The sequence below is a fragment of the Streptococcus halitosis genome (genome assembly GCF_003143695.2).
In the GTDB taxonomy this organism is placed as follows: domain Bacteria; phylum Bacillota; class Bacilli; order Lactobacillales; family Streptococcaceae; genus Streptococcus; species Streptococcus halitosis.
The window spans coordinates 963,186-1,020,856 of the sequence record NZ_QEMY02000001.1 but is presented as its reverse complement, the minus strand read 5'-3'; the positions used below and the strand labels follow the sequence as shown (position 1 = coordinate 1,020,856).

Below are 57,671 nucleotides of genomic sequence, written 5' to 3'. Positions count from 1 at the left end.
TTTCATCACATTCACGGAAGATAAAGTCCCCCTTAGACCCACGTGCAGAGACCTTGTTATCCTTCTCAAAGTAGGCATTTGGAAAGGCAAAACTACGAACCTTGTTAAACTCACTCTCTGCATACTGTTCCAGACTTTCACCGATTGCCTTGGTAGATTGTTGAGCTTTGAAATTCTTGTAAAATTCGACTTGTTCACTAGCAGCCTTGAGCTGGGCTTCGTAATTTTGCTTAACAGAAGCCAAAGACAACTCATTTTCCTTTTCTTGCAAGAGGAGCTGATTTTTGACCTGATCCCGTTCTTTTTCTAAGTCAGAAAGGGTCTTTTGCAGTTGATTTTCATGCTCCAAACGCAAGGTAGCCAGTTGGTTTTCCAAGGCCTGCACTTCCTTGTCCTTTGCCAATAGGGCCTCATGGCTTGTCTGCTCAACTTCTTTCTTAGCTAATTCTTTTTCTGTATCAAAGTTTTGGATTTGACTCTGCAATTGCGCAATTTCTTGGTCTTTTTGAGCCAGTTTAGACTGCTGATCATTCATAGCCTTTTGCTCAACTAAGGCAAGTTCCTGCTTCATGCGGTCGTGTAATTCCTTATCAAACTCAGCCGTTCTCACTTGAGACAAGAGTTCGGCATACTGACTTTCATTTACTGTAAAGACTTCCCCACAGTTGGGACATTTGATTTCGTTCATAACTTTCCTCTTTCTAGACTTCTGTAACCATTATATCATGCCTGATGGAAAATCAAAAACAGTGAGTCGAAACCCACTGTTTATATCTGTTACTTTAAATTTTTTCCAAGGCCAAGCGCAAATCTTCAATCAAATCCTCTACATTTTCAAGACCGATAGACAAGCGGATTTGGTTTGGTGTGACACCTGCTGCTTCTAGATCTTTTTCTGACAACTGACCGTGAGTGGTCGTCGCAGGATGGACAACAAGAGATTTAGCATCTGCTACGTTTGCAAGATCAGAGAAGATTTCCAGATTATCAATTACTTTACGAGCTTCTGCCTCTCCGCCTTTAACATGGAAGGTAAAGATTGAACCAACACCTTTTGGCAAATATTTCTCAGCCAAGGCATGATAAGGACTGTCAGCTAGTTTTGGATAATTTACCTTCTCTACCTTAGGATGGTTGACAAGGAAATCAACAATTTTCTCTGCATTTTGCACATGACGTTCAACACGAAGAGAGAGAGTTTCAAGCCCTTGGAGCAAGAGAAAGGCATTAAATGGCGACAAGGCAGCACCCGTATCACGGAGCAATTGAACACGAACAGCGATAATAAAGGCTGCTGCACCCACATCACGAGTATAGCTCAAGTTATGGTAACTAGGATCTTCCTCAACAAATTGAGGGAACTTCCCTGAAGCTGCCCAGTCAAAACGACCACTATCGACAATCACTCCTCCAATAGTCGTACCATGCCCACCGATAAACTTAGTTGCTGAGTGAATGGAAATATCTACACCGTGAGAGAAGACGTTAATCAAATATGGTGTGGCAAAAGTGTTGTCTGAAACGAGAGGAATCTGGTGTTTATGCGCAATCTCAGCCAATTTTCCCAAGTCAGGAATGTTAATCAAGGGATTCCCCAAGGTTTCAATCAAGACAAGCTTTGTATTGTCATTGATAGCTGCTTCCACTTCTTCCAAATTATCCACATCCACAAAGGTTGTTGTGATCCCATAACGAGGAAGGGTTTCCTTCAAGAGGTTGAAGGTCCCACCGTAAATAGTTGACGCAGCCACCACATGGTCACCTGCGTGAGCAAGCGCCAAAATAGTGTAGGTTACAGCAGCCATACCTGATGCTGTCGCTAGTGCTCCAACACCACCTTCAAGAGCAGCGATTCTTTCTTCAAAGGCTGCTGTTGTAGGATTTGTGATACGGGTATAGATATTCCCCGGTTTTCTCAAAGCAAACAAATCGGCACCTTCTTGCGTGTCATCAAAAACGAAGGATGTTGTTTGATAAATTGGTACTGCACGAGATTTAGTCGCTGGATCAACTACTTGCCCAGCATGTAATTGTAGGGTTTCAAATTTAAAATCACGAGTCATAAGACGACCTCCAAATAGCTTCATTAGGGATATTGTATCATCTTAGGCTAGTCTTTTCCAATACTGTTTTTCTATATTTTGATATAAAGAACAACTATGACTAGTCTTACACATCAAACAAAAAAGCACGATTCACTCGTGCTCGTTTCTTTAATCGACATAAGTATCTTCGTTTTTATTGAGGAAAGCGTATGGTAATCCCATCAAGAGACCTCCTCCGATAAAGTTCCCAATAAAGGTCACACCCCAGTGACGAAGAATATTAGGTATGTCAAAATTAGCAATAGAATCAGCTGCAACACTGAACTTAACAATCGCAAAAGAAGCAAAGTTCGCAGCAATGTGTTCGTTTGTTAGGAATACAAACATGTAAATTGCTGATAAGACAAGCCAAAGTTTGGCGCCACCGTCTTTCACCAAAACGAAGGAAAGAATGGCAATGTTTACAAAGATATTGGCTAAAATACCTTCAAGCAAGACTAACTCATTTGAACGACCTAACTTCATCTCTACAACCCCTGAAATGAAGCTATCATGTGTTAGATTTGCATAGGCTGCTGAGTGGGCAAAGCCCCAACCTGCTATCAAAGCTCCGATAAGGTTGAACAAGGTACAGTATAGTAAAATCTCAGCTGTTTTTCTCCATGAAATTTTTTTCAAGAAACTACCTGCTGTCAAAAACATCATATTTGAAGTTACCAGCTCAGCATTTAAGAAAACAATGTAGGCCAATCCCCAAGCAAAAACAAATGGGAAGAGAAAACGTCCACTACCTGGAGCGATCTTATTAATCAAGTCAGCCCCAACTGCACCTGCAGCCGTACTAAATGTTAGAAAGGCACCTGCAAACATGGAACGAATCGCATACTTAAACTTACTTTGGCTATAAAGACTTTCTTTCTTCTTGCAAGTAAATTCAATCTTTGAAATAAATTCTGAAGAGACCATAAAAAACTCCTAAACTTTTATTTGTGAATATTATAACATAAAGCACGCATTTTGAAAAGCCTTTCTTGTATACGTTTTCTACAAAGAAAATCAAGGCATTGGGGGAATTCCATAAATCTCTCCTTTACCCATTAACAGAAAAACATTTCAATGTTTCAAATTGATCATCCCAAAATTCAAACTCAAATAGGTGCCAGTCATCGAAGGTTTGCTCACAATAACTAACTGTTCCTTGATTGTAGTCAATGATAGGTTTCCCCAGCTTGTTCTTCACATCTTCCTCGCTGACTTCTCCATACATTTCCTTAAGATCAGCTAGCATAAAGTTGATAATTCTATTGAGATTTTCCTGATAATTTTTTGATAACAGTTCAACTTTATATATAAAGTCACAATCAGGCTCTTCGTCCCAAACAAAGATCACTCCCTCATGCTCATAAGTGTATTGCTGTAAACTCTCATCAAAATTCATTGTTCACTCTCCAAATCACTATCATTTACTAAAAATTTAGTAACATTAATCATAATGTTCACTCGCTTGTTTCACAAACTCGAAAATATTCAAAGATATGGGTTTCATTTCTAGTGAACCTAATGCCCCCAAATCATTCATATAAATAGTGTCGTCAGAATCTTTCTTTATAAAAAAAGCGACATCCCCATCTTGCCCAATCAGGAAAAAATCAGGTTCCCACTCTTCTATTTGGTAGGTGGAGTTTCTTTCTAGCAAATCTAGTCTTGAGTATAAGGTGATGCCTGTATTCTCTATTATCAACTCTCCTGCTTTGTCGATTTTACTCAAGAATTCTGCGTATAGGTTCGGAAGTGCCAAGTCAATCTGATTATTCATTCTCAACTCCTCATCTATTTTTCCTACTGCGAAAGTCCTATATCTCATCTTCACTTAGTTCTCTAAAATGTGAAATATGATATCCAAAATAACACTTCCCCCGATTTTCCTATGAAGATTCAGTGTCCAGCCATATTGGCAATTCCTCCCAAGAATATCATAGGAAGATCCTTGTCAAATGGAGAACTACTTGTTATGTCTTCTTTGAGCCTAACTAAAGACTTTTCTCTTAACTGACTCATTATCTATCCTCTCTTATGCCAAGCATTCTTCGGTTTCTTACGATAAATCTTTCAACCTACTGACCAGTTTCCTTTCACATTGAAAAGATACCATTAAAGTTGAATGATCATCTTGCAAGCATCATACATCATAAAATTTTATAGTTTTCAATTTCTTCTCTACTCATGCCTACAAGTTCTGTCGTCCACAAGCCCACAATGTCCTACAAGACTGAATCACAGGTATATTCTTCTTCACCGTCTATATACTTACAGGAAAAGACAGGCTTCCTTGTCGCTGCTTGATAAAATGCCATGGCTACTTTTTCTAGTTTTTGGGGATTGAAATCAAGTGATAGTTTTTGAGCCATACTTCCTCGTACCAGATCCCAATTTTCCTGCATAGCCTGATAGCTTTCTCGTATTTTAGACACATAGCCCCTACAAAATGCTTTCAATAAGTCTGTGTTCTGATAAAGATACCGACAGCTAAAATCCGAAATACAACCTGCGTGAAGTAGGAATGTCAGTAAGTCATCCAGACTTTCTGCTACTCTCCCCACTTGGCCCTCACTTCCGATAAAGCCTATGCTGTTATCTTCGAGAAAAACATATTCTCCCCCACTACCGTCTTGAGCAAATGCCTTACAGGCAAGAGAGTATTCCTCATTGTTCCCTGAAAACTGAACTTCACTTATCTTGTCATAAAAATAAATATCACATTCAGTCATCAGTAAGGTCCTTAACTGTTCATTTTCTCTGACTTCTTGTAGCTTATCCATGATCATTCCTTTCTTAAGCTAAACACTTATCCATCTATTACAATTCTAATATGGTAGTTTTTAGTTTCATTCTTTAGATTCTTCACAAGGAGATCATTCTGTTTTGATTGTCCGAAGAAAAAACTGACAGCTTTTCCATCTTTTCTTTCGATAAACAAATGATAACTTGCCCCATTCAATTTGACACTTCGAATATATTTGACTTCAATCCTTCTGATGTTATTCAGCGGAATGATTCTCTTCACAAATACAAAAGCATTGTGAATATAAAATCTCCCATTGGCAATGTGAAACGGGGCAAAAAAATCACCACCACTACGACGGACAATTATAAAACGTCGCCAAAAGATTAGTAAAAGAATAGAGGCTAATAAGTAAAAGGCAAAACTAAAGACAGGACTTTCCCACATCGTTTTCATTCCAAACAAAAAATATTCGAACATGCATCATTCTCCTTTGACTGATGTCTCAATTTGACAAAAAACCAGTGAAATTGCTTCTTCACTGGTTTTTGAGGTTAATAACGTTGTCTATATGGCTTATTAAAGGCGCTTAGGATATCATCAGATGTTTCAGAATAAGCTTTAACTTCTTTAAAATCACCTTTAACAATAATCCGCTCTGTCGCATTATAGTCCACACAAGTTACCAGCGTAATCTCCTTAACTCCTTCACGATCTTCGATTTCATCTACTCGGTCCGGAGTAACGTGTTTAACTTCCGTAATCTCATAAGTATAAACTTTATCCTTATCAGTCAGATAAATTTTCATACCTGCTTTGGCATTGACCAAAGGTGAGAAGAGCATTTGACTGGCATTTTCAGCAGTAAAGATATGGTGACTGGCTAGAGAATAGTTGCCCTCTCCCATTTTTTGGTCTGGTTTCATGGTTCCTGCTCCATAAAACAAGTTTACATTATCCAACCCTTTGAAAATCGGCAAATTAATCTCCACTTCGGGAATAGCAATTCCTCCAATAACGGGAAGCTTCTGAGCGTCCCACTGAGCGGCTAGAACTGCTTCAGATGAAATAGATTTAACCGAATCAAAATCAAAATTTCCTTCTGTTTTGAGATTTTCATCTATATTTTCTTTAGTAACCTGACTGACTTGGTATTTATTGGTATTCCATACCATAAAGAGATCTCGAATCTTTGAATTAAAAATCAAAGCTAAGGATAAAAGAATTAAGAAAACCGCTAAAATATTGAGAAATAGATTCCTACGCTTATTCTTCTTACTTTTCGTTTTTTTATGAGACATTATGCTTTACCTTCTGTTTCGTTTTCAGTCCCAACTTCTTCTTTTTCTACCGCATCAACCGTTGTAAAGGTCACAATCTTGGCATCCTGGTCTAGACGCATCACCTTAACTCCCATAGTTGAGCGTCCTGTTTGTGAAATATTGGCAACATTTGTTCGAATCATGACACCTGTATCCGTGATAATCATCAGGTCTTCATCTCCTTTAACAGTGAGGAGACCTGCAAGAGGGCCATTTTTCTCAACAACATTGGCTGTCTTCATCCCTTTACCACCACGACCTTTTGTTGGATATTCAGTTGCAAGAGTACGTTTACCATAACCTTTTTCAGTGATGATAAGAACCTCGTCCTGATCAGTGATGACACTAGCACCAACTACAGTATCTCCTTCACGAAGGTTAACTCCTCGAACACCTGTCGCGATACGGCTCATGCCACGAACGTCTGATTGATTAAAGCGAACAGCATAACCAAACTTAGTACCAATGATGATATCTGTGTCTTCTTCTGTCAGCAAGACGTTAATCAGTTCATCTTCATCCTTGAGATTCAAAGCCTTAAGTCCATTTTGACGGATATTAGCAAATTCTTTAACACTGGTTCGCTTCACGATACCGTGACGGGTTGTGAAGAAGAGATAGGCGTCATCACTACGTTCAGATTTAACATTAATGATGGTCTGTATGCTCTCCCCTTCATCCAGCTTCAAAAGATTGACAACCGGCAATCCCTTGGCTGTGCGACCGTATTCAGGAATTTCATAACCTTTTAGTCGGTATACACGACCTTTATTGGTAAAGAAGAGCAAATGATCATGGGTGCTGGTTGAAACCAACTCACGCACAAAGTCATCATCCTTAACCCCCGTACCTTGGACTCCACGACCACCACGTTTTTGAGCAGTAAATTCACCTTGGTCCAAACGTTTGATATAGCCCTTGTTAGAAAGAGTGATTAAGACATCTGACTCCTCAATCAAATCTTCGTCTTCAAAAGTTAAGACTTCTCCAACCATTAACTCGGTACGACGTTTGTCACCAAATTTACGTTTTACTTCATCCAATTCATCTTTTATGATTTGCGCCACGCGTTCTGGTTTAGCAAGAATATCGGTCAAATCTGCAATCAAGGCAATCAATTCATCATATTCAGACTGAATCTTATCGCGTTCCAATCCTGTCAAGCGGCGAAGACGCATATCAAGGATAGCCTGACTTTGACGCTCAGAAAGCTTAAACTTGCTCATCAACTCAGCCTGCGCTTCCGCATCCGTTTCACTAGCACGAATGATACGAATCACTTCGTCGATATGGTCTAGCGCGATTAAAAGGCCTTCTAAGATGTGCGCACGCGCTTCTGCTTTTTCCTTGTCAAAACGAGTACGACGAACAACTACCTCTTTTTGGTGTTCAATATAAGCATCTAAAATTTGGCGAAGAGACAAAATCTTTGGTACACCATTTTGAATAGCAAGCATATTGAAACCAAAGTTAGTTTGCATCTGCGTCATCTTGAAGAGGTTATTGAGGATGACATTCGCAGAAGCATCACGCTTCACTTCGATAATGAAACGAACCCCTTCACGGTTGGATTCATCACGTACAGCTGTAATGCCTTCAATTCGTTTTTCTTGCGCCAAACGAACGATATGCTCATGGACCTTGGTTTTATTGACCATATAAGGAAATTCTGTTACCACGATGCGCTCACGCCCTGTCTTAGTCGTCTCAATCTCTGTTCGAGAACGGAGGACAATCGAACCCTTACCAGTCTCATAAGCCTTATGAATCCCTGATTTCCCCATGACAAGAGCACCAGTCGGAAAATCTGGACCAGGTAAAACTTCCATCAAATCCCTAGTGGTTACTTCAGGATTGTCCATAACCAACTTCACTGCATCAATGGTTTCACCCAGGTTGTGAGGTGGGATATTGGTTGCCATCCCAACAGCGATACCAGTTGCCCCATTGACCAAAAGGTTTGGAAAACGAGCTGGCAAGACCAAGGGCTCACGCTCATTGGCATCGTAGTTGTCTACGAAATCAACTGTGTTTTTATTGATGTCACGAAGCATTTCAAGAGCAATCTTGCTCATACGTGCTTCTGTGTAACGCTGTGCAGCGGCACCATCCCCGTCCATGGAACCAAAGTTTCCATGTCCATCGACAAGCATGTAACGGTAGCTCCACCACTGAGCCATACGAACCATGGCTTCATAAATAGATGAATCCCCGTGTGGGTGGTATTTACCCATAACATCCCCTGTAATACGGGCTGATTTTTTATGAGGTTTGTCTGGTGTAACACCTAGTTCATTCATTCCGTAAAGAATACGGCGGTGAACAGGTTTTAAACCGTCTCGAACATCAGGAAGGGCCCGCGCAACGATAACGCTCATGGCGTAGTCGATAAAGCTGGTCTTCATCTCCTTTGTCAGATTGACATTCACTAAATTTCTATCCTGCATTCATAAATGCCTCATTTCACTATTAGTAATTAGATATATTATACCATAATTTGTCCTTCATTTCAGTCTTTGAAAACCACTAAAACGTTTATATCAATAACCGAATAGAATATTCGTGACAAAGCTTTTTAAAAGTGATAGAATGAAAGTGTCTGGGGATTCCCCTAAAAAAAATGAAGGAGATGTTTAGATAATGACTTCAACTAAACAACACAAAAAAGTGATCCTTGTTGGTGACGGTGCCGTAGGTTCATCTTACGCTTTCGCACTTGTTAACCAAGGAATTGCACAAGAGCTTGGAATTATCGAAATTCCACAATTGCACGAAAAAGCTGTTGGTGATGCGCTTGACCTTAGCCACGCCCTTGCCTTCACTTCACCTAAAAAAATCTACGCTGCTCAATACTCTGACTGTGCAGACGCTGACCTTGTTGTTATCACTGCAGGTGCTCCTCAAAAACCAGGTGAAACTCGCCTTGACCTTGTAGGTAAAAACTTGGCTATCAACAAATCAATTGTAACACAAGTTGTTGAATCAGGTTTTGATGGTATCTTCCTTGTTGCGGCTAACCCAGTTGACGTTTTGACTTACTCAACTTGGAAATTCTCTGGATTCCCTAAAGAACGTGTTATCGGTTCAGGTACTTCACTTGACTCAGCACGTTTCCGTCAAGCACTTGCTGAAAAATTGGACGTTGATGCTCGTTCCGTTCACGCCTACATCATGGGCGAACACGGAGATTCTGAATTTGCGGTTTGGTCACACGCTAACATCGCTGGTGTAAACCTTGAAGAATTCCTTAAAGATACTCAAAACGTTCAAGAAGCTGAATTGATTGAATTGTTCGAAGGTGTTCGTGACGCCGCCTACACAATCATCAATAAAAAAGGAGCTACATACTACGGTATCGCAGTAGCACTTGCTCGTATCACAAAAGCAATCCTTGATGACGAAAATGCAGTACTTCCACTTTCAGTCTTCCAAGAAGGTCAATACGGTGTTAAAAACGTCTTTATCGGTCAACCAGCTGTTGTTGGTGCACACGGTATCGTTCGTCCAGTAAACATCCCATTGAACGACGCTGAAACTCAAAAAATGCAAGCATCTGCCAAAGAATTGCAAGCTATCATTGATGAAGCATGGAAAAACCCTGAATTCCAAGCAGCTTCTAAAAACTAATGAAAAGAAGGTTCCCAAACATGGGAACCTTTTTTCTTTTACTGTAAAGGCTTAAACCCTATTTTTCAAAAGACTACTTATCTCAGAAGTTATATATCATATCAAATACTCGGTTGGAAAAACACCTAAATTTATACATATATAACTAAAGAAATGAAATCAACCGTTGCAGATGTCATGGAAAAGTATTCGTCTTTGCCCCCTATACACAAAAAAGCCTGTCACACAAGCTCAAATGCTTGATATGACAGGCTTTTTCTAAATTCATTATTTAACAGCGTCTTTAAGAGCTTTACCAGCTTTGAATGCTGGAACTTTAGAAGCTGCGATTTCGATTTCTTTACCAGTTTGTGGGTTGCGACCTTTACGTGCAGCACGTTCACGAACTTCAAAGTTACCAAAACCAATCAATTGAACTTTTTCACCAGCTGCAAGGTATTCAGTTACTGCTGCAAATACAGCATCAACTGCTGCTGCTGAATCTTTCTTAGTTAAGTCTGTAGCTTCTGCCACTTTAGCGATCAAATCTTGTTTGTTTGCCATGTTAACAAATCCTCCAAATAATTTCTGATTAACAAATATAATCATATCCTAAAATTGCCCATAGGTCAAGTCAAAAACACCATTTCAAACATTTTTCTCTATTTTTTTAGGAATTATAGCGGATTAGAATTGCCCAAGCATTCTCTCCAGTATGAGTTTGAATAATAGAGCCAGTTTCCAGTACAGAGATTGGTTTCTCAACATAGGCTTGCAATAAACTCTTCATCTCATTTGCCCATTCATTCGTTCCAGCATAGGAAATTCCAATTTCTGCAACTGATTTATGAGTAAGGGCCACCGTTAACTCTTCAAGCCATTTTTTGAAAGTTTTTGCACCACGTCCTTTGACGATTGGTTGGAGTTCGTGGTTTTTCATCTGCATCACTACACGAATATTTAATAGTGAGCTTAATAGTCCCGTCACACGTCCAATACGCCCACCTTTCACTAGGTTTTCTAGAGTCGAAACACCGATATAAAGCTCTGTGTGATTCTTCACTTCTTCTATACGTGCTAGAATAGTTTCTAAATCTTTACCCTCTTTAGCAAGTTTTGCAGCTTCAACAACTTGAAACTTCATAGCCTGATCTGTAAAGGAACTATCAATAACCGTCACATCAGAACTTGAGAGACTTGCGCCTTGGCGAGCAGCTTCAACAGTCCCGGACAAGGCACGAGACATATGAATAGCAACAACCTGACTGCCATCTTTTCCTAGCTCTTCAAAGACTTCAGCAAACACTCCTACTGGAGGTTGACTCGTTTTAGGGAGATTCTTGCTTTGTTGCATAAGATGAAGGAATTCCCCCTCTTTTAGATCAGCATCTGAGTAGAGTACGCCATCAATCATAACTGATAAGGGGACAATAGTGATATTTAATTCTTTAACTACTTCTGGTTCGATAGTAACAGAAGAGTCCGTTACAATTTTTACTTGTGTCATAAGTTCAATCTTTCTATTCTTCTCAATAGGATTGGGATTTTTCACTCTTATTATATCAAAAAAATGATAAAAAATCATAAGTAATCCAATTAAAAAAACTGAATTTTTGGTATAATCTATCTATAGAAAAGCGAGGAACAGCTATGATTCGAAAAGTTCAACCGATTATTACGATTATATTTGGAGCAGCTATCTATGCCTTTGGTCTCACCTACTTTGTTGTTCCTTATCATCTATTTGAGGGAGGGGCGACAGGTATCACCTTGATTACCTACTATCTTTTTAAAATCCCTGTCTCATTGATGAATCTCTTAATCAATATTCCTTTATTTATTTTGGCTTGGAAGATATTTGGTTCCAAGACCCTCTACTCCAGCCTTCTGGGTTCTATTTCTCTCTCTATTTGGCTCGCAATCTTTGAGCGTATCCCCTTGCAGTTTGATTTACAAGGTGACCTCATCATCGTTGCTTTAGTCTCAGGGGTTTTACTGGGAGTTGGTTTAGGAATTATCTTTAATGCTGGTGGAACAACTGGTGGTTCTGATATCGTTGCCCGTATCCTCAACAAGTACACCAATCTTTCGATTGGGAAATTGCTTTTTGGAATTGACTTTTTCATTTTAATGTTAATTCTGCTTATTTTCCAAGATCTCCGTCTTGTGACCTATACTCTCTTGTTTGACTTCATCATCGCTCGCGTTATTGACCTGATTGGCGAAGGGGGATACGCTGGTAAAGGATTTATGATTATTACTCAATATCCTGACCAACTGGCTGATAAGATTAATGAGGAGCTTGGACGTGGTGTGACCTTTATATCTGGTCAAGGTTATTACAGTAAGAAAGATTTAAAAATTATTTACTGTATCGTCGGTCGGAACGAAATCGTCAAAATGAAGGATATGATTCACCAAGTCGATCCTCAAGCCTTTATCACCATCACAGAGGCCCATGAAATTCTGGGTGAAGGCTTTACTTATGTGAAAGATTAAAAAGCTGGGATTTCCCAGCTTTTATTTTTCTTCTGCGAGAGTTGAATGGCGGAACCCATAAGTAAAGTAAATGACTAGACCAACTACAAGAGCAATGCCAAAGGCAATCCAGGTATCTAGACTATATTGAAGCATAAAGGAAACACAGATAAGGATGGAAAGGATTGGCAAAAGTGGTACCAAAGGAGTTTTAAACTCTCCTTTTTTGGGCATACCCTTATCTTTTCTGAGTTTTATTATTCCGTAGGCTAGTAAAATGAGATAAGCTAAGGTACAGATATTTAAGAAGGCTGCAATACTGGCTAGAGGAAACACTCCGGCAGCAAGGGCTGAAGCAACTCCTGTTAAGAGAGTCGCATTTTTAGGAACGCGACTAGTCTTGCTTAATCGTTTAAAACTTTGAGGTAAAAGTCCATCACGTGCTAAGCTATAAATCATTCGAGACAAAGCATAAGTCATGGAAATACATACCGTTATCAGGGTGAGAATGGCTACAAGCGAAACATAGTTGGCTGCCCAACCGATACCAATACTCCGTAATGAAAATGCTACTGCATCGTCCACATTGAGCTTACTATAGTGAACAATCCCTGTCAATACTAAGGTCACCAAAGCATAGAGAATAGTGACGATTGTCAGAGAAAGGACAATTCCGCGAGGAATATTTTTTTGCGGGCTTTGGATTTCATCAACTGCCATGGAAATAGACTCAAATCCGAGAAATCCAAAGAACATCAAAGATGCACCTGCCATAATCCCAGTGCTTCCTCCATAAATCTGGCCAAAGCCAAAAGGAGCAAAATTCGACCAATTTTCAGGCTTGATGTACCAAATACCAACTAGGATAAATAAGGCTAGAGCAGAAAATTTCAAGATTACTAGAAGCGAATTAAAGCGTAAGGCTGCCTTGGAATTTAATAAAACCAATCCCGTTACCAAGGTAAGTACTAGAATAGGTAGAAGATCGATATAGGTTCCCTGTTCAGGATTAAAGGTTCCATTCAAGGCTTGGGGCATGGAAATACCATAATCACTGAGTAAGCCCTTAAAGTAAGCTGCCCAGCCAGACGCCACACCTGAAACAGCCGTCATGAATTCCATGATGGTCAACCAGCCAGCAATCCAGGCTGGCAATTCTCCCAAAATCGCATAGAGATAACTATAAGCACCCCCAGTTGCAGGTACACGAGAGGCAAATTCTGCAAAAAAGAGAGCTGATAGAGAAACACACAGGGCAGAAATCACGATGGAAACCACTAGTGATGGACCGGCAAGTGTTGCTGCTGCAGTTCCTGTAATGGTAAAAATCCCAGTTCCTACCATGGCACCGATTCCCAATAGAATCAAATCCCACAATTTCAAATGGCGACGCATCTCTGCCTGTCTCAGACTGACATCCTTGGTTCTAAAAATATTCATACTTCATCTCCACTAAATGTAATTGTTTTATTTTACCATATAAAAGCATTTTTGTGAATATTTATTAGGTCCTTTTTGAAAAAAATCTGAACAGGAAGAGTTCCTGTTCAGATTTTGCATATTCTTATCCGACTGAACCTTCCATTTCATAGCTAATCAAGCGGTTCAGCTCAACTGCATATTCCATTGGAAGTTCTTTGGTGAAGGGTTCGACAAATCCCATGACAATCATCTCAGTTGCCTCAGATTCTGACAAACCACGGCTCATGAGGTAATAGAGTTGTTCCTCTGAAATCTTAGATACCTTGGCTTCGTGTTCCAATGCAACTTGCGAGTTGTGAATTTCATTAAACGGAATGGTATCTGATGCTGATAAGTCATCCATGATAATGGTATCACACTCGATGTGAGAAACAGATTTCTTAGAGTTCTTGTTAAAGGTTACTTGTCCACGATAGTCCACCTTTCCTCCGCCTTTAGCGATGGATTTAGACACGATAGATGAGCTTGTATGTGGAGCGTTGTGAATCATCTTGGCACCCGTATCTTGGTGTTGACCAGCATTGGCAAAGGCGATCGAAAGCATGGTACCACGGGCCCCTTCTCCATCTAGGTAAACAGATGGGTATTTCATGGTTGTTTTGGCACCCAAGTTACCATCAATCCACTCAACAGTCGCATCTTTCAAAGCTTTGGCACGTTTTGTTACCAAGTTATAGACATTATCAGACCAGTTTTGGATGGTTGTATAACGCATATAAGCTCCGTCTAAAGCAAAAATTTCTACAATGGCAGCGTGCAAGCTATTGCTTGAATAAGTTGGTGCTGTACATCCTTCTACGTAGTGGACGCTTGCTCCTTCATCAACAATAATCAAGGTACGTTCGAACTGACCTGTATTTTCGTTGTTGATACGGAAGTAGGTTTGAAGTGGAATATCTACCTTGACACCTTTTGGTACGTAGATAAAGGTTCCACCTGACCATACTGCTGAGTTGAGGGCTGCCAACTTGTTATCAGTCGGCGGTACCAACTTCGCAAAGTATTGTTTAAACAAGTCTGGGTATTCCTTGAGGGCAGAATCTGTATCTGTAAAGATAATACCTAATTTCTGGAACTCTTCTTTCATGTTGTGGTAAACCACTTCTGACTCGTACTGGGCAGAAGCACCTGCTAGATAAGCACGTTCAGCTTCTGGAATCCCGATACGTTCAAAGGTTTCTTTGATCTTTTCAGGAACTTCATCCCAAGAACGGGCTGGTTTATCAGATGGTTTTTGGTAATAGATCAAGTCATCAAAGTCAATCTCTGACAAGTCTGCTCCCCAGGTTTGCATAGGCATTTTTTTGAAGGTTTCATAAGACTTCAAACGGAATTCTAACATCCACTCTGGCTCACCCTTGGCAGCAGATAATTCACGAATAACACCTTCGTTGAGTCCTTTTCCTGTCGATAGGACAGGCTCTACATCATCATGGAAACCAAATTTATATTCACCAAGATCAATTGGTTTTGGTTCTACTCTTTCTTCAGCCATAATATCCTTTCTTTCTTCATTTCTAATGATTTATAAGACAAAAGCAACTTGTCTTACTCGTTATCTTGATTCTCAATTGTCTTCTTAAGTGCATTCCAAGCTAGGGTTGCACATTTGATTCGTTGAGGGAATTTGGCAACACCTGACAAGAAAGCTGCATCGCCAAGTTGGTCTTGGCGGTCATCCTTTTGACCTTGAACCATTTCAGAAAAGATGGTTGCAAGTTCTAGAATTTCTTGTTTGGTCTTCCCTAAAACAGCATCTGTCATCATACTAGCAGAAGCAGTTGAAATCGTGCATCCTGAATTTAGAAAAGCAATATCTTCCAAACGGTCCTCTGCGTCAAACTTAACAGAGAGATTAATAACATCCCCACAGGTTGGATTGTTGAGGCTGATTTGCTCAGCATCATCCAACTTCCCTTGGTGATGGGGATTTTTCGAATGATCTGCTACCACTGCCATATAAAGGCTATCTAGTTTAGAAAGTGCCATTGAAAAACTCCTTTGTCTTTTGTAGGGCATCGACTAGTTTGTCACAATCCGCCTTGGTATTGTAGATATAAAAACTTGCACGAGCTGTTGCTGGGACTTCCAAATACTGAAGCAAGGGTTGGGCGCAATGATGACCTGCACGAACTGCTACCCCTTCATAATCCAGTGCTGTAGCTAGGTCATGGGGATGAAGATCGCCTAGGTTAAATGCAATCACACCTGAACGTTTAGCCAAGTCCTGCGAACCATAAATAGTCAAACCTTCAATGGCCTGCAATTTGGGATAGACGTATGCGATCAGTTCCTGTTCATGAGCTTCAATAGCATCCATACCAATCTTTTCCAGATAATCAACTGCTGCAGCAAGTCCGATAGCACCTGCCATATTTGGCGTTCCAGCCTCAAATTTCCAAGGCAATTCCTTCCAACTAGCAGATTGCTCATAGACGAAATCAATCATCTCGCCACCAAACTCAACTGGTGACATTTGTTCCAGATACTTTTCTTTACCGTAAAGAACACCAATACCAGTTGGTCCAGCCATCTTGTGACCTGAAAAAGCAAAGAAGTCCACATCCAAGTCCTGGACATCAATCTTCATATGGGGCGTAGACTGAGCACCATCCACCACCATGATAGCTCCAACATGGTGGGCTAATTGCGTGATTTCTTTGATAGGATTGACCACACCAAGAACATTGGAGGCGTGAGCTAGGGAGACAAACTTGACTTTATCAGTCAATTTAGCGCGCAAGTCATCCATATCCAGAGCTCCATCCTTGAGATAGACATAGACAAGCTCTGCCCCAGTCTTGCGACAAGCTTCCTGCCATGGAATGATATTAGAATGGTGTTCCATGACAGAAATCAAGACCTGGTCTCCCTCAGTCAGGATTTCCTCAGCAAAGCGTGCCACCCAGTTAAGGCTGGTTGTCGTTCCTCTGGTAAAGAGAACTTCCTTTGTAGAGCCTGCATTGATAAACTTACGAATGGTTTCACGAGCCGCCTCATAGGAAGCTGTCGCCCTTTCAGCCAAGGTATGAACCCCACGGTGAACATTGGCATTGTCCTGCTTATAGTAGCGGTTGATTGTTTCCAGAACTGCTAGTGGTTTTTGTGTCATCGCAGCATTGTCCAGATAGACCAGAGGTTCATCGTTGACAATCTGGTCTAAAATTGGAAAATCCTTGCGAATCGCTTCTACATCTAACATAGGCTTCCCCTTAGCGTTTTGACAATTTTTCTTCGATGGTTGCAATCATTTCATCACGAACTTCCTTGACTGGAATCTCAACGATAACAGATCCAAGGAAACCACGAACAACCAAGCGTTCTGCAGTCGCCTTATCCAAGCCACGGCTCATGAGGTAGTACATATCTTCTGGATCCACCTGACCGATAGAAGCCGCGTGACCTGCAGTTACGTCATTTTCATCAATCAAAAGAATTGGGTTGGCATCTGAACGTGCTTGGTCTGAAAGCATAAGAACACGACTCTCTTGCTGCGCATCTGCTCCCTTGGCACCCTTGATAATGTGGCCAATACCATTGAAGGTCAAGGTAGCTTTTTCAAGGATAACCCCATGTTGAAGGATATTTCCGATTGAGTTGCAACCATAGTTAGTCACTCGCGTATCAATCCCTTGTACTTGACGGCCACTTGAAAGAGCTACGGCTTTAAGGTCAGCATGGCTACCATTCCCAATCAAGTCGCTATCAAAGTCCGCAACAACATTTCCTTCGTTCATGACACCAATGGCCCAGTCAATGCTGGCATCGTTTCCTAGTTTACCACGACGGCTAATGTAAGCAGTGACATTTTCACCTAGACGGTCAATAGCAGCAAATTTCACTTGCGCACCAGAACGAGCAATCACTTCAACTGTGATATTGGCAGTTGCTTTGGCACTACCTCCACCTCTTGACTCTAGACGTTCAAGATAGCTTATTTTAGAGTTTTTACCAGCAATGATAAGGATATGCTTGTTAAACGGCACATCGCTATCGCTGTCTTGGTAGAAAATACCTTCGATTGGCTCTTTAATCTCAACATTATCAGGGATGTAGAGAACAGCACCACTATTAAAGTAAGCTGTATGGTAGGCTGCCAACTTGTCATCGTCATACTTAACTGATGACATGAAGAATTCCTCAATAAGCTCTGGAATTTCTTCTAAAGCTGAGTGAAAGTCTGTAAAGACAACACCTTGTTCAGCTAACTCAACTGGAGTTTGTTCAAAAACAGTTTGCGTTCCTACTTGCACCAACTTCAAGTGATTATCTAAAGCAGTGAAGTCAGGAACATTTGCTGAAGGTTCACTTTCCGTGATGGTTCCATCTCCCAGATTCCAACGGTGAAATTTGACACGCTCAATAACTGGTAATTCCAAACTCTCAATCTTATCAAAAGCTTTTTGACGGAGGTCTGACAACCAGCTTGGTTCAGCATGCATTTCTGAAAAAAGTTTAATAGTTTCTTTAGTCATTTACTTCTCCTAAAAGATACGAGGGAATTACAATTCTTCCTTGTAGTCGTAGCCAAGTTCTTCAGCTAGTTTTGCGTATCCTTCACGTTCCAAACGGGCTGCCAATTCTGGACCACCAGAAAGGACAACACGACCTTCCATCATCACGTGGACCACGTCTGGTGTGATGTAGTTCAAGAGACGTTGGTAGTGAGTGATGATCATAGCACCAAAGCCTTCACCACGCATGGCATTCACACCTTTCGATACAACTTTAAGGGCGTCAATATCAAGACCTGAGTCAATCTCATCCAAAAGGGCAAAAGTTGGTTCCAACATCAAGAGTTGAAGAATTTCATTACGTTTTTTCTCACCACCTGAGAAACCTTCGTTGAGGTAACGCTCTGCCATTTCTTCTTTCATGTTGAGCAATTCCATTTTCTCGTCTAGTTTAGTGATGAACTCACGAATTGAAATCTTTTCATCATCTTCTTTACCAGCATTCATAGCTGCACGAAGAAACTCAGCGTTAGTAATTCCAGGAATTTCTGATGGATATTGCATAGCAAGGAAAAGTCCCATACGCGCGCGTTCGTCCACTTCCAACTCAAGGATATTTACGCCATCAAACAAGACCTCACCTTTGGTAACTTCATAGTTTGGATTTCCCATGATAGCGGCAGAAAGAGTCGATTTACCAGTACCATTTGGTCCCATGATAGCAGCGATTTCTCCTGTTTTCAGAGTCAGATTGACTCCTTTCAAAATTTCTTTTCCTTCAATCTCAACGTGAAGATCTTTGATCTCTAATACTGACATGATAATTCCTTTCTTTTTCAGGCCTATTTCCTTTATCCTTAGCAAAATTACTTACATTTCTCTAAAAATACAAGAAAAGGTCCATAAATATACTCTACTAGTATAACAAAAAAAAGCCTAAAAGGCTTTGATTTTGTCTAGAAGCTTGGAGCTAGTCCTTGCGATTTAGGTGCTGATCAATGGTGTCTACAATTTTTCCCATCACGTAACTTAACCTAAAATTTCGAAAGAGTAGAATGGCCCAAAAGGCTGCCATGAAATAACGCCCGGTCATCCAGGCTTCATTGAAAAAATAAGTCTCAGCAGCCGTAAATAACGCTATCATAATAAATTGTTGTCTATTCATAAACTTATTGTATCATGAAATCTTTCTTTAGTCTTCCTCTACCTTCACTTTATCAGCCAAAAATTCAAATCCTTCTGGAATCAAACTCTCTTCTTCCACCTCTTGATTGGTTTGAGAAGACTTGTTTTTAGCTGAAAATGCTGCTCGAACCTCTTTCCATTCCTCCATGGAAATGGCTAAAATCTCAGGTGAAAAACCTGCTGCCTGACTGAGGATGTTGCCAAACATGGTGTTAAGATTATCCCGTTTCATGGTTTGCCCAGCATTGAAATTAGACTCAAAAGCTAAAATAGCATGGTGTTCGTTTGCCGCAACTGGCTGAGAACCAACAAGCAGAGCCTTATCAGGACCAGCTAAGCTTTCGATTACTTCTCCCCATGCATTCTGGAGGCGAATCAAGTTTTGCCGTGCCAATTCAGGATTTTCAACAGCTTCTTGTAGGATAGCCTGAACTTTATTACGGTCTACTCGATAGACTGTCTTGGAAGTGGTTGGACGGCTAGGGACTGGCACCACTTGTTTAGGAGCTGTTCCAACATTGGCAAGTTCTTGTTTGAGACGAACTACTTCCTGTCTCAGTGCAGAAATTTCACTTTCGACAGTTTCTGAAAGCACTGGTTCAGGCTTAATCTCAGCTAAACGAATGGTCATCATCTCAGCATAAATCTTAGGTTGCAGGCTTGCTTTCATATCTGCCAAGCTCACAGTCGCTATTCGAATCATTTCAAAGAGGCTTTCCTGTGATAAAGCTAGATTGTCCATAAAAACTGGACTATGATGAGTATTTTCGCCACCCGTCTGGACGACCAGTAAATCACGCAAATACTGCAAGAGATCCGTCACAAAACGAGTCATGCTCTTGCCATTTTCAAATAAAAGATTCAGAGAATCAAGCGCTTTTGAAACATCCTGCTGAGACAAGGCGGCTACATAGTCATCTAGTGCTGATAGACTAATGGTGCCTGTAATCTCCTCAGAGATAGCAGTCGTGAGCTCATCTCCCTGTGTCAAGCTCAAGGCTTGGTCCAGAATAGACAAGGCATCCCGCATTCCACCTTCAGCTCGTCTGGCAATGATTTCCACAGCCTCCGGTTCAGAACTGATATTTTCTTTTTCTAGAATATGATAAATATGCTCCTTGATATCTTGAGTTTTAATCGATTTGAACTCAAAACGTTGAACACGCGATAAAATGGTTGCTGGAATCTTATGCAATTCAGTGGTCGCCAAGATAAAGACAACATTTTGAGTTGGCTCCTCAAGAGTCTTCAAAAGCGCATTAAAGGCTCCCGTAGACAGCATATGAACCTCGTCTATGATATAGACCTTGTAACGTGCCAAGCTAGGTGCATAGGTAGATTTGTCACGAATTTCACGGATTTCATCAACTCCATTATTTGAAGCCGCATCCATTTCAATAACATCTTCTAGGCTACCTTCTGTCACTGCCTGACAGATATAGCAGTGATTACATGGTTCTCCATCCACTTGATTTGGGCAGTTCATGGCCTTGGCAAAAATCTTGGCTACACTTGTTTTCCCAGTTCCACGAGGGCCTGAGAAAAGATAGGCATGACTAATCTTTTCCTGCTCGACTGCTTGTTTTAGGGTTTTAGCCACTACCTCTTGCCCGACCAATTGCGAAAAAGTCTGGCTTCTATATTTTCGATAAAGTGCTTGATACATTAGGCTTTCTCCTCAAACATCGTAAAGTCCCATTCTGTCTTCTCAAGCAAAATAGCAACAAATTGTTCCAAGTAATCGCGGTCAATGGCATTATAATCATCAATAAGAGAAGAGTCCAAGTCTAAGACACCCAGCAATTGACCATTCTTGAGCATGGGAACTACGATTTCACTCTTAGCCTTACTATCGCAAGAAATGTAGTTTGGATAGGTGCTCACATCCCCTACTAAAACAGTCTCTTGAAACTCGGCAGCTTCTCCACATACGCCTTTCCCAAGCGAAATGCGAATACAAGAAACACCACCCTGAAAAGGACCTAAAATCAACTCACTACCATCAAACAGATAAAAACCTGCAAACACAGTATTTGGAAAGCGAGATTTTAGGAGGGCGCTAGCATTCGAAAGATTGGCAAGAACATTGCTCTCACCCTCTAGTAAATAAGAGAGTTCCTCATTCAACAGTTGATAACGTGATTGTTTTTCTGAATCTAACATAAAACTATTATATCAAAAATGAGAAAGAGACAAAAGAAAAATCCCTTGTTTTAAACAAAGGATTTTGCGATTATCAATTTGATTAAAGTTCGATATCACCGAACAAGTCAGCCATTGAGAATCCTGTTTGTGTTTCTGGAAGTTCAAAATCACGTTTTTCTTGACGTTTTGGACGACGTGGACGAGCAGCACGTTTTTCTTCTTTTTGTCCTTCTTCTTGAGCTGGACGTTCTTCAAGAGCTTTGATAGAAAGAGATACGCGTTCTGCGTCAGCGTTAACATCAAGTACTTTAACAGTAACTTCTTGACCAACAGTAAGAGCTTCTTTTGGATTTTCGATACGTTTGTGTGAAATTTGTGATACGTGAACAAGTCCATCGATACCTGGCAATACTTCAACAAATGCACCGAAGTCAGTCAAACGTTTAACTGTTCCTTCTACTACATCACCTTTAGCCAATTTTTGCTCAACGCCATCCCATGGTCCAGGTGTTGTTGCTTTAAGTGAAAGGGATACGCGTCCTTCTTCTTCATTAAGATCAAGGACTTTAACCTCGATTTCTTCACCAACAGTTACAACTGATTTAGGTGATACGTTACGTTCGTGTGACAATTCAGTCAAGTGAACCAATCCGTCAACACCACCGAGATCGATGAAAGCACCGAAGCTAGTGATACGAGCAACTTTACCAGTTACTACATCACCAACAGCTAATTTACTGAATACTTCAGCACGAGCTGCTGCAGTAGCTGCTTCAACAACTTCACGACGTGAAAGGATGAAGCGATTTTCTTTAGGGTCAACTTCTTTGATTTTAGCATCAAATTCTTGACCTACGAAACGCTCAGTGTTACGTACGAAACGAGTATCTAACATTGAAGCTGGGATGAATCCACGAACACCTTCAAATTCTACTGAAAGTCCACCTTTAACGGCACGAGTTCCTTTAACAGTAACAACTTCTTCTTCGCGTCCTACAAGTTTGTCCCATGCTTTGCGAGCTTCAAGGCGTTTTTTAGATACAAGGTATGTAACTGTATCAGTATCTTTACCAACTACTTGACGAAGTACAAGAACATCCAATACTTCTCCTACTTTCACAAAGTCATTGATATCTGCATCGCGATCGTTTGTCAATTCGCGAAGAGTCAAGACACCTTCAACACCAGTCCCAGAGATTGCAACGTTAGCTTGAGTCGCATCAACTGTCAATACTTCAGCACTAACAACATCACCAGGCTCAACTTGGCTAACGCTATTTAGCAAATCTTCAAATTCGTTCATCTAAAAAATCCTCCAACAATCAAGTCTTTCCAAACTTGACATACTTATAATTTTTTTCCTAAGCACCCGCAAAGACATGTTCACATCGTTCACGCCTTTCAATTATAAAAATAAAATACCCTAAGATATTTTTCTTTTTATCTTGAACTTATTACCTAAGAACTGGGGTAGCTGGATTCGAACCAACGCATGAGGGAGTCAAAGTCCCTTGCCTTACCGCTTGGCTATACCCCAATGATGAATGGAGAGAGAGGGATTCGAACCCCCGAACCCGAAGGAGCGGATTTACAGTCCGCCGCGTTTAGCCTCTTCGCTATCTCTCCAATGTTCAACGAAGACTATTATATCATGAAATTTTCAATAAAACAAGTATTATTTTGTCAAATTATAGTTTTCAATCAAAATTTCCACAGCTTTTTCAAGTTTTTTATAAAAACTATCGACATTTCCATTCTTTATGATGGCAAATTGGTTATCTAATTCGGCAATTTCGCCAATGACCTTTTTCCCGATTGTCAAAACGTATCCTTCATAACTGTCTTTTCCAACAGTCACTTTAGCATCTGTTAATTGAATTTCAATTTTCTTATCTTTTTTACTCATACTTTACCTCTTTTCACTTTTTCTATTGTACAAGAAAATACTCAAACTAGCAAGAAAAAACTCCATTTCAGTCCTTACAACTGCTATGGAGTTTCTCTTTGCTTCGTGTCTTTTAATCCACTTTGACAATCCATCCCTCTGGTGCTTCTACATCACCAAATTGGATACCCGTCAATTCATCGTAGAGTTTACGTGTAACAGGACCTACTTCTGTTTCACTATAGAAAACATGGAAATCATCGCCATGTTGGATCCCCCCAATTGGAGAAATGACCGCTGCTGTACCACAAGCACCTGCCTCTACAAAACGATCCAAATTATCGATTGGGACATCACCTTCAATCGGTGTTAAGCCCAAGCGGTGTTCTGCCAAGTAAAGCAAAGAGTACTTGGTAATAGATGGCAAGATAGATGGACTCAATGGTGTTACAAATTCATTGTCTGCCGTGATTCCAAAGAAGTTGGCTGATCCGACTTCTTCAATCTTTGTATGTGTAGATGGGTCTAAGTAGATAACATCTGAAAATTGGCGTGACTTGGCCATTTTACCTGGGAGGAGACTAGCAGCATAGTTTCCACCTACCTTGGCCGCACCTGTACCATTCGGAGCTGCACGGTCGTATTCATCCTGAATCAAGAAATTGGTTGGAACCAATCCACCCTTAAAGTAATTTCCAACTGGCATAGCAAAGATAGTGAAAATGTACTCTTCTGCTGGTTTTACCCCGATGATATCTCCGACACCAATCAAGAGAGGACGAAGATAAAGGGTTCCACCTGTTCCATATGGTGGTACGTATTCTTCATTTGCACGGGCAACTGCTTTACAAGCTTCTACGAACATTTCTGTTGGTACTTGGGGCATCAAGAGACGGTCGCAGGTACGTTGCAGACGCTTGGCATTTTCATCAGGACGGAAAAGTTGAATACTACCATCCTTCGTACGATAGGCTTTCAATCCCTCAAATGCTTGCTGTCCATAGTGAAGACTTGGAGAAGACTCTGAAATATGCAAGGTCGCATCCTCTGTCAATTCTCCTTGATCCCATTGACCATTTTTGTAGTGAGCGATATAACGGTAAGGTAGTTTCATATAAGCAAAACCAAGATTTTCCCAATCAATTGCAACTGTCATGTGTTTCTCCTTTATACTATTCAAACTATGTGTTCTATTCTACACTTTTCTAGTAAAATTTCAAGTATTATTTGTAATTTTCTGAAAATTTTTTCAACATAAAGAAATCAGCCCTCTGGACTGATTCTTTTTACGAATTTGTTTTGTCCTCTTTAAAGACTTCTTTGAGGTAAGCATCGAAAACTTCTTCATCTGAAATCGTGTCTGAAATAAAGCTTCCATTGCTAGTACGTTCTGACAAGTTGAGGTCCTGCAATCGGCTCTCATAGATTGTTCCCTTGTTAGATTGGACAAGTAACGTTTGGTCGTTTTCTTCTACTTCTGTACTAAAAAGATCACCAACGAAACCTTGCTCTGCAACTGCTCCAGCCAAGAAGACTCGGTGCGGTTTGTTTTTCAACTCACGCAAGACTTGTAGGCCTCGTTTAGCACGGCTGGTCGCTGGAATTTCCTCACAAGAGACACGTTTCAAGCTTCCACGTTGGGTCAAGAGGTAGAAGGATGAGGTATTACAGATGAAGGCAGCCTGAAGCGCATCATCTGTTTTCAGGTTCATAGCCTTGACGCCTGCAGCCTTGGCACCAACAACCGGAACCTCTTCGATATTGAAACGAAGGGAATAACCGTTTTGGCTAATCAAGAGTACATCATCCAGTTTAATTGGAGCCACCGCTATAATCTGGTCTGTCTCGTCTTTGAGCTTAGCATACTTGACAGACTTAGACTTGTAGGTCCGCCATGGAGAGAATTCTTTGCGTTCTACACGCTTGATTTGACCGAGGCGAGTTGCTGCAAAGTAGGTTGTCGCATCATCAAACTGATCCACAACTTCTGCATAGAGAATTTCTTCGTTAGTTTCAAAGTTTGTAATGGTCTGGCTCAGATGCTCTCCGATATCTTTCCAGCGAATATCTGCTAATTCATGGATTGGTCGATAGATGACATTTCCAAGAGTTGTGAACATCAAGAGGTGTTGCGTTGTCTTGGCAGATTGAACAAAGATTAAACGATCATCATCACGTTTGCCAATTTCTTCCAGAGTGGATGCTGCAAAGGAACGTGGGCTAGTGCGTTTGATATAACCTGCCTTGGTCACGCTGACATAGGTATCTTCCTCTGCGATGAGGCTGGCTGTATCAATCTCGATTACTTTTGCTGTATCTTCCAAAGTACTAAAACGTGGTGTCGCAAATTTCTTCTTGACCTCACGGAGTTCTTTCTTCATGAGATTGTACATAGTTCGTTCATCACCGATGATAGCCGCAAGCATGGCAATTTTTTCACGAAGTTCTGCTTCTTCTTCCTGCAAGACAACCACATCTGTATTGGTCAAACGGTAAAGTTGCAAGGTAACGATAGCTTCGGCTTGCTCTTCTGTAAAATCATAGCTGACCTTGAGATTTTCTTTGGCGTCAGCCTTGTTTTCAGAAGTACGAATAAGGGCAATGACTTCGTCCAAAATCGAAATCACGCGAATCAAACCTTCAACGATATGGAGACGTTTCTCAGCCTTTTCCTTATCAAAACGGGAACGTGCCAAAATCACTTCACGACGGTGGGCAATGTAGCTAGACAAGATTGGGACAATTCCAACCTGACGAGGTGTGAAATTGTCAATCGCCACCATGTTAAAGTTGTAATTGATTTGTAGGTCAGTGTATTTGAAGAGATAGTTGAGTACGAGCTCGGTATTAGCGTCTTTCTTGAGCTCAATAGCGATACGAAGACCGTCACGGTCAGACTCATCACGAATTTCAGCAATACCTGCCACCTTGTTATTGACACGAACATCATCGATTTTCTTGACTAGATTAGCCTTATTGATTTCATAAGGAATCTCAGTGATAACGATTTGTTCCTTGCCACCTTTTAACTTTTCAATCTCAGTTTTAGAGCGAACGACCACGCGCCCTTTCCCAGTTTCATAGGCCTTCTTGATTTCGTCACGCCCTTGGATGATAGCTCCTGTAGGGAAGTCTGGTCCAGGCAAGAATTCCATGAGTTTGTCCACCTTGGCTGTTGGGTGATCAATCATGTAAACTGCGGCATCAATGACTTCAGCCAAATTATGCGGCGGAATGTCAGTGGCATAACCAGCCGAAATCCCAGTAGAACCATTGACCAAAAGGTTTGGAAAGGCTGCTGGCAGGACTGTCGGTTCTTTCTCGGTATCATCAAAGTTCCATGCAAAAGGAACTGTCTTTTTCTCGATATCTTGAAGAAGATAACCAGCAATCTCAGACAAACGAGCCTCGGTATAACGCATCGCCGCAGGCGGATCTCCGTCCATAGAACCGTTATTACCGTGCATTTCAACCAAAATCTCACGATTTTTCCAGTCCTGAGACATACGGACCATGGCATCATAGATGGAAGAATCACCGTGTGGGTGGAAATTCCCCATGATGTTCCCGACAGACTTGGCAGACTTACGGTAGCTCTTGTCAAAAGTATTGCCATCCTTATTCATCGAATAAAGAATGCGACGCTGAACCGGCTTCAATCCATCACGAATATCTGGCAAAGCCCGGTCTTGAATGATGTATTTGGAGTAGCGACCAAAGCGCTCTCCCATGATGTCCTCAAGGGACATGTTTTGGATATTACTCATATAGGATACAGAGCCCGTAAAATACAAAGGAAATTTATCTTTTTCACACAGTATTTAGGGCATGTTCAACTCCTTTCAAAGAATGTAGAGTAGGTTTTTATAGAATAAGGGATAATTTACAGAAATTAGTCTCGTGTTCAGTTACTATATATAACCAAACGATCCTTTCTGTAGTTTAATCTTTTAAATTATATATTTTTTTTAGTTAGTGATTTGAAAGTCTCTCCTCAGCATACTTAATCATCCTCTCTGCCACTTCCTTATCATAGTCAAGGCCCATCTTGTTAGCAAGGTATTGAGCTTCTTGGTGGAAATGTTTCATTGTTGCAAATAAAGACTGAGTGATTTTTTCTAAACTGGAGAAATCAAGCAGATTTAAGAATTCCTTCTCTTTCTCAGTAGGTAAATAGTTAAAGAGATATTTATAGTTCTTGCCAATATCGACAGTCCCCTTATCACTTGCTACCTGCCAGGCTAAGACCTTCAGGAGTTCTTGGTGACAAATCCCATAGAGATGGTCAGTAGCGTAGAGTAGTTGCTTGCGACAGATTCCTTTGACTACGTAGGCTGACACCCACCAAAATTCATTGCAGGCTTTTTCAAAATCTGTCTGACTAGCTGGACTTGTCCAGTAACGTTGAGGACTTGGTGAATAAGGGGCAAACAAACCCTTAGTGTCCTCTAGCACCGTGAAATCCGCTTCGCTTTCTACCCACTCCTTGATATACTCTTTAGGACATAGAGTCAAATCAATCCGATTGCCATCTTCAAAGAGCATGAGGTAGAGACGACGGTTGCCAAGGATATTATGCTGCTCAATGATACGTGTTCCAAACTGGTCCAACCAAGCAAGATTACTCGTCAGATTATCTAAGTCGTCCACGACATAAACAACATCATAATCTTGAAACTCATCTTTTGGAGCTTTTGGATTTGTCCGTGAACCAGACATGGCGATAGCCTCGACTTGGAGCACTTTTGCGGTTTGAAAAATTAAACCAAGCATTTTGGATTCTGTTTTCATGGTCATATCTGATTTATTAATTTTCATCTTGTTATAAAAGTGTAAAAAATCACATTAGTACACTTAAACATACTGTAATCTTGTAATTTATAAAGTAATAATTCTCTTCAGCGATATAATAGTTAGATAAAAATAATGCTCTATTCTATATTTGCATTAGTAGCAAGACTTGCAGCATAATATTTGTCATAAATTAAATTTTCATCTAAAGATTCTATTAAATCTTTGTTGTAGTCTATATCCTTCATTAAAGTAGGAGCATATTTTTGTAAAAGTAAATAGAAAATTCCATAAAAAACTCCCGTCTCCTGTTTATACACAGGAATTCGAATATCCAAAGAATATTTTTCTTTGCTCTTTATCCTTTTTTTACCGCACTTAATGGCAACGCGATATCTCAGGTTACAACTTCTATCAACCAATACATGAAACATAACATCATTAGTACCCTGTTTTAAACTTTGAGAGCAACTAACAGATTGTCTATTGATATCCTCGCGCAAATCAAGAATCGGAATTCCACCACCATTAAAACCGCCACGCCCCTCTTGAGGTCTATAGAATCGATTTTCCTTTCTGTTGTAGATTACAACCAACTTTAGACGAGGAAACTCATTTCCATTATCATCAAATACTGAAACTTTTAGAGTTTCTAAACTTCTATTCTTTTTGAACTCAGAAATAAATTCATCAAATTGATATATAAGTAAACTTTTGATATCTCCAGACTTTAAAACATGAGCTCCATCTATAACTTTCTCTATTTCATTAATTATTTTATAAGTGTCTTTCTCACAGAATGAAAATTTAACACTGCATTTCCGTAGCGACTCTTCCTTAGTTCCATTGTTATAAGCTAGCAGCACAAATTTTTGATTACCATCATAAAAACCGCCATCATATTGAATATCTGAAAAATCATTATTTTCTTTCTTGATATTATATAATTCAATATTTGTTACTGATTGAGTAGTACTTCTTTTATTTTCTACAGTTAAAATATTCAATATAAAATTTGAGTATAATCGTTGTCCAGAAGTTACTTGTTCAGGCATTCCATTCCTGTTATTTATGTTTGAAATATTACTCCCAATTATAGTTATTCTTTTTTTATTATCAAATCTATTTTTTAAAACATGTACTGTAATCGGCCCCAAAATCGTAGTCACCATCAGAGCTATTATTATCCACCACCACTGTTGTGATAATGGTAGATTATTTTGCTGTACATTTTGTGTTACTATAAACATCCTTTTCAATATCTCCTCAAAACACCATTTCCCCACTCTCTTCCAATGTAAACTTGACATTATCCTCAATCCATTTACGGCGTGGTTCGACCTTGTCTCCCATGAGGACGTTTACGCGGCGTTCAGCGCGTGCTAGGTCTTCAATCGTGACACGGATAAGAGTGCGGGTTTCTGGATTCATGGTTGTTTCCCAGAGTTGGTCCGCATTCATCTCACCAAGACCCTTGTAGCGTTGGAGGGTTGCGCCTTTACCGAACTGCTTGCGGAGTTCTTCTAGCTCTCCGTCCGTCCAAGCATAGGCCACTTCTTCTTTCTTGCCTTTGCCTTTGGACATCTTGTAAAGAGGGGGAAGGGCGATATAGACATGACCTGCCTCAACTAGCGGACGCATATAGCGGTAGAAAAAGGTTAAGAGCAAGGTCTGGATATGGGCACCATCTGTATCGGCATCGGTCATGATAATGATCTTGTCATAGTTAGCATCCTCAATAGAAAAGTCTGCTCCCACACCAGCACCAATGGTATAAATCATGGTGTTGATTTCCTCATTTTTAAGGATATCCGCCATCTTGGCCTTGGCTGTATTGATAACCTTACCACGAAGAGGTAGGATAGCTTGGAATTTACGGTCACGACCTTGCTTAGCAGAACCGCCGGCAGAATCACCCTCGACCAGGTAGAGTTCGTTCTTTGCAGGATTTTTAGACTGGGCTGGGGTCAATTTTCCAGACAGCAAGCCTTTGTCTTTCTTGTTTTTCTTACCATTTCGGCTCTCATCACGCGCTTTGCGAGCCGCCTCGCGCGCATCACGCGCTTTGATAGCCTTGCGAATCAGATTGGAAGCCAGTTCACCATTTTCCATAAGGAAGAAGGTCAACTTATCAGCCACAATCCCATCCACAACTGGACGAGCCAGAGGACTTCCTAGTTTGTCCTTGGTCTGTCCTTCAAACTGAAGGTGCTCTTCAGGAACCAGAATAGAAAGAACGGCTGCTAGTCCCTCGCGATAATCTGAACCTTCTAGGTTTTTATCTTTTTCCTTGAGAAGTCCCGTCTTACGCGCATAGTCGTTCATGACCTTTGTAATGGCAGACTTGAGTCCCGTCTCATGCGTTCCACCGTCCTTGGTACGAACGTTATTGACAAAGGACAAGATGTTATCTGAAAATCCATCATTATACTGGAGAGCTACTTCCACTTGGAAACCATTGTCTTCACCTTCGAAGTAAAGAACTGGTGTCAAGGTTTCCTTGTCTTCGTTCAGATAGGAAACAAAGTCCTGAACTCCATTTTCATAGTGAAATTCAATCGCTTCATCTGTTCGTTTGTCAGTCAGAGACAAGGTCACATTTTTTAAGAGAAAGGCAGACTCATTGAGTCGTTCTGAAATGGTATTGTACTTGAAGTCAGTCGTAGAGAAAATCGTCGCATCAGGCATGAAGGTAACCTTGGTTCCTGTCTTAGACTTGGGTGCTGTACCAATTTTCTTCAAAGTCGTGGCAGGTTTCCCACCATTTTCAAAGCGTTGCTTGTAGACTGCACCATCACGAGTGATTTCCACTTCTAGCCAACTAGATAAGGCATTCACGACGGAAGAACCAACCCCATGGAGACCACCCGAAGTCTTATAACCACCCTGACCGAATTTTCCTCCAGCGTGAAGAATAGTAAAGATAACCTCAACAGTTGGAATTCCCATGGCATGCATACCAGTCGGCATCCCACGACCATGGTCCTCTACTGTTAGACTTCCGTCTTTATTGATAGTCACATCAATGCGATCACCGAAGCCAGATAGGGCTTCATCGACTGCATTGTCCACAATTTCCCAGACTAGGTGATGGAGACCTGCACCGTCGGTCGAACCGATATACATCCCCGGACGTTTACGGACCGCATCCAACCCTTCTAGCACCTGAATGGCGTCATCATTGTAGTTATTAATATTGATTTCCTTTTTTGACACAAGGAACCTCCTATTTGTTCATCTTTTCTATTTTACAGGTTTTCTAGGGATTTTGCAAAGTTTTTCCCGTTCAGCCGTCACAATTTTAAAGGATATTCTCATCATTTCTACACTATTTCATGGTATAATAGGTCTATGATGACATTTGTATTATTAATTTTAGCTTATCTACTAGGCTCAATCCCTTCTGGTCTTTGGATCGGACAAATCTTCTTTCAAACAAATCTGCGAGAGCATGGTTCTGGAAATACTGGAACAACCAATACTTTCCGTATTTTGGGTAAGAAAGCGGGTATGGCAACCTTTGTAATTGACTTTTTCAAAGGAACCTTGGCCACTCTGCTTCCAATTCTTTTCCACCTACAAGGTGTATCACCTCTTGCCTTTGGACTTTTGGCTGTCATTGGACATACCTTCCCTATCTTTGCAGGCTTTAAGGGGGGCAAGGCTGTCGCTACTAGCGCTGGAGTTGTTTTCGGATTTGCACCTATCTTCTGTCTCTACCTAGCAGTCGTATTCTTTGGAACCCTCTATCTTGGTAGTATGATTTCCTTGTCTAGCGTTGCTGCTTCTATCGCAGCCGTTATCGGAGTTCTACTATTTCCACTATTTGGATTTATCCTAAACAGCTATGACCCTCTCTTCATTTTGATTATCCTAGCACTTGCTAGCTTGATTATCATTCGTCACAAGGATAATATCACACGTATCAAAAATAAAACTGAAAATCTTGTCCCTTGGGGATTAAACTTGACACATCAAAATCCTAAAAAATAAAACGCCAGTTTGAAACTGACGTTTTTTTGTATGCTTATTTTGATTTGATATAGTTGATACCATCTGCCTTAGGCGCAACTGCTTTTCCAAAGAAGGCAGCCAAGACAAGGATGGTCAAGACATAAGGGGCGATTTGAAGGTAAACCGCTGGCACTCCTTGTAGAAAAGGCAATTGAGAACCGATAACTGCCAAACTTTGTGAAAGTCCAAAGAAAAGACTAGAAAGCATAGCACCGATTGGGTTCCATTTACCAAAGATCATTGCCGCAAGAGCGATAAATCCAGGACCGACAATAGTTGTCACTGAGAAGTTAACTGAAATAGATTGAGCATAAATTGCTCCACCAATTCCCCCTAGGAAACCTGATATGATAACCCCAAGATACCGCATCTTATAGACATTGATCCCCAAGGTATCCGCTGCCTGAGGATGTTCACCGACAGAACGAAGGCGAAGACCAAAGCGGGTCTTGAAGAGGATAAACCAAGCAAAGAATGAGAAGACAATCGCGATATAACCTAGCAAACTTGTTGACTTGAAGAAGATATCTCCAATCACTGGGATATTAGCCAAAACTGGAAAATCAAAACGTCCAAAGGTCTGGCTTAAATTATCCGTTTGTCCTTTGTTATAAAGAACTTTAACCAAGAAAACTGCTAGGGCAGGAGCCATCAAGTTCAATACTGTACCACTGACAACATGATCCGCACGGAAATGAACTGTAGCGACTGCATGAATGAGGGAGAAAATAGCTCCCACGACACCGGCAACTAACAAGGAAATCCAAGGAGTCGCTGTTCCAAGTTGTTCTGCAAGCTCAAGATTAAAGACAACCCCAGAAAAGGCTCCCATAACCATGATTCCTTCAAGACCGACGTTAACGACACCACCACGTTCAGAGAAGACTCCTCCAATACTCGTAAAAATAAGTGGCGCTGAGTAAATCAGCATAGAAGAAACCAAGAGGGTGAGTAATGTTGTAATAGACATCCTTACTTACCTCCTTTAACTTGTTTTTTGGGTTTGACAAAATGTTCGATAATATAGTGAACACTGACAAAGAAGATAATGGACGCTGTTACAATGCTGACAAGCTCAGACGGAACTTGCGCAGCGTTCATACCCGGCGCACCAACTTGCAAAACTCCAAATAAGAAGGCTGCAAAGAGAATTCCAATTGGTGAATTTCCAGCAAGCAAACTAACTGCCATTCCGTTAAATCCGATAGCTAATGATGAACCTTGAACGTAAACGTTTTGGAAAGTTCCAAGACCTTCGACAGCTCCACCAAGACCAGCCAAAGCACCAGAGATAATCATTGATAGGATGATTGTACGTTTTGCTGAAATACCAGCGTACTCTGAGGCATGGGGATTGAGACCAACCGCACGAATTTCAAAACCGAGAGTCGTTTTCTTGAGCAAGAACCAAATCACACCAACAGCAATGATTGCAAAGAAGATTCCGATATTCATACGAGAATTGCCAGTCAACTCAGATAACCACGGTGTTTGATAAGTGGCATTGGCACTCACACGAATCGTTGAGTCTGTACTTTGCATAAAGTCTTTCGGGAAAGAATGAATAAAGGCGTTCCCTACGTACAAAACAATATAGTTCATCATAATGGTTACGATAACCTCTGACGTACCGAGATAGGCTCTGAGAATACCTGGAATAGCACCTACAATCCCACCTGCAATCAAAGCAATTACTACAGTCGCTAAAATCAACATTGGGCGTGGCATGTCCGGATGCGACAAAGCAAACCAACCACTAAGAATCCAACCTGCTAGTGCCTGGCCAGGAAGCCCAACGTTAAAGAAACCTGCACGACTAGCAACTGCAAAACCCAGACCAATTAAGACAAGAGGACCCATGGCACGGAAAATTTCACCAATCCCACGGAGACTACCAAAAGCCGTATAGAACAATTCCTCATAACCCCAGATAGCATCGTAGCCGAAAATCCACATGACGACGGCTCCGAGCAAGATTCCTAAGAATACGGAAATCAAGGGAACCGAAATTTGTTGTAACTTTTTAGACATCATCCTTCTCCTTTCCCAAGTTTCCACCTGCCATCAAGATACCAAGTTCTTGTTTGTTAGTCGTTTCTGGCAACACAATACCTTGAATCTTACCATCATGAATAACAGCAATTCGGTCTGAAACATTTAAAATTTCATCCAATTCAAAGCTGACAACAAGCACAGCTTTCCCGTTATCACGTTCTTCAATCAAGCGTTTGTGGATATATTCAATGGCACCGACATCCAAACCACGAGTTGGTTGGCTGACGATAAGGAGATCAGGATCACGATCAATTTCACGAGCGATAATCGCTTTTTGTTGATTTCCTCCTGAAAGAGCTGCTGCTGGAACAAACTCGCTCGCCGCACGGACGTCAAATTCTTCCATCAATTTCTTGGCATGTGAAGTGATATTAGCATAGTTCAAAATACCATTCTTGCTGAGTGGTTCTTTGTAGTAGGTTTGAAGAGCGATATTTTCTGAAATCATCATCTCTAAAATCAAACCATCACGGTGGCGGTCTTCAGGAACATGCCCCACACTGAGTTCCGTAATTTGTCGAGGATGCATTCCTACGATTGACTTGCCTTTTAATTCAATACTACCAGACTCAACCTTACGAAGACCCGTAATGGCTTGAATGAGTTCAGATTGACCATTGCCATCAATACCTGCAATACCAACAATTTCACCAGCACGAACATCCAAAGAAAGATTCTTCACAGCTGGTACACCGCGGTTTTCATTAACAACCAAGTCTTTGATAGACAAGACTACTTCTTTTGGTTGTGGTGCCTGTTTCTCCGTTTTGAAGGAGACAGAACGTCCCACCATCATCTCAGCCAAGTCCGCATTGGTTGCCCCTGCAATCTCAACAGTCTCAATAGATTTTCCTCGACGGATAACCGTCACTCGATTGGATACCGCACGAATTTCATCCAGTTTATGGGTAATCAAAATAATGGATTTCCCTTCTTTGACAAGGTTTTTCATGATAGCCATCAACTCATCAATCTCTGAAGGAGTCAATACGGCTGTCGGTTCGTCAAAGATGAGGATATCAGCACCACGATAAAGTGTCTTCAAGATCTCTACACGTTGTTGAGCACCAACGGAAATATCTGCCACCTTGGCAGCAGGATCCACTGCCAAACCATAACGTTCAGAAAGAGCCTTGATTTCTTTAGTAGCTTCAGCTATATCTAGCACACCGTTTTTAGTGATTTCACTCCCCAAAATGATATTTTCAGCTACTGTAAAAGCTTCAACCAACATAAAATGTTGGTGAACCATCCCAATTCCTAGACTAGCAGCTTTAGAAGGTGAATCTAGTTTGACAACCTGACCATTCACCGCAATTTCACCACTAGTTGGCTCGAGAAGTCCTGCCAGCATATTCATCAGTGTGGATTTACCCGCTCCATTTTCTCCTAAAAGTGCATGGATTTCACCTTTTCGCAGTTGCAAGTTGATCTTGTCGTTCGCTACAAATTCACCAAACACCTTGGTAATATCCCGCATCTCAATGACATTTTCGTGTGCCATATGCTTTTCCTTTCCGAGGTTTATTTTGTTTCAATAAAACCTGCTAATCGTGTTAACAAGTTCTATTGAGACAAAAATTGCCTCAATTCTTAAAGAAGCGACCGATGGTCGCTTCCTAAGAAATGACTTTTATCCATTATTTTTCAGGAACTTTTACGCTTCCGTCAAGGATTTTAGCTTTTGCGTCTTCAACAGCTTTTTTACCTTCTTCTGAAAGGTTTGTCACTGCCAAGTCAACCCCTTTATCTTTCAATGAGTAGACAATAACTTGTCCGCCAGGGAATTCACCTTTTTCTGCCTTGTTAGCAATATCTTTAACAGTTGTACCAACTTGTTTCAATGTAGATACAAGAACGAAGTTTGATTCTTTACCATCTTTAGAAGTGTATTTACCTTCTGCTGCTTGGTCACGGTCTACACCAATAACCCAAACTTTTTCGTCTTCATTTTTGCTCTCGTTCAAAGATTTTGCTTCAGCAAAGACACCAGCACCTGTACCACCAGCTGCTTGGTAGACAACGTCTGCACCTGCAGCGTATTGAGCAGCTGCAATTGTTTTACCTTTGGCAGCATCACCAAATGAACCAGCGTAGTCAACTTGTACTTTGATAGATGGGTCTACTGACTCAACACCAGCTTTAAATCCAGCAGCAAAACGTGAAATAACTTCAGACTCGATACCACCTACAAAACCAACTTGTTTTGTTTTAGTTGTTTTCGCTGCTGCAACACCAGCAAGGTAAGCCGCTTCGTTATCAGCAAATGTTACGCTCGCAACATTCTTTTGATCTTTGATCACATCATCAATCAAGACATAGTTTAAGTCAGAGTGGTCTTTTGCTGCCTCTTCAACTGCATTGTGAAGTGCAAAACCAACACCGAAGATCAGGTTGTAACTTCCAGCCGCTTGTTGCAAGTTGTTAGCATAGTCTGCTTCACTTGTTGATTGGAAATAAGTAAAGCCTTTATCTTTAGAAAGATTGTGTTCTTTACCCCAGTCTTGCAAACCTTCCCAAGCTGATTGGTTAAATGATTTGTCATCAACACCACCAGTATCTGTTACGATCGCTGCTTTCGTCTTCATTTCAGATGAAGATGAAGATGCGTTACGAGAAGAGCGGTTACCACATGCAGCAAGTCCAACTGCTGCTACTGCAACTAGACCAAGGCCTAGCCATTGTTTCTTGTTCATTACTGAACCTCCTAAATAAGATGTGCAACGATGTTGCAAGTATGGATTGGTTGGCCACAAGGACCGCGTCACTCAGAGAGTGACTCAGACTAGTTTAAGTCTGTAAAAGAGTATGGAAGTAACTCCCCGACCGTCATCTCGACCGTCGATTTATCTTTTGCGACAAGTGTCACTTTTAGATCTTTTTCAAAAAATTCAGCCATCACTTGGCGACAAGCGCCACATGGCGAGATAGGTTTTTCAGTCTGTCCGTAGACAATCAATTCTGAAAACTCCCGTTGCCCCTCCGAAACTGCTTTAAAAATAGCAGTACGTTCTCCACAATTAGTCAAGGGATAGCTAGCATTCTCGATGTTCACACCCGTATAAATACTACCATCCTTGGCTACTAAAACAGCACCGATGGGAAAGTGAGAATAGGGGACATAGGCTTGTTTGCTGGTTTCAATTGCTAGTTCAATTAACTCAGTAGTCGCCATCTGCCAATTCTCCTTTTAAAATCGCAACGCCAGCAGATGTTCCGATACGGGTAGCGCCTGCTTCCACAAAAGCGACAGCATCTGCATATGAACGAGCTCCACCAGCTGCCTTAACTCCCATATCTGGCCCGACTGTTTTACGCATCAACTGAACATCCTCTATAGTGGCACCACCAGTTGAAAATCCAGTTGATGTTTTGACAAAGTCAGCACCTGCTTTCTGGGATAATTGGCAAGCCACAACCTTTTCATCGTCTGTCAACAAGCAAGCTTCGATAATGACCTTAACCAGCTTGTCACCACTTGCTTCTACGACAGCACGGATGTCCGATTCAACCAAATCAAGATTACCTGATTTGAGAGCACCGACATTGATAACCATATCAATCTCATCTGCACCATTTTGGATGGCTTCCTTGGTTTCAAAAGCTTTTACAGCTGAAGTTGTCGCTCCCAAGGGGAAACCAACTACTGTACAAACCTTTACATCTGAGCCTTCAAGTCCTGTTTTCGCATGTTTAACCCATGTGGGATTAACACAAACGCTGGCAAAGTCATACTCACGCGCTTCAGATAGCAAACGATCAATTTGTTCTTGACTTGCATCTTGTTTTAAAAGCGTATGATCAATGTATTTGTTTAATTTCATATTCGGATTCCTCTCTTTTTCATGAGATGATTTCAATTATTTCCTGCAAACGTTTCACTCTATCATTTATTTTAACATATTTTTGAAATTCTGTAACTAGTTGGGGGGAAATTTTTCCATTTGTATAAACTTTTGCGACAATTTCTCCCTTTTGAACGGAGTCACCGACCTTCTTCTCAAAAACGATTCCAGTTTCATAGTCTAAATCATCAGACTTGACTGCGCGACCAGCTCCCAATCTCATGGCATAGAGACCAAATTCCATCGCTGGAAGGGCTGAAATGACACCTGACTCTTGAGCCGGGATATCTACTACATGCGCCACCTTGACTGGGCGATAGAGATCTTCTAAATCACCGCCTTGAGCTGCTACCATTTCTTCAAACTTAGCCAGCGCTTGGCCGTTTTCAAGGTGTTGACGGACTTCTTCAACCGTCTTCTCGACATTTGCCAAACCAAGCATAATCTGAGCTAGTTCACAAATAAAGTGACTGATATCTTCTCGACCCTTTCCTTGAAGAATTTCAATTGCTTCTAGGATTTCGAGACGATTGCCAATGGCTCGTCCCAAGGGCTGGCTCATATCGGTAATAACCGCTACTGTCTTTCGACCAACGGCCTTACCCAAATCGACCATGGTTTGAGCCAATTCACGCGCCTCATCAACCGTCTTCATGAAGGCACCCTCACCGACCGTTACGTCTAGCAAAATAGCATCCGCCCCAGCAGCAATTTTCTTGCTCATGACAGAACTAGCAATCAAAGGAATCGTGTCGACAGTCGCCGTCACATCACGGAGGGCATAGAGAAGTTTGTCTGCTTTAACCAGCTGATCTGACTGCCCAATAACAGATACACCTATGTCCTGTACCTGACGAATGAAATCTTCTTGACTGCGCTCCACTTGGTAACCCTTGATTGCTTCCAACTTATCTAGGGTTCCGCCAGTATGGCCGAGACCTCGACCACTCATCTTAGCAACAGGCACGCCGAAACTCGCAACAAGAGGAGCCAAGATTAAGGTCACCTTATCACCTACACCACCAGTCGAATGCTTATCAACTTTAACCCCCTCAATGGCAGATAAGTCAAACTCTTGACCTGTCTTGACCATATTCATCGTCAGGTCAGAAATCTCTCGTGTGGTCATTCCTTTAAAATAAACAGCCATAGCAAAGGCAGACATTTGATAGTCCGGAACAGTTCCAGCCACATAGCCTTCTACCAACCACTTAATTTCACTTGAGGTCAGTTCTTGACCATCTCGTTTCTTTTGGATTAAATCAACTGCTCTCATGATTTCACACTCCTAAGGATATAATAACCCTTGTCCTTCTTTATGATTTCACAATTTCCAAAAACGTCTTCCATCTTGCTTTTGGCACTAGGAGCACCCTGTTTTTTCTGAATAACGATCGTTAAATCGCCACCATCTTTCAAGAACTCTCTGCTCTTTTCGATAATCTCATGAACAACTTGTTTGCCCGCTCGAATCGGCGGATTGGAAATAACATGGTCAAATTTCCCTTCAACTTGCTCATAGATGTTGGATTGGAAAATAGTTGCTGAAACTTGGTTTCTCTCAGCATTTTTTCGCGCCAAGTCCAAAGCACGATTATTGATATCGATCATGGTTGCTTGAACTCCGTAAGCCTTGACCAAAGAAATCCCTAGGGGACCGTACCCACAGCCGACATCTAGCACCCGCTCGCCTTTTTCAACCTCGAGACACTTCAGTAAAAGCTGACTACCAAAATCAACCATCTTTTTACTAAAGACACCTGCGTCCGTTAAAAAGGTCATTTTATGTCCCAACAATTCTACTCGCAACTCATGAATGTCGTGAGCAGCATCTGGATTTTCTGCATAATACATTTTACTCATAAAACTATTTTAGCATATTTTAAGGTTTTTTAACACCGTTTACAAAGCTAAAATTCAACAAACAAACTAAATCTGTTATGACAATAATTAAAAGATTTTTGTATTACTTCCTCTATTTTTGATCTTTTAGAGCAACTTATAGCAACTTTCAAGAATCAGAATGAGAAATATCGAATTTCATTCTCTCTTTAGATGAGAAATATGATATACTAAAATATCGAACGAGGAAAAAATATGACCAACGAATTTTTACATTTTGAAAAAATCAGCCGTGAAACCTGGCAGTCCTTGCATCGCAAGACAACCCCTCCCTTGACAGAGGAAGAGTTAGAATCCATCAAGAGCTTCAATGACCAAATCAGCCTGCAAGATGTGACAGATATTTATTTACCATTAGCTCATCTCATCCAAATTTACAAACGCACCAAAGAGGATTTAGCCTTTTCTAAGGGAATTTTTCTCCAAAGAGAGAGTAAATCTCAGCCCTTCATCATCGGTGTTTCAGGAAGTGTTGCTGTAGGAAAATCAACAACTAGCCGACTTCTGCAAATCCTTCTGTCTCGTACAGTGACTGACGCTACTGTGGAGTTAGTGACGACCGATGGTTTTCTCTATCCCAATCAAACGTTAATAGACCAAGGAATCTTAAATCGCAAAGGCTTTCCAGAGAGTTATGACATGGAAGCCTTACTGAATTTTCTTGATCGCTTAAAAAATGGACAGGATGTTGATATCCCCGTCTATTCTCACGAGGTTTATGATATTGTTCCTGGGGAGAAACAACGTGTTAAGGCTGCAGATTTTGTGATTGTTGAAGGAATCAATGTCTTTCAAAATCCTCAAAATGAGCGCCTTTACATCACCGACTTTTTTGATTTTTCCATCTATGTAGACGCTGCTGTTGAGGACATTGAGAGTTGGTATTTAGACCGATTTTTAAAACTCCTTAGCTTTGCACAAAACGATCCAGACAGCTACTATCACCACTTTACGCAAATGCCAATAGAGGAAGTAGAGTCTTTTGCCCACCAAGTATGGAGTGATATCAACCTTACAAATCTACAAAACTATATTGAACCAACAAGGAATCGGGCCGAGGTTATTCTCCACAAGGCTAAAAACCATGAAATCGATGAAATTTACCTAAAAAAATAATTTCCCCTTGTCAAAACATAAGTTTTCAGATATAATGGTATAGTTAGTAAATATGGAGGTAAGAACATTGGCAAACATTAAATCAGCTATCAAACGCGCTGAATTGAACGTTAAACAAAACGAAAAAAACTCAGCTCAAAAATCAGCTATGCGTACTGCTATCAAAGCTTTCGAAGCAAACCCTTCTGAAGAACTTTTCCGTGCTGCTAGCTCAGCTATCGACAAAGCAGAAACTAAAGGTTTGATTCATAAAAACAAAGCAAGCCGCGATAAAGCTCGTCTTTCAGCTAAACTTGCTAAATAAGAAACAGTCCATAGAGGCTGTTTTTTTGTCCTCTAATCAGAAAAGGTAGAAAATGAAAATCGCAATCATAGGATATTCTGGATCAGGCAAGTCAACTCTAGCTGAAAAGTTGTCAAACTACTACTCCATCCCCAAACTGCATATGGATACACTTCAATTTCAACCTGGTTGGCAAGACAGTGACCGCGAATGGATGTTGACCGAGATGAAAAACTTTCTCACAAAGCATGAAGCTTGGGTCATCGATGGCAACTACTCTTGGTGTTGCTATGAAGAAAGAATACAGGAAGCCGACCATATCATCTTTCTCAATTTTTCACCATGGACTTGTCTCTTTCGAGCCTTTAAACGGTATCTCACATACCGAGGCAAGGTCAGAGAAAGTATGGCAGCAGGCTGTCCTGAACGCTTTGACTGGGATTTTATCAGATGGATTCTCTGGGATGGGCGGACAAAGAATGCTAAAGAACGCTATCAACGGGTTCAAGAAACCTACCCTGAGAAAGTAATTGTCCTCAAGTCGCAAAAGGAGATGGACCACTTCTTAGAAAATCTCGTACATAACAAGAAAAACCAACGTGTATAACGTTGGTTTTTTGCTTTTACCCAATCACACTTCCATTTGGTACAGCTGGATCAACTGTGAGAAGGGTTAATTTGCCATCATGTTCAGCTGAGAGGATCATTCCTTGGCTGACATATTTTTTCATCATCTTACGTGGTTTGAGGTTGGCAACGATTTGGACCTTCTTGCCGACCAATTCTTGTTCGTTTGGATAGTATTTGGCAATTCCTGATAGGATTTGACGGTCTTCGCCATCACCTGCATCGAGGCGGAATTGGAGCAACTTGTCAGAACCTTCCACTTTAGAAACTTCTTTGACTTCTGCGACACGGATCTCGACCTTATCAAAGTCTTCAAACTTGATTTCATCCTTGTTGAGTTTGAGTTCAACTTCATCTGGATTCCATTCTTTTTCGACGGCTGGTTTGTTGCTTTCCATTTGTTCTTTGATATAGGCAATCTCTTCTTCCATGTCGAGACGTGGGAAGATTGGTGTTCCTTTGGCAACAACAGTCACACCTGCAGGGAAATCTGCCAAGCTCAAGTTTTCTAGGCTAGAAACTTCTGCTAGACCAAGTTGTGCCAATACAGCGCGACTAGTTCCCATCATAAATGGCTCAATCATGTGAGCTACGACACGAAGGCTGGCTGCCAAGTGGCTCATGACACTTGCCAATTGGTCACGGTGCTCTTCATCCTTAGCCAAGACCCATGGGGCTGTCTCATCGATGTATTTGTTGGTACGTGAGATAAGAGTCCATACTGCTTCAAGGGCACGTGGGTAGTCAACTGCTTCCATGTGTGTATGGTAGTCTGCGATTGATTGTTCTGCAACCTCAGCAAGAGCATTATCAAACTCTGTTACACCCTCTACATAGGCAGGGATTTGACCATCAAAGTACTTGTTGATCATGGAAACCGTACGGTTGAGGAGGTTTCCTAGGTCATTTGCCAATTCATAGTTGATACGGCCTACATAGTCTTCTGGAGTGAAGGTTCCGTCTGAACCAACAGGAAGGCTACGCATGAGGTAGTAACGGAGTGGGTCAAGCCCATAACGCTCTACCAACATTTCAGGGTAAACGACATTCCCTTTAGACTTAGACATCTTGCCGTCTTTCATGACAAACCAACCGTGAGCAATCAAGCGGTCTGGCAATTTAACATCCAACATCATAAGAAGGATTGGCCAGTAGATGGAGTGGAAACGAAGAATATCTTTTCCAACCATGTGGAAGACTGTTCCATTCCAGAACTTATCAAAGTTTCCATGCTCATCTTGACCGTAACCAAGAGCTGTCGCATAGTTAAGGAGAGCGTCAATCCAAACATAGACAACGTGTTTTGGATTTGATGGGACTGGTACTCCCCATGTAAAGGTTGTACGAGAAACTGCCAAATCTTCCAAACCTGGCTCGATGAAGTTACGAAGCATTTCATTAAGGCGACCATCAGGAGTGATGAATTCAGGATGAGATTTGAAAAATTCGACCAAACGGTCTTGGTATTTGCTGAGGCGAAGGAAATATGACTCTTCAGAAACCCATTCGACCTCGTGACCTGATGGAGCGATACCTCCAGTTACATTTCCAGCTTCGTCACGGAAAACTTCTGCAAGCTGGCTTTCTGTAAAGAATTCCTCATCTGAGACTGAATACCAACCAGAATATTCGCCCAAGTAGATATCATCTTGAGCAAGCAAGCGTTCAAAGACCTGTGCTACAACTTTTTCATGGTAATCATCCGTCGTACGGATGAATTTATCATATGAGATATCGAGTAATTTCCAGAGTTCTTTGACGCCAACTGCCATGCCATCAACATAGGCTTGTGGTGTGATGCCAGCTTCTTCCGCTTTTTGTTGGATCTTTTGACCATGCTCGTCAAGACCTGTCAGATAAAAGACATCGTAGCCCATGAGGCGTTTGTAACGAGCTAGGACATCACAAGCGATGGTTGTGTAAGCAGAACCGATATGAAGTTTACCAGATGGATAGTAAATCGGTGTTGTAATATAAAAATTCTTTTCAGACATAATATTTCCTTTCCAGGCAAATGAAACCTGTTTTTCTAACACTTCATTATATCATATTTTTAGTGATTTTCGATAGGAAAATCCATACAAAAACAAGACAGACAAATGTCCATCTTGTTTTTTCTGCTCTATATCTTATTCATAACGAAGGGCTTCGATCGGATCAAGCTTAGAGGCTTTATTGGCTGGTAAGACACCAAATATCATACCAACGCTGGCTGATACAGCCAAGCTAAAGAGAGCAATTGGGAGGGAAACCCCAACTTCGATACCTGCAATCATGTTTTGAAGCAGCACTCCGGCTAACATGGTCATTCCAGCAGCAATTCCAAGACCGATGACACCACCCAACAAGGTCAAGATCATGGATTCAATCAAAAACTGTACCAAGATATTAGCTCGTGTAGCACCGAGAGCTTTCCGCAGACCAATCTCACGCGTGCGTTCTGTCACCGAAACCAGCATGATATTCATAACACCAGTTCCCCCAACAAAGAGAGAGATTCCTGCGATGGCACTGATAATGGTTGTCATAAAACCAAATAGTTGTTGTACCTCTTGGAAAGCGGCAGTTGCATCCGCAACTTGGTACTCCCCTTGCTGAATACCAGCAATCTCAGTCAATTTTCGAGCCAACTCTGGACCCAAGGTCTGCGTTAGACTAGTATCATTGACACGAAAGACGATGTTCGAGATTTCATCAGTATTAAAATTGGCTGCGAGAGAGATATTGGTCGTAATTGGAAGGCCACCGATCCCAAAGGCTTTAGCAGTTTTAGCTTCATTGCTAGTATAAACGCCAATCACACGGTAACTAAATTCATTGACAGAGATGATTTGATTAACCGCGGCTTCTGGACTATCGAACAAACTCTTGGCTAGTTCTTCATCCAACAAAATCACACTGGCAAATTCCTTGTAGTCTTGCGGTCTTAAACTTCTACCCGCAACGATTTCATTTTCAACTGCGTTCATGTAGGTGCTATTTCCGCCTGTCAGAGTCGCTCGTTCAACCTTCTTATCCTTATAAGATAGGGTAACGTTGGTCGAGTTGGTGACATAGTAACTGTCTACTCCTTTAAGTTTAGCAGCCTCCTTGACCCAGGATTCTAGTGGTTTTGGTGGTTCAACATGAACATCCTCTTCTTTCCCACTGACTGTCAAAGCGGATTGTTTTTGCGTAAAGGAGCCATCCTTGCTTTTGATAGGAGAGAAAAAGACATGGATATCCTTTTGTGATTTGGTCATGTTTTTATTGACCTGACGAGACATAGAGTCGCCAAGAGCCATGATGACGACGACAGACGAAACTCCGATGATAATCCCGATCATGGTGAGGAAGGAACGCATCTTGTGGGCCATGATGGATGAAAAGGCAAATTTCAGATTCTGCATCTAGTTTTCCTCCTTTTCTACCTGAGCACTGTCTGATGAGATGACCCCATCACGAATGACAATCTGGCGTTTGGCATAGGCAGCTATCTCAGGCTCATGCGTGACCATGATAATGGTCTTCCCTTCCTTGTTTAACTCCACCAACAGTTGCATGATTTGATTTCCTGTCTTGGTATCCAAGGCTCCTGTGGGTTCGTCTGCTAGGATGATAGAGGGATTATTTACCAAGGCACGTGCAATCGCTACACGTTGCTTTTGACCACCTGATAACTCGGAAGGCAAATGATGACTGCGCTCCGTTAGCTCAACCTTTTCCAGAAATTCCTCAGCCAATTTTCGACGTTTTGAAGCTGAAACTCCAGCGTAAATCAAGGGCAATTCAACGTTTTGAAGCGCATTGAGCTTGGACAAGAGAAAGAACTGCTGAAAGACAAAGCCGATTTGCTGGTTGCGAACCTTGGCAAGCTGTTTCTCTCCAAGGCCTGCAACTTCTTGTCCTTCAAGGTAGTACTCCCCACTAGTTGGTGTGTCCAACATTCCGATGGTATTCATCAACGTAGACTTACCAGAACCAGATGGTCCCATAATAGCGACAAACTCACCTTCTTGAACTTCTAAGTTAATATTTTTTAGGACCTGCAGTTCTTGGTCACCATTTCGATAACTCCTGCAGATATTTTTTAGACTAATTAGTTTCTTCATCAGCCTTCACCTCTTTTCCTTCTTCCAAGGAAGATGTTGGATTACTGATGACCTTGGCACCGTCTGTCAAACCTGAGGTAATTTCTTGGTTGTCTGCGTCCGCATTTCCCAAAGTAACTTCTACCTTCTTCGCTTTTTTCTGGTCGTCAACGAGCCAGACATAGTTTTTGTCATTTTCGGTAACGATACTTGTTAAAGGAACAAGGATGGCTTTACTTTTGTTTTTGACTTCAACACTGACTGAGAAGCCTTGTTTCAACTCACCGATATCGCTAGTCACATCAACAGTATAAGGGTACTTAGATCCAGTATTCCCTCCAAGGGCTGCATTTGCTGCTTCTCCGTTGTTTTTAGGATAATCAGAAATATAGCTGATTTTACCTGTCCAGCTCTTATCTTGGTAAACCTTCGAAGTAAAGGTAACTTCTTGCCCAACAGAAAGGTTAGCAAGGTTGTATTCAGACAACTCCCCCTTGACCTGCAAGTTTTCATTACTTACGACATGTACTACCACTTGGCTATTACCTGTTGGCGATTTAGAAACATTACGATTAACTTCAACTACAGTCCCTTCTAGTGTACTGAGGACAGTTGCAGCATCTAGCTGAGCTTGAGCCTTGTTGAGCTGAGCCACAGCATCTGCACGGTTATCCTTGGCATCACTGATTTGAGAATCAATAGAAGATACTGAAGAAGTCCCTGCTTGCGCTTGTTCTGGGAGTCCAGCTTCTGTTGGAACCTGTGGAGAAGCTGGTGCAGCTGATGCATTTTCACGAGCTTTATTTAACTCCTCGATATGACGGTCTGCCTTTGCAACTGCACGATCAGCTGCATCATAGGCAGATTGAGCATCTGCACTGCTGTATTTGACCAACGCTTGCCCTTCTTCGACCTTGTCCCCGACTGAAACGAGAATTTCATCTAAATCTCCCTTACTAGCATCAAAATAAACGTATTGTTCATTTTTTGCTGTAACCGTACCTGACAAGAGAACCGATGAAGCAACAGAACCTTCCTTAGCAGTAACGATATGAGAGGTTTCCTCCTTGACTGCTGACTGGGAAGGCTGTCTAAAAATCAAAATCCCCGCAGCACCGATAACAATAGCACTGGCAACACCAATCGCTGTGTATAATTGCCATTTTTTTGCCTTCTTATTTCTTTTCATTTTTAAGCTCCTTTATTCTTTTGCCTTACAAAAACCATTATATCAAAAATACCAAGCCCAAACAATGACAGTTCAGATGGAAACAATGACAATTCAGGACCATTATTTCGTTCGGTATTCGTTTATTGGATTATTGTGCTAGATATATAATACAATATCTTTTTGAGTTTGGCAAGCGTTTTTATAATTTTTTTACCGTAGCAGATTTTTGCATTCAAAAAGTAAAAACGATAGAATATGACTATCAAAGCTATAAGGAGTTTTCTATGAGAGAATATGATATCATCGCCATCGGTGGAGGGAGCGGTGGCATTGCCACTATGAACCGCGCTGGCGAACACGGTGCTAAAGCAGCTGTTATCGAGGAGAAAAAATTAGGTGGAACCTGCGTCAATGTCGGCTGTGTTCCTAAGAAAATCATGTGGTATGGAGCGCAAATCGCTGAAAGCTTCCACCACTACGGCCCTGACTATGGTTTCACAAGTTCAGATGTTCAATTTGATTTTGCTAAACTTCGTCAAAACCGTGAAGCCTACATCGACCGTGCTCGCTCGTCTTATGATGGAAGTTTCAAGCGCAACGGGGTTGATTTGATTGAAGGTCGTGCTCATTTTGTTGATTCCCACACCGTTAGCGTTAATGGTGAATTGATTCGTGCCAAACATATCGTGATTGCGACTGGCGCTCGTCCAAGCATTCCAACTATCCCTGGAGCTGAACTTGGTGGTAGCTCAGACGATGTCTTTGCTTGGGAGCAACTTCCTGACTCCGTTGCGATTCTTGGAGCTGGTTATATCGCTGTTGAATTAGCAGGTGTTCTCCACGCACTAGGAGTAAAAACGGATTTGTTTGTCCGTCGTGATCGTCCCTTGCGTAGTTTTGACAGTTACATCGTTGAAGGACTTGTCAATGAAATGGGAAAAACAGGTCTACCTTTGCACACACATAAGGTACCCGTCAAGCTCGAAGAAACGGAGCAAGGTATTACCATTTATTTCGAAGATGGTTCTAGTCACACTGCCAGCCAAGTTATCTGGGCTACTGGGCGCCGTCCAAATGTAGATGGTCTGGAGTTAGACAAGGCTGGCGTTACACTCAACCAAAGTGGATTTATCCAAGTGGATGAGTATCAGAATACAGTTGTAGATGGCATCTATGCTCTTGGAGATGTGACTGGTGAGAAGGAACTGACCCCAGTAGCCATCAAGGCAGGACGTACCCTATCTGAACGCCTCTTCAACGGGAAAACAAATGCCAAGATGGACTACACGACTATCCCTACAGTTGTCTTCTCCCACCCAGCAATCGGAACCGTTGGTTTAACTGAGGATCAAGCTATCAAAGAATACGGCCAAGATAACATCAAAGTCTACAAGTCAAGCTTTGCATCTATGTACTCAGCCGTTACAAGCCATCGTCAAGAATCTCGCTTCAAACTCATCACCGCCGGTGCTGACGAAAAAGTTGTTGGCCTTCACGGACTTGGTTACGGAGTCGATGAGATGATTCAAGGATTCGCTGTTGCTATCAAGATGGGGGCTACCAAGGCGGACTTTGATGCTACGGTAGCTATCCACCCAACCGCTTCAGAAGAATTTGTAACCATGCGCTAATTACCAAAAGAGACCCCATGTGGTCTCTTTTTACTTACAAAATCGGCCGTTACAAAATTGTTACCTTGATTTCAAAAATAGGTTGACTTCTGTTACTAAATTAGTATAATAGTTACTATAATTTTGAAAAGAGGTTAACAGTTTTGAAAAAAGCTCATATCTATGCTATCCCTGCTATCGGAGCTGCTCTCATCGCCGTATTGGCACAAATCAGTCTCCCTATCGGTCCTGTACCTTTCACTTTGCAAAACTTTGCAATCGGTCTGATTGCTACTGTTTTTAGACCTAGGGAAGCCGTTCTATCTGTTGCTCTCTACCTCCTGCTGGGTGCCATTGGTTTACCTGTCTTTGCAGGGGGAGGTGCAGGATTCCACGTTTTAGTCGGTCCAAGTTCAGGCTATCTTTGGTTCGACCTTGTCTATGCAGGACTTACATCTTATCTCATCCATCAAAATAGTGGCTATATTCGCATTTTCCTAGCCAATCTCTTGGGTGATTCTCTCGTCTTTGTCGGAGGTATTCTCAGCCTCCACTTCCTAGCTGGTATGCCACTTGATAAGGCGCTTGCAGTAGGTGTCCTTCCCTTTATCCTCCCTGATCTTGGTAAGATTATTGCCATTAGTTTCATTAGCCGTCCCCTACTCGAACGATTAAAAAGCCTTCCATATTTTTCAAGATAAAAGAATAGTCCAGAACAATTGTTCTGGACTATTTCCTTTCCAATTACTTCCTAAGAACTAACTGAAAATTAACTCTCTTTTAGAGATTATTTATTTTTACGGCTTACAAAGTACAATCCACCAGTCACTGCCATCAAAGCAAGTCCTGCAACTACTGCTACATTAGATGCTTTTTCACCAGTGTTAGGAAGTTGAGGTTTTGAACCTGGTTTTCCTGGTTCATTTGGTTTGCCTGGTGTTGGTTTTTCTGGAACGTATGTATTTGTGATATTGAGGCCTTCTACTTTAGATGAATAACCTTCAACCGGTACTTCTTCTACAGAGTACTTGATTTCTGTATCTTTAGTATCTTTATAACGCTCAAGACCAGTAAACTCATAAGTCCAACCAGTTGCTTCTGAAGCTATTGCAGTTTTACCAGTATCTTTACCATCCGCAAGAAGTTTCACAGTGATAGAAGATGGACGAGCGTCTTTATGGTTTTCATCACCTTTCCAGATCTTATGACCTTTTACAGATGTTTTCACTGGTGTGTATTCATTGGTAACTGTGTACTTACCATCTTTGTCCGTAGTAACTGTTGAGGTATATTCTTTCACAGCCACTTCTTTGACAGTGTACTTGATTTCTTGACCATTTTCATACTTAGGAAGTTTTTTAGATTCAAACTTCCAACCAGTTTTTTCTGAAACTTCAATTTCTTGAACGACTTTATCGCCATTAAGAATTTGAACTTTCACTTTATCTGCACGTTTGCCGCTTTGGTTGTTGTTATCTTTCCAAACCTTAGTTCCTGAAAGGATAACTGTATCTGGTGTGTAATTGTTTGTCACTACTTGACCAGTTACAGAGACTTTATAGCCAGCTGGTACATCTACTTCATCAATAGAGTAAGTGATTTCTTTACCAGCTTCGTATTGTGGAAGATTTGTGAAGGATGCTACCCAAGTGTTAGCGTCGGTCTTATCCTTAGCTGACAAGGTCAATTTCTTACCTTCAACAGCTACTGGTTTAGATCCACCTACAGATTTGAAAAGTTGAACCGTTACAGACTCAGGACGTTTGCCGTCTTGGTTGTTCGCGTCGTTCCATACTTTTGTTACCTTGTAGTCGATTTCTTTTGGTGCATATTTGTTTGTGATGGTAAAGTCTGTAATAGTTGATTCGTATTCTGCTACGGCTTCTTCTGTTACAGTGTATTTGATTTCTTTACCAGCTTTATATTTTGCCAATTTCGTGAATTCGACAGTCCAAGTTCCGTCTGCGGCTGCTTGAACCTCTTTCGAATCGACTTTCTGACCGTCTGCTAAAAGATTGATTGTAATCTTAGTTGGACGTTTGCCGTCTTGGTTATTCGCGTCATCCCAGTTCTTAGTTGCTTTTACATCAACTGTTTCTGGAGAATAGCTATTTGTGATGGTGAATCCTGAGGCAGCGTCACCAGTAACTTCTGAAGTGTAACCAGGAACAGTTACTTCTACTACTGTGTACTGGATAGATGTGCCGCCTTTATCAGCATCAAGGTCTGTGAAGCTTCCAGCCCAGTTGTTTGCGGCGTTAAGTTCAAGTGTCTTACCAGTATCTTGACCATCTGCAAGCAATTTAACTGTGACAGACGCTGGACGTTTACCATCTTGGTTGTTCTTATCATCCCATTTTTTCGTCACAGAAACTGAAGTTTTGGCTGGAGTGTAAGTGTTTGTAAATACAAGATCTTTTGCTTCTTTTGAAGCCGTTGCTTTCAATTCAGTTGCACTTACTTTTTCAACCGTTACTTCAACTTCTTGAACTGTCTTATCGTAAGTGATTCCTGCTTCAGATCCACCAACTTCTGAGATGGTATACTTGTGAGTTCCCACTTGGCTCTCATCATATGAGATTGGTGAGAAGGTCACCGTTCCATCAGCAGCGTTTGTTACTGTTTCAAGCTCTTTATCGCCTTCTTTCAGAACAAAGCTGTATTTACCTGCTTCAAGATTCTTGCCTTCAAGAACTTTCTTAGCTCCAAGAGTGACACTTGTAGCCCCTGCTGGTGTGTAAGTGTTCTCGAATACTTTTTCACCGTCATAAGCAACGGTTGCTTCAAGGACACCTTTACCATTGTCCGCTACAGTTACTGTAGCTGTGATGGTTTTAGTATCGTACTGGATACCTGTAGCAGTACCCGCTTTTTCAGCAATCTTATAAGTATAAGTGCCTGCTTTGTCGAATTCCAATTCTGAGAACTTAACGTTTCCGTCTTTGTCATTCTTCACGGTTTCTTTCACATTACCGTCTTGGTCTGTCAAAGTGAACTCAAATTCATCAGCTTTCAACTCACGTCCTGTCAACTTCTTAGTCACTTCAAGAGCTGCTTTAGCATTTGCAGCTTTGTAAGTATTTTCGAAGTGTCTTTCATCGTTGTCATAAGAAAAAACTGCAGTCAGTTTACCATGACCGTCATCTGTTACAGTTACTTTAGCTGTGACTGTCTTAGAATCGTAGGTAATACCATTTTCAGTTGTACCAGCTTTTACTTCCTTGATAGTGTAAGTATAAGTACCTGCTTCATCGAAGGTCAATTCATGAAACTTAACTTTTCCATCTGCATCATTTCTCTTAGTTTCAACGTTACCAACTTGGTCTGTCAACGTAAATTCGAACTCATTTTCTTGAGCTCCTGTCGTACGACCGGTCAACTGCTTAGTCACTTCAAGAACGGCCTTAGCATTAGTTGCTTTATAAGTATTTTTGAATGTCTGAATTCCACTATCAGTAGCTCTATTCACTGCACCAGTAAGTGATGGTACAAGATTAGAACTAGGTGCTGAAGAGACCAAATTAGCTGACGGAAGTGCCACAGCAGTAATAGGATGATACAATACTGTCGCAACCAGTTTACCTTTTCCATCATCTGTTACACTTACTGTGACTGGTACTGTTCTAACATCGTAAGTCACACCATCGATGGTTTGACCAGCATTCACTTCAACAACAGTAAATTCGTATTCACCCGCTTTATCGAAAGGAATATCTTTGAAGACTACGCGACCAGCTGCATCGTTCTTAGCTCTTTGAACTTCTTGGCCATTTTTGTCTTTCAAGATAAATTCAAATTCTTCGTTTTGAAGAGGTGTTGGACGACCACCCACCAATTCTTTTTTGACTTCAATATCAACCTTAGTTGGTGAAGTACCATAGGTGTTTGTGACAGTTAAATCAGCTGTTTGATTGGCTGTATAACCATCTACAGCAGTGACAAGATTGCCATCTTCATCGACTTCCATCACACTATAAGTGTACTTCACACCGTGCTCATCTGTCGCAGGAAGGTCTGTCCATTCTACAGTTCCATCTGTTTTGGGAACTTCTTTTTGGGCAGCACCAGCTACTTCTTCAATCGCTCCACCTTCTGGCGTACGATAGAGTTTGAAGTAGACAGTTGGACGAATATATTCCTGACCGCCAACCCAGATTTTCTTAGCCGTCACGTTTGTCTTTGGAACTTCGTAAGTGTTGGTGACTTTGTTGTTTCCGTTATAGGATACAACATAGCTGTTGTCGCCTACTTTGACTTTCTCTCCTTCTTTCAAAGGAAGTTCAGTAGTATCTTGAAGCTCGCGAACAGAGTAGACTAATTCTGTTTTTCCATCAACATCGTACTTAGGTAGTCGATTTAGCCACTTATAAGTGTAAACACCATTAGACTCTGTCACTTCAGGGGTGTAGTTCCCAGTAACAGGTTTTGCATCTGCAACAGTTTGTCCTTCTTTGTGCACATACAAACCGAGTTTGACTTTTTTGTAGTCAGTTGCTTTTCCGTTTACCCAAGTCTTGGTTGCTTCAAAGTCAACTGTCACACGTTTGTTAGAGATATTGAGGGGAACACCCTTTCCATCTTTCATCTCCACTTCGAACTCTTGACTATTTACCTGATAGCCTGATTTAGGAGTTTTTTCTTTAACGATATACTTACCATTATTGAGAGCCTTTGAGACAGCTATCCCATCCGCATCTGTTGTAACGGTATCAACCAAATTATTAGTGGTTTTCTCACGGATTTCAAAGACAACGCCTGCCAACTTAACAGTTGCATCCGCTTCATCGTATTTTGTGATTTTGATCTTACCAGCAATATCAGCTGTGACTGACGCACCTACAGATTTAACCGTCTTTAAATTAAACGTTGCTTCTGTTCTGGTTCCAATACTACCTCCGTAGTTTTCCCAAATAAGTTGTGGTTGATTATCAATCAAGTACTGCGCTGAGTTACTTATCATTGAAGTATCTGCTGGTGAGGATGTATCATACGTTAAGAAAAAGCTCTTTGTTCCCATATTGGTCGGCATGAGCAACTCAAATCCTCGTTTCCCGTTGACAAAGGTCAACAAAGCTTTTTTATCTGAGTTAGCCTTGTATACCTCCGGATCGGTTGTGATTTCGTATTCATCACCTAAATGTTTAAGAGCAGATGAATTCGTATTCGTCGTTTCGAATTCCGCTTCATGCATATAGAAAGTACCTTCCACATAGTTAGCAAAGGCTCCCTTTGAAACGTCATCTGTAATCTTCACCACATGTCCAGTCATATCTTTCTTAGCGCGATTAATCTTCATCTGAAAATGTGCTATCGCCTTATTGTTATCGTTATAACCGTACTTTGTAATGGTTTCTCCTATCACGTCAGTCTGTTGATAAGTATTTACTTTATACGTGATGGTCTGTTTTTTACCATCTGGCAAAACATAAGTAACCGTTTTCCCCTCTTTTTGGAGTGTTTCAGTTGCTTCTGCAACAAAGTCCCCACGGATATTTTGCTTGTCCTTCACCTTATCATTGAAGGTAAATACCAGCCGATGGTTAGCATTATCCACTTGGACAGTCCCCATTTTGATATTTGACGTCGAATCAATCAAATCCAGACTACCATCCGTCAAACTCAAGTTATTTGGAGCCTTTACGATAAAGTAATCACCATCCTTGATTTCATTAGCTGCCACATTGGGGAATGAGAATTTACCTGAATATTTCAATTTCATCAAAGTATCATTTGAACCATGAATTCCTTCAGTCTCGCTTCCTGTGGATGCTATAGTAATCTTCAAGTTATCTATTTTGACTTTACTCGTGATATCAGTTGCCGCATGTGCTTCACCCACCGGGAAAAGCATCATCAAGAATAAAAGAGGGAACACTAGAAAACCGAGATATTTTTTTATCTTATCCATTATGACCAACCTTTCTATTTGTATATCGATAAAAAATTAAGTATTCAATTCTACGTACGCAACACCTCCACAATATAGTGACGTATCCATAATAACACCATGCTCTATTCTTGATAAAATTATATTTACTTACAGCACATAATATAATAGAACTTATCAAGTTTATTATATCATATATATTTTAATTAATTTATTTCATTACTAAAGAATTTATTTACGAAATGTCAACTTCAAAGAATTCATTCCTTTGATATTTCTACTCCCTTTCAATAAATAATGTCACTTTATTCATAAAACTAAATATAGCCAATTTATTAATCTATATGCTGTTATAAGATTTAATATAGTAGAAATATATTAAAGCAAAAGTTTAGAACATAACAAAAAGTGAACTAAACAGAATTCTGATTGCCCCAGAATAGTTTGGTTCACTTTTTATTTAATCTATTAGATTTTCAAAATTCATAATGAAGAGTTTTTAAAATATAAATCTATTTTGTCCCCATCTCTTCATATCGTAGAAATTCTAATCCTCTTTTTTGCCTTTAGTGGCCACTAGTCCTGCACTCAAACCAAGAAGAGCTAAGCCTGCTACTACTGCTGCTTGACCTTCTGCACTTCCTGTATTTGGTAACTGCTCTTTTTGAACCGGACCAGCTGCACTTGAAGTGTTTTGTTTTGTATCTGTTTTTTCTGATACTTGTGGTTTTGTAGATTCTTGAGGTACTGGTCTAGTTGTTTCACCAGCCGTACCCACTTCTACGATGCGATCCTGAGCCACGACTTTATCATAGCTTTCTTTTTCAGTTCGTTTGCCATTTTCAACTTCGATCAAGTGAACACGGATACCTTTTTGTCCTTCTTGGAGAACACGGGTTTGACCTGCTGGAAGCTTATCGTTCTTTTGTTCCTGAACCTTGAAGTCAATTGTTTCTTCTTCGATTACAAGTTCTGGTTTGTTAAGGACAAGGTTCTTCACTTCATCTTCTGGAAGGGAGGTTCCTGGTTTCGTTCCAACTTCTACGATGCGATCCTGAGCTATAACTTTATCATAGCTTTCTTTTTCAGTCCGCTTACCATTTTCAACCTCGATCAAGTGAACACGGATACCCTTTTGACCTTCTTGGAGGATACGAGTTTCACCTAGATACAACTTATCAGACTTACGTTCCAGAACCTTGAAGTCAATTGTTTCTTCTTCGATTACAAGTTCTGGTCTGTTAAGGACTAGGTTCTTCACTTCATCTTCTGGGAGGGAGGTTCCTAGTTTCGTTCCAACCAAGACGATGCGGTCTGTCGGAGCCTCTACCACTTCACGAAGTTTTTCTTCCTTACTTCCATCAGGATTAACCGCTGTAAAGATCCGTTCCTTACCAACTTTTCCTTCTTGTTCTACACGAGTTTCACCTAGATACAGTGTTGGATCCTTTTTCTCAACTATCTTGTAGGCCAAATCTTTTTCAACAAATTCGAGTTTTGGAAGATCTTCTTGTACAGCAGCAACAGTCTTCTCAGAAACTGGTTTTTCTTTTGTAAACTGGATACGGTATTCCTTGACTTGTTTTCCACTTTCTGAAACAAGGCGAACAAGTACTGGAAGGCTATCATCTCCGTTATCTACAACTGTTGAAGCTACTTGATTACTTTCTTCGACTGAGACTTTTGGACGTTGACCTTTATAGGTGATTTGGTAGTCTTGACGATCTTCAGCGAAGTCAAGAAGCTCTTTTCCATCTACAAGAATTTTTGATTGGGTACTTTCTTGAGGCAATTCACTCGGTGCAAGGAAGGTCATCTCAATCATCGCAACACCGTTCTTGTCTGCTTTGCGCTCCATGCGCCATCTCATGGCTTTGGCTTTGACAGCTTTAAATGTTACGTTGATTTCATCACCAGATGCAATGTCTTTATCTGCACGATAAGGCACAGCTTCCCAATTTTCTGGATTGTTGAATGGATGGCCTGATTCGTAGGCTTGGTAGTTTGAATAATAGGTTGGCACTTCAAACTCTGGACCAATATAACGTTCTAAAACAAGTTTAGATGGCGCATCCGTTCCACTATCTGCAAAGAAATGAAGTTTGGCTTGCGCAACAGTCCGTTCTACAATCTTACCATTTTCACGGAAGACCACACCTGCTGATACTTCTGGGTTAGAAGATGGTGTTGGAGACCAGTTTGTCCAACGACGATTTTCTGAATGATCTCTATCATTGATATAGTCTACACGGTCATGAGAACTATCGTCAATATCATTAGTTGCTGAGGCAAAGGCTTGGTTACTATTTTCATCATAGTCAGGGTTGTCTGAGAGGGCCTCACCAAGTTTGTCTGTCACTCGTACAGAGAATTCCGCAACGAGGTCACTACCAAGGACACGACCTCGAACAGTAAATTGACCTGCTTTTGTCAGATTTTCTGCTGGAACTTCTTCCCATTCAACTGCCAAGTCTTTTGTTTCATAGCCGTCTTTACCTGTGAAGTAAACCGGAACCTTAGTTGGCAATTCAAGTGGTTGACCTACTTGTACCAAACGTGCTTGTTTAACCGCAGCAAGAGGTTTACGAGAAAGTAAGTCTTTGTCCTTAGTGAAATGTAGACGGTATTCTCCTAAGATGTCGCCATTTTCAGCTTTAGCGATGACACGGACTGGCTCACCTTCACGAACACTTGGAACGACGGTAGCGAGACCATTGTTGCTAACACTTGCTGTTACTGCAGGAACTTTTCCATCTACAGACTCAAGATAGTAGTCAGTCAAATCAGGGTTGAAGTTTGCTAAATCTTTACCGTCAACTTGGATTCTTGTTTGTCCTTGTTTGGCTGCCGCAACTTGTTTCGCAAAGATTTGTACTTCTGTGATAGAAGTTCCTTTCTTGCTATCAAGTCGAACCA

Annotated in this window: 48 protein-coding genes, 2 tRNA genes and 1 pseudogene (2 of these 51 cut by a window edge); 8 read left to right on the top strand and 43 right to left on the bottom strand. The window is 41.1% G+C overall.

Annotated features, from left to right (window positions below; genetic code table 11):
• From DB729_RS05055 to gyrA, 9 genes and pseudogenes are all read right to left on the bottom strand, one after another.
• A protein-coding gene (locus DB729_RS05055; protein WP_109290091.1) for a DUF2130 domain-containing protein crosses the window boundary here: on the bottom strand, positions 1–688 show its 5' portion. 587 nt of this gene lie to the left of the window's left edge; only the first 688 of its 1,275 coding nucleotides appear in the window; the start codon lies at positions 686–688; its stop codon lies beyond the left edge, outside the window.
• A gap of 94 nt (positions 689–782) precedes the next feature.
• The gene (locus DB729_RS05050) at positions 783–2,063 is read right to left on the bottom strand and encodes an O-acetylhomoserine aminocarboxypropyltransferase/cysteine synthase family protein (protein WP_109290092.1); all 1,281 of its coding nucleotides are present in this window, start codon (positions 2,061–2,063) and stop codon (positions 783–785) included.
• Positions 2,064–2,213: 150 nt separating this feature from the next.
• A complete protein-coding gene (locus tag DB729_RS05045; RefSeq protein ID WP_109290093.1) occupies positions 2,214–3,011 on the bottom strand; it encodes a formate/nitrite transporter family protein in 798 nt (265 codons plus the stop codon).
• Positions 3,012–3,135: 124 nt separating this feature from the next.
• Positions 3,136–3,483, bottom strand: a complete 348-nt coding sequence (locus DB729_RS05040; RefSeq protein WP_109290094.1) for a hypothetical protein — start codon at positions 3,481–3,483, stop codon at positions 3,136–3,138.
• A gap of 45 nt (positions 3,484–3,528) precedes the next feature.
• Positions 3,529–3,861 carry a hypothetical protein gene (locus tag DB729_RS05035; protein WP_109290095.1) on the bottom strand — a complete coding sequence of 111 codons (333 nt, stop codon included), beginning with the start codon at positions 3,859–3,861 and terminating at the stop codon, positions 3,529–3,531.
• Between the two features lie 370 nt (positions 3,862–4,231).
• Positions 4,232–4,864 (bottom strand): annotated as a pseudogene (locus DB729_RS05030) (hypothetical protein).
• A 26-nt stretch (positions 4,865–4,890) separates the two neighbouring features.
• Complete coding sequence (locus tag DB729_RS05025; protein WP_109290096.1) at positions 4,891–5,307, bottom strand: hypothetical protein; 417 nt, start codon at positions 5,305–5,307, stop codon at positions 4,891–4,893.
• Positions 5,308–5,381: 74 nt separating this feature from the next.
• The gene (locus tag DB729_RS05020; protein WP_109290097.1) at positions 5,382–6,128 is read right to left on the bottom strand and encodes a class A sortase; all 747 of its coding nucleotides are present in this window, start codon (positions 6,126–6,128) and stop codon (positions 5,382–5,384) included.
• On the bottom strand, positions 6,128–8,596 hold the full coding sequence (gene gyrA, locus DB729_RS05015) for a DNA gyrase subunit A (RefSeq protein WP_109290098.1): 2,469 nt from the start codon (positions 8,594–8,596) through the stop codon (positions 6,128–6,130). The genes DB729_RS05020 and gyrA overlap by 1 nt, the downstream gene beginning before the upstream one ends.
• A gap of 193 nt (positions 8,597–8,789) precedes the next feature.
• Between gyrA and DB729_RS05010 the strand changes: the two genes are divergently transcribed.
• The gene (locus DB729_RS05010) at positions 8,790–9,776 is read left to right on the top strand and encodes an L-lactate dehydrogenase (RefSeq protein WP_000204722.1); all 987 of its coding nucleotides are present in this window, start codon (positions 8,790–8,792) and stop codon (positions 9,774–9,776) included.
• Between the two features lie 267 nt (positions 9,777–10,043).
• On the opposite strand, the gene DB729_RS05005 is transcribed toward DB729_RS05010, so the two are convergent.
• Together DB729_RS05005 and DB729_RS05000 are read right to left on the bottom strand one after the other, a co-directional pair.
• Positions 10,044–10,319, bottom strand: coding sequence for an HU family DNA-binding protein (locus tag DB729_RS05005; RefSeq protein ID WP_001284630.1), 276 nt, complete (start codon positions 10,317–10,319; stop codon positions 10,044–10,046).
• Positions 10,320–10,425: 106 nt separating this feature from the next.
• Positions 10,426–11,262 (bottom strand): DegV family protein, encoded by an 837-nt coding sequence (locus DB729_RS05000; RefSeq protein WP_084873241.1) that lies wholly within the window; start codon positions 11,260–11,262, stop codon positions 10,426–10,428.
• Positions 11,263–11,405: 143 nt separating this feature from the next.
• On the opposite strand from DB729_RS05000, the gene DB729_RS04995 reads away from it, so the two are divergent.
• On the top strand, positions 11,406–12,254 hold the full coding sequence (locus DB729_RS04995) for a YitT family protein (RefSeq protein WP_000619963.1): 849 nt from the start codon (positions 11,406–11,408) through the stop codon (positions 12,252–12,254).
• 21 nt (positions 12,255–12,275) lie between these two features.
• On the opposite strand, the gene DB729_RS04990 is transcribed toward DB729_RS04995, so the two are convergent.
• The 18 genes from DB729_RS04990 to parE form a co-directional block, all read right to left on the bottom strand.
• On the bottom strand, positions 12,276–13,673 hold the full coding sequence (locus tag DB729_RS04990; RefSeq protein ID WP_084873243.1) for an APC family permease: 1,398 nt from the start codon (positions 13,671–13,673) through the stop codon (positions 12,276–12,278).
• Positions 13,674–13,797: 124 nt separating this feature from the next.
• Positions 13,798–15,210: a Fe-S cluster assembly protein SufB gene (gene sufB / locus DB729_RS04985; RefSeq protein WP_000797071.1), complete on the bottom strand. Its 1,413-nt coding sequence runs from the start codon at positions 15,208–15,210 to the stop codon at positions 13,798–13,800.
• A 53-nt stretch (positions 15,211–15,263) separates the two neighbouring features.
• Positions 15,264–15,704 carry a Fe-S cluster assembly sulfur transfer protein SufU gene (gene sufU / locus DB729_RS04980; protein WP_084873245.1) on the bottom strand — a complete coding sequence of 147 codons (441 nt, stop codon included), beginning with the start codon at positions 15,702–15,704 and terminating at the stop codon, positions 15,264–15,266.
• Positions 15,691–16,917 carry a cysteine desulfurase gene (locus tag DB729_RS04975; protein WP_109290099.1) on the bottom strand — a complete coding sequence of 409 codons (1,227 nt, stop codon included), beginning with the start codon at positions 16,915–16,917 and terminating at the stop codon, positions 15,691–15,693. Before DB729_RS04975 ends, sufU begins: the two co-directional genes overlap by 14 nt.
• A 10-nt stretch (positions 16,918–16,927) precedes the next feature.
• Positions 16,928–18,190 carry a Fe-S cluster assembly protein SufD gene (sufD, locus tag DB729_RS04970; RefSeq protein ID WP_084873249.1) on the bottom strand — a complete coding sequence of 421 codons (1,263 nt, stop codon included), beginning with the start codon at positions 18,188–18,190 and terminating at the stop codon, positions 16,928–16,930.
• A gap of 27 nt (positions 18,191–18,217) precedes the next feature.
• Positions 18,218–18,988 (bottom strand): Fe-S cluster assembly ATPase SufC, encoded by a 771-nt coding sequence (gene sufC / locus DB729_RS04965; protein ID WP_033606356.1) that lies wholly within the window; start codon positions 18,986–18,988, stop codon positions 18,218–18,220.
• 151 nt (positions 18,989–19,139) lie between these two features.
• Complete coding sequence (locus DB729_RS04960; RefSeq protein WP_001081611.1) at positions 19,140–19,334, bottom strand: DUF3272 family protein; 195 nt, start codon at positions 19,332–19,334, stop codon at positions 19,140–19,142.
• 27 nt (positions 19,335–19,361) lie between these two features.
• On the bottom strand, positions 19,362–21,020 hold the full coding sequence (gene dnaX, locus DB729_RS04955) for a DNA polymerase III subunit gamma/tau (RefSeq protein WP_084873251.1): 1,659 nt from the start codon (positions 21,018–21,020) through the stop codon (positions 19,362–19,364).
• Positions 21,020–21,517 carry a GAF domain-containing protein gene (locus DB729_RS04950; protein WP_061588250.1) on the bottom strand — a complete coding sequence of 166 codons (498 nt, stop codon included), beginning with the start codon at positions 21,515–21,517 and terminating at the stop codon, positions 21,020–21,022. The genes dnaX and DB729_RS04950 overlap by 1 nt, the downstream gene beginning before the upstream one ends.
• Before the next feature lie 82 nt (positions 21,518–21,599).
• Positions 21,600–22,802 carry a 30S ribosomal protein S1 gene (gene rpsA / locus DB729_RS04945; RefSeq protein WP_001001620.1) on the bottom strand — a complete coding sequence of 401 codons (1,203 nt, stop codon included), beginning with the start codon at positions 22,800–22,802 and terminating at the stop codon, positions 21,600–21,602.
• A gap of 162 nt (positions 22,803–22,964) precedes the next feature.
• Positions 22,965–23,036 (bottom strand) — tRNA-Gln (locus DB729_RS04940).
• 8 nt (positions 23,037–23,044) lie between these two features.
• A tRNA-Tyr gene (locus DB729_RS04935) sits at positions 23,045–23,125 on the bottom strand.
• Between the two features lie 49 nt (positions 23,126–23,174).
• Complete coding sequence (locus DB729_RS04930) at positions 23,175–23,405, bottom strand: DUF2969 domain-containing protein (RefSeq protein WP_000037105.1); 231 nt, start codon at positions 23,403–23,405, stop codon at positions 23,175–23,177.
• A 112-nt stretch (positions 23,406–23,517) separates the two neighbouring features.
• Positions 23,518–24,555 carry a branched-chain amino acid aminotransferase gene (locus DB729_RS04925; RefSeq protein ID WP_279633969.1) on the bottom strand — a complete coding sequence of 346 codons (1,038 nt, stop codon included), beginning with the start codon at positions 24,553–24,555 and terminating at the stop codon, positions 23,518–23,520.
• A gap of 115 nt (positions 24,556–24,670) precedes the next feature.
• Positions 24,671–27,151, bottom strand: a complete 2,481-nt coding sequence (gene parC / locus DB729_RS04920; protein ID WP_109290101.1) for a DNA topoisomerase IV subunit A — start codon at positions 27,149–27,151, stop codon at positions 24,671–24,673.
• A gap of 205 nt (positions 27,152–27,356) precedes the next feature.
• Positions 27,357–28,175 carry an aminoglycoside 6-adenylyltransferase gene (locus tag DB729_RS04915; protein ID WP_155991707.1) on the bottom strand — a complete coding sequence of 273 codons (819 nt, stop codon included), beginning with the start codon at positions 28,173–28,175 and terminating at the stop codon, positions 27,357–27,359.
• Positions 28,176–28,315: 140 nt separating this feature from the next.
• Positions 28,316–29,425 (bottom strand): hypothetical protein, encoded by a 1,110-nt coding sequence (locus DB729_RS04910; RefSeq protein ID WP_165442225.1) that lies wholly within the window; start codon positions 29,423–29,425, stop codon positions 28,316–28,318.
• A gap of 16 nt (positions 29,426–29,441) precedes the next feature.
• Positions 29,442–31,391 carry a DNA topoisomerase IV subunit B gene (parE, locus tag DB729_RS04905; protein WP_109290102.1) on the bottom strand — a complete coding sequence of 650 codons (1,950 nt, stop codon included), beginning with the start codon at positions 31,389–31,391 and terminating at the stop codon, positions 29,442–29,444.
• Positions 31,392–31,526: 135 nt separating this feature from the next.
• On the opposite strand from parE, the gene plsY reads away from it, so the two are divergent.
• Entirely contained in the window at positions 31,527–32,168 is a 642-nt protein-coding gene (gene plsY / locus DB729_RS04900; RefSeq protein ID WP_109290103.1) for a glycerol-3-phosphate 1-O-acyltransferase PlsY, read from the top strand.
• 34 nt (positions 32,169–32,202) lie between these two features.
• Here plsY and DB729_RS04895 read toward each other — a convergent pair whose 3' ends face one another.
• From DB729_RS04895 to DB729_RS04860, 8 genes are all read right to left on the bottom strand, one after another.
• Positions 32,203–33,159 (bottom strand): ABC transporter permease, encoded by a 957-nt coding sequence (locus DB729_RS04895; RefSeq protein ID WP_109290104.1) that lies wholly within the window; start codon positions 33,157–33,159, stop codon positions 32,203–32,205.
• A gap of 2 nt (positions 33,160–33,161) precedes the next feature.
• A complete protein-coding gene (locus DB729_RS04890; RefSeq protein ID WP_109290105.1) occupies positions 33,162–34,220 on the bottom strand; it encodes an ABC transporter permease in 1,059 nt (352 codons plus the stop codon).
• Positions 34,213–35,748 (bottom strand): ABC transporter ATP-binding protein, encoded by a 1,536-nt coding sequence (locus tag DB729_RS04885; protein ID WP_109290106.1) that lies wholly within the window; start codon positions 35,746–35,748, stop codon positions 34,213–34,215. The genes DB729_RS04890 and DB729_RS04885 overlap by 8 nt, the downstream gene beginning before the upstream one ends.
• Before the next feature lie 136 nt (positions 35,749–35,884).
• The gene (locus DB729_RS04880; protein ID WP_109290107.1) at positions 35,885–36,940 is read right to left on the bottom strand and encodes a BMP family lipoprotein; all 1,056 of its coding nucleotides are present in this window, start codon (positions 36,938–36,940) and stop codon (positions 35,885–35,887) included.
• Between the two features lie 89 nt (positions 36,941–37,029).
• Positions 37,030–37,419 carry a cytidine deaminase gene (locus DB729_RS04875; RefSeq protein ID WP_000246110.1) on the bottom strand — a complete coding sequence of 130 codons (390 nt, stop codon included), beginning with the start codon at positions 37,417–37,419 and terminating at the stop codon, positions 37,030–37,032.
• The gene (gene deoC / locus DB729_RS04870; RefSeq protein WP_109290108.1) at positions 37,406–38,068 is read right to left on the bottom strand and encodes a deoxyribose-phosphate aldolase; all 663 of its coding nucleotides are present in this window, start codon (positions 38,066–38,068) and stop codon (positions 37,406–37,408) included. Before deoC ends, DB729_RS04875 begins: the two co-directional genes overlap by 14 nt.
• Before the next feature lie 19 nt (positions 38,069–38,087).
• The gene (locus DB729_RS04865) at positions 38,088–39,365 is read right to left on the bottom strand and encodes a pyrimidine-nucleoside phosphorylase (RefSeq protein ID WP_109290109.1); all 1,278 of its coding nucleotides are present in this window, start codon (positions 39,363–39,365) and stop codon (positions 38,088–38,090) included.
• Positions 39,362–39,952 carry a class I SAM-dependent methyltransferase gene (locus DB729_RS04860; RefSeq protein ID WP_109290110.1) on the bottom strand — a complete coding sequence of 197 codons (591 nt, stop codon included), beginning with the start codon at positions 39,950–39,952 and terminating at the stop codon, positions 39,362–39,364. Before DB729_RS04860 ends, DB729_RS04865 begins: the two co-directional genes overlap by 4 nt.
• 234 nt (positions 39,953–40,186) lie before the next feature.
• Between DB729_RS04860 and coaA the strand changes: the two genes are divergently transcribed.
• The 3 genes from coaA (at position 40,187) to DB729_RS04845 (ending at position 41,997) form a co-directional block, all read left to right on the top strand.
• Positions 40,187–41,107, top strand: coding sequence for a type I pantothenate kinase (gene coaA, locus DB729_RS04855; RefSeq protein WP_045617327.1), 921 nt, complete (start codon positions 40,187–40,189; stop codon positions 41,105–41,107).
• 67 nt (positions 41,108–41,174) lie between these two features.
• Positions 41,175–41,411 carry a 30S ribosomal protein S20 gene (rpsT, locus tag DB729_RS04850; protein ID WP_001274000.1) on the top strand — a complete coding sequence of 79 codons (237 nt, stop codon included), beginning with the start codon at positions 41,175–41,177 and terminating at the stop codon, positions 41,409–41,411.
• A gap of 52 nt (positions 41,412–41,463) precedes the next feature.
• Positions 41,464–41,997 (top strand): DNA topology modulation protein, encoded by a 534-nt coding sequence (locus tag DB729_RS04845; protein ID WP_109290111.1) that lies wholly within the window; start codon positions 41,464–41,466, stop codon positions 41,995–41,997.
• A 16-nt stretch (positions 41,998–42,013) separates the two neighbouring features.
• Here the strand turns inward: DB729_RS04845 and metG are convergent, their stop codons facing one another.
• The 4 genes from metG to DB729_RS04825 form a co-directional block, all read right to left on the bottom strand.
• A complete protein-coding gene (gene metG / locus DB729_RS04840) occupies positions 42,014–44,011 on the bottom strand; it encodes a methionine--tRNA ligase (RefSeq protein WP_109290112.1) in 1,998 nt (665 codons plus the stop codon).
• Between the two features lie 135 nt (positions 44,012–44,146).
• A complete protein-coding gene (locus DB729_RS04835; protein WP_109290113.1) occupies positions 44,147–45,406 on the bottom strand; it encodes an ABC transporter permease in 1,260 nt (419 codons plus the stop codon).
• On the bottom strand, positions 45,407–46,108 hold the full coding sequence (locus DB729_RS04830; RefSeq protein ID WP_000733797.1) for an ABC transporter ATP-binding protein: 702 nt from the start codon (positions 46,106–46,108) through the stop codon (positions 45,407–45,409).
• The gene (locus tag DB729_RS04825) at positions 46,092–47,276 is read right to left on the bottom strand and encodes an efflux RND transporter periplasmic adaptor subunit (RefSeq protein ID WP_109290114.1); all 1,185 of its coding nucleotides are present in this window, start codon (positions 47,274–47,276) and stop codon (positions 46,092–46,094) included. The genes DB729_RS04830 and DB729_RS04825 overlap by 17 nt, the downstream gene beginning before the upstream one ends.
• A 266-nt stretch (positions 47,277–47,542) precedes the next feature.
• Here DB729_RS04825 and gor point away from each other — a divergent pair, with 266 nt between their 5' ends.
• Positions 47,543–48,889 carry a glutathione-disulfide reductase gene (gene gor, locus DB729_RS04820; RefSeq protein ID WP_109290115.1) on the top strand — a complete coding sequence of 449 codons (1,347 nt, stop codon included), beginning with the start codon at positions 47,543–47,545 and terminating at the stop codon, positions 48,887–48,889.
• A 143-nt stretch (positions 48,890–49,032) separates the two neighbouring features.
• Positions 49,033–49,569: a biotin transporter BioY gene (locus tag DB729_RS04815; protein WP_061598261.1), complete on the top strand. Its 537-nt coding sequence runs from the start codon at positions 49,033–49,035 to the stop codon at positions 49,567–49,569.
• Positions 49,570–49,655: 86 nt separating this feature from the next.
• Here the strand turns inward: DB729_RS04815 and DB729_RS04810 are convergent, their stop codons facing one another.
• The gene (locus DB729_RS04810) at positions 49,656–54,776 is read right to left on the bottom strand and encodes a Cna B-type domain-containing protein (protein WP_125080838.1); all 5,121 of its coding nucleotides are present in this window, start codon (positions 54,774–54,776) and stop codon (positions 49,656–49,658) included.
• Positions 54,777–55,302: 526 nt separating this feature from the next.
• A protein-coding gene (gene bgaA / locus DB729_RS04805) for an LPXTG-anchored adhesin/beta-galactosidase BgaA (protein WP_109290116.1) crosses the window boundary here: on the bottom strand, positions 55,303–57,671 show its end. Its footprint extends 4,870 nt past the window's final position; 2,369 of the gene's 7,239 nt are visible here — the last part of the coding sequence; its start codon lies beyond the right edge, outside the window; it ends in the stop codon at positions 55,303–55,305.

What these genes read in the sequence shown, in the direction of transcription:
- DB729_RS05050 (WP_109290092.1), bottom strand. Translation starts at nt 2,063, where the DNA reads ATGACTCGTGATTTTAAATTTGAAACCCTACAATTACATGCTGGGCAA.
- DB729_RS05045 (WP_109290093.1), bottom strand. Translation starts at nt 3,011, where the DNA reads ATGGTCTCTTCAGAATTTATTTCAAAGATTGAATTTACTTGCAAGAAG.
- DB729_RS05040 (WP_109290094.1), bottom strand. Translation starts at nt 3,483, where the DNA reads ATGAATTTTGATGAGAGTTTACAGCAATACACTTATGAGCATGAGGGA.
- DB729_RS05035 (WP_109290095.1), bottom strand. Translation starts at nt 3,861, where the DNA reads ATGAATAATCAGATTGACTTGGCACTTCCGAACCTATACGCAGAATTC.
- DB729_RS05025 (WP_109290096.1), bottom strand. Translation starts at nt 5,307, where the DNA reads ATGTTCGAATATTTTTTGTTTGGAATGAAAACGATGTGGGAAAGTCCT.
- DB729_RS05020 (WP_109290097.1), bottom strand. Translation starts at nt 6,128, where the DNA reads ATGTCTCATAAAAAAACGAAAAGTAAGAAGAATAAGCGTAGGAATCTA.
- gyrA (WP_109290098.1), bottom strand. Translation starts at nt 8,596, where the DNA reads ATGCAGGATAGAAATTTAGTGAATGTCAATCTGACAAAGGAGATGAAG.
- DB729_RS05010 (WP_000204722.1), top strand. Translation starts at nt 8,790, where the DNA reads ATGACTTCAACTAAACAACACAAAAAAGTGATCCTTGTTGGTGACGGT.
- DB729_RS05005 (WP_001284630.1), bottom strand. Translation starts at nt 10,319, where the DNA reads ATGGCAAACAAACAAGATTTGATCGCTAAAGTGGCAGAAGCTACAGAC.
- DB729_RS05000 (WP_084873241.1), bottom strand. Translation starts at nt 11,262, where the DNA reads ATGACACAAGTAAAAATTGTAACGGACTCTTCTGTTACTATCGAACCA.
- DB729_RS04995 (WP_000619963.1), top strand. Translation starts at nt 11,406, where the DNA reads ATGATTCGAAAAGTTCAACCGATTATTACGATTATATTTGGAGCAGCT.
- DB729_RS04990 (WP_084873243.1), bottom strand. Translation starts at nt 13,673, where the DNA reads ATGAATATTTTTAGAACCAAGGATGTCAGTCTGAGACAGGCAGAGATG.
- sufB (WP_000797071.1), bottom strand. Translation starts at nt 15,210, where the DNA reads ATGGCTGAAGAAAGAGTAGAACCAAAACCAATTGATCTTGGTGAATAT.
- sufU (WP_084873245.1), bottom strand. Translation starts at nt 15,704, where the DNA reads ATGGCACTTTCTAAACTAGATAGCCTTTATATGGCAGTGGTAGCAGAT.
- DB729_RS04975 (WP_109290099.1), bottom strand. Translation starts at nt 16,917, where the DNA reads ATGTTAGATGTAGAAGCGATTCGCAAGGATTTTCCAATTTTAGACCAG.
- sufD (WP_084873249.1), bottom strand. Translation starts at nt 18,190, where the DNA reads ATGACTAAAGAAACTATTAAACTTTTTTCAGAAATGCATGCTGAACCA.
- sufC (WP_033606356.1), bottom strand. Translation starts at nt 18,988, where the DNA reads ATGTCAGTATTAGAGATCAAAGATCTTCACGTTGAGATTGAAGGAAAA.
- DB729_RS04960 (WP_001081611.1), bottom strand. Translation starts at nt 19,334, where the DNA reads ATGAATAGACAACAATTTATTATGATAGCGTTATTTACGGCTGCTGAG.
- dnaX (WP_084873251.1), bottom strand. Translation starts at nt 21,020, where the DNA reads ATGTATCAAGCACTTTATCGAAAATATAGAAGCCAGACTTTTTCGCAA.
- DB729_RS04950 (WP_061588250.1), bottom strand. Translation starts at nt 21,517, where the DNA reads ATGTTAGATTCAGAAAAACAATCACGTTATCAACTGTTGAATGAGGAA.
- rpsA (WP_001001620.1), bottom strand. Translation starts at nt 22,802, where the DNA reads ATGAACGAATTTGAAGATTTGCTAAATAGCGTTAGCCAAGTTGAGCCT.
- DB729_RS04930 (WP_000037105.1), bottom strand. Translation starts at nt 23,405, where the DNA reads ATGAGTAAAAAAGATAAGAAAATTGAAATTCAATTAACAGATGCTAAA.
- parC (WP_109290101.1), bottom strand. Translation starts at nt 27,151, where the DNA reads ATGAGTAATATCCAAAACATGTCCCTTGAGGACATCATGGGAGAGCGC.
- DB729_RS04915 (WP_155991707.1), bottom strand. Translation starts at nt 28,175, where the DNA reads ATGAAAACAGAATCCAAAATGCTTGGTTTAATTTTTCAAACCGCAAAA.
- DB729_RS04910 (WP_165442225.1), bottom strand. Translation starts at nt 29,425, where the DNA reads ATGTTTATAGTAACACAAAATGTACAGCAAAATAATCTACCATTATCA.
- plsY (WP_109290103.1), top strand. Translation starts at nt 31,527, where the DNA reads ATGATGACATTTGTATTATTAATTTTAGCTTATCTACTAGGCTCAATC.
- DB729_RS04895 (WP_109290104.1), bottom strand. Translation starts at nt 33,159, where the DNA reads ATGTCTATTACAACATTACTCACCCTCTTGGTTTCTTCTATGCTGATT.
- DB729_RS04890 (WP_109290105.1), bottom strand. Translation starts at nt 34,220, where the DNA reads ATGTCTAAAAAGTTACAACAAATTTCGGTTCCCTTGATTTCCGTATTC.
- DB729_RS04885 (WP_109290106.1), bottom strand. Translation starts at nt 35,748, where the DNA reads ATGGCACACGAAAATGTCATTGAGATGCGGGATATTACCAAGGTGTTT.
- DB729_RS04880 (WP_109290107.1), bottom strand. Translation starts at nt 36,940, where the DNA reads ATGAACAAGAAACAATGGCTAGGCCTTGGTCTAGTTGCAGTAGCAGCA.
- DB729_RS04875 (WP_000246110.1), bottom strand. Translation starts at nt 37,419, where the DNA reads ATGGCGACTACTGAGTTAATTGAACTAGCAATTGAAACCAGCAAACAA.
- deoC (WP_109290108.1), bottom strand. Translation starts at nt 38,068, where the DNA reads ATGAAATTAAACAAATACATTGATCATACGCTTTTAAAACAAGATGCA.
- DB729_RS04865 (WP_109290109.1), bottom strand. Translation starts at nt 39,365, where the DNA reads ATGAGAGCAGTTGATTTAATCCAAAAGAAACGAGATGGTCAAGAACTG.
- DB729_RS04860 (WP_109290110.1), bottom strand. Translation starts at nt 39,952, where the DNA reads ATGAGTAAAATGTATTATGCAGAAAATCCAGATGCTGCTCACGACATT.
- coaA (WP_045617327.1), top strand. Translation starts at nt 40,187, where the DNA reads ATGACCAACGAATTTTTACATTTTGAAAAAATCAGCCGTGAAACCTGG.
- DB729_RS04845 (WP_109290111.1), top strand. Translation starts at nt 41,464, where the DNA reads ATGAAAATCGCAATCATAGGATATTCTGGATCAGGCAAGTCAACTCTA.
- metG (WP_109290112.1), bottom strand. Translation starts at nt 44,011, where the DNA reads ATGTCTGAAAAGAATTTTTATATTACAACACCGATTTACTATCCATCT.
- DB729_RS04835 (WP_109290113.1), bottom strand. Translation starts at nt 45,406, where the DNA reads ATGCAGAATCTGAAATTTGCCTTTTCATCCATCATGGCCCACAAGATG.
- DB729_RS04830 (WP_000733797.1), bottom strand. Translation starts at nt 46,108, where the DNA reads ATGAAGAAACTAATTAGTCTAAAAAATATCTGCAGGAGTTATCGAAAT.
- DB729_RS04825 (WP_109290114.1), bottom strand. Translation starts at nt 47,276, where the DNA reads ATGAAAAGAAATAAGAAGGCAAAAAAATGGCAATTATACACAGCGATT.
- gor (WP_109290115.1), top strand. Translation starts at nt 47,543, where the DNA reads ATGAGAGAATATGATATCATCGCCATCGGTGGAGGGAGCGGTGGCATT.
- DB729_RS04810 (WP_125080838.1), bottom strand. Translation starts at nt 54,776, where the DNA reads ATGGATAAGATAAAAAAATATCTCGGTTTTCTAGTGTTCCCTCTTTTA.